This is a genomic window from Bulleidia sp. zg-1013, from assembly GCF_019798045.1.
In the GTDB taxonomy this organism is placed as follows: Bacteria; Bacillota_I; Bacilli_A; order Erysipelotrichales; family Erysipelotrichaceae; genus Bulleidia.
This window is the reverse complement of record NZ_JAGXEX010000009.1, coordinates 1-47,457: the sequence shown is the minus strand read 5'-3', so window position 1 is coordinate 47,457 and position 47,457 is coordinate 1. Positions and strand designations below refer to the sequence as shown.

The 47,457-nt window shown below is 33.9% G+C and carries 55 protein-coding genes and 1 tRNA gene; 10 read left to right on the top strand and 46 right to left on the bottom strand.

Annotated features, from left to right (window positions below; all coding sequences use genetic code 11):
- The coding region (locus K7I92_RS06485) for an IS3 family transposase (protein WP_220282498.1) at positions 1-350 on the top strand (350 nt) is incomplete at its 5' end.
- Between the two features lie 95 nt (positions 351-445).
- Here K7I92_RS06485 and argS read toward each other — a convergent pair.
- Together argS and K7I92_RS06475 are read right to left on the bottom strand one after the other, a co-directional pair.
- Complete coding sequence (argS, locus tag K7I92_RS06480) at positions 446-2,104, bottom strand: arginine--tRNA ligase (RefSeq protein WP_220282497.1); 1,659 nt, start codon at positions 2,102-2,104, stop codon at positions 446-448.
- 80 nt (positions 2,105-2,184) lie between these two features.
- Positions 2,185-2,258: transfer RNA gene (locus K7I92_RS06475), tRNA-Arg, on the bottom strand.
- A 208-nt stretch (positions 2,259-2,466) separates the two neighbouring features.
- Between K7I92_RS06475 and guaC the strand changes: the two genes are divergently transcribed.
- The gene (gene guaC, locus K7I92_RS06470; protein WP_220282496.1) at positions 2,467-3,453 is read left to right on the top strand and encodes a GMP reductase; all 987 of its coding nucleotides are present in this window, start codon (positions 2,467-2,469) and stop codon (positions 3,451-3,453) included.
- 16 nt (positions 3,454-3,469) lie between these two features.
- Entirely contained in the window at positions 3,470-3,964 is a 495-nt protein-coding gene (locus K7I92_RS06465) for a phosphatase PAP2 family protein (protein ID WP_220282495.1), read from the top strand.
- Between the two features lie 323 nt (positions 3,965-4,287).
- On the opposite strand, the gene K7I92_RS06460 is transcribed toward K7I92_RS06465, so the two are convergent.
- The 19 genes from K7I92_RS06460 to K7I92_RS06380 form a co-directional block, all read right to left on the bottom strand.
- The gene (locus K7I92_RS06460; protein WP_203245370.1) at positions 4,288-4,509 is read right to left on the bottom strand and encodes a DUF3784 domain-containing protein; all 222 of its coding nucleotides are present in this window, start codon (positions 4,507-4,509) and stop codon (positions 4,288-4,290) included.
- A 25-nt stretch (positions 4,510-4,534) separates the two neighbouring features.
- Entirely contained in the window at positions 4,535-4,903 is a 369-nt protein-coding gene (locus tag K7I92_RS06455) for a DUF3021 family protein (RefSeq protein WP_220282494.1), read from the bottom strand.
- Positions 4,904-5,505: 602 nt separating this feature from the next.
- Entirely contained in the window at positions 5,506-5,934 is a 429-nt protein-coding gene (locus tag K7I92_RS06450; RefSeq protein WP_370627453.1) for a zinc-binding dehydrogenase, read from the bottom strand.
- A 26-nt stretch (positions 5,935-5,960) separates the two neighbouring features.
- Positions 5,961-6,425: a hypothetical protein gene (locus K7I92_RS06445; RefSeq protein ID WP_220282493.1), complete on the bottom strand. Its 465-nt coding sequence runs from the start codon at positions 6,423-6,425 to the stop codon at positions 5,961-5,963.
- The gene (locus K7I92_RS06440; RefSeq protein ID WP_220282492.1) at positions 6,409-7,062 is read right to left on the bottom strand and encodes a HEAT repeat domain-containing protein; all 654 of its coding nucleotides are present in this window, start codon (positions 7,060-7,062) and stop codon (positions 6,409-6,411) included. Before K7I92_RS06440 ends, K7I92_RS06445 begins: the two co-directional genes overlap by 17 nt.
- A 6-nt stretch (positions 7,063-7,068) precedes the next feature.
- Complete coding sequence (locus K7I92_RS07530; protein WP_220282491.1) at positions 7,069-7,341, bottom strand: hypothetical protein; 273 nt, start codon at positions 7,339-7,341, stop codon at positions 7,069-7,071.
- A gap of 6 nt (positions 7,342-7,347) precedes the next feature.
- Complete coding sequence (locus K7I92_RS07525) at positions 7,348-7,470, bottom strand: hypothetical protein (RefSeq protein WP_370627454.1); 123 nt, start codon at positions 7,468-7,470, stop codon at positions 7,348-7,350.
- A complete protein-coding gene (locus K7I92_RS07520; protein WP_220282490.1) occupies positions 7,455-7,592 on the bottom strand; it encodes a hypothetical protein in 138 nt (45 codons plus the stop codon). Before K7I92_RS07520 ends, K7I92_RS07525 begins: the two co-directional genes overlap by 16 nt.
- 420 nt (positions 7,593-8,012) lie before the next feature.
- Positions 8,013-8,855: a nucleotidyl transferase AbiEii/AbiGii toxin family protein gene (locus tag K7I92_RS06430; RefSeq protein WP_220282489.1), complete on the bottom strand. Its 843-nt coding sequence runs from the start codon at positions 8,853-8,855 to the stop codon at positions 8,013-8,015.
- The gene (locus K7I92_RS06425) at positions 8,848-9,441 is read right to left on the bottom strand and encodes a type IV toxin-antitoxin system AbiEi family antitoxin domain-containing protein (protein WP_203245363.1); all 594 of its coding nucleotides are present in this window, start codon (positions 9,439-9,441) and stop codon (positions 8,848-8,850) included. The genes K7I92_RS06430 and K7I92_RS06425 overlap by 8 nt, the downstream gene beginning before the upstream one ends.
- 192 nt (positions 9,442-9,633) lie before the next feature.
- Positions 9,634-9,876 (bottom strand): hypothetical protein, encoded by a 243-nt coding sequence (locus K7I92_RS06420; protein ID WP_220282488.1) that lies wholly within the window; start codon positions 9,874-9,876, stop codon positions 9,634-9,636.
- 189 nt (positions 9,877-10,065) lie between these two features.
- Entirely contained in the window at positions 10,066-10,650 is a 585-nt protein-coding gene (locus K7I92_RS06415; protein ID WP_220282487.1) for an MptD family putative ECF transporter S component, read from the bottom strand.
- Positions 10,651-10,660: 10 nt separating this feature from the next.
- Positions 10,661-11,365 carry an energy-coupling factor transporter transmembrane component T gene (locus K7I92_RS06410; protein WP_222150678.1) on the bottom strand — a complete coding sequence of 235 codons (705 nt, stop codon included), beginning with the start codon at positions 11,363-11,365 and terminating at the stop codon, positions 10,661-10,663.
- On the bottom strand, positions 11,355-12,872 hold the full coding sequence (locus K7I92_RS06405) for an ABC transporter ATP-binding protein (RefSeq protein WP_220282486.1): 1,518 nt from the start codon (positions 12,870-12,872) through the stop codon (positions 11,355-11,357). The genes K7I92_RS06410 and K7I92_RS06405 overlap by 11 nt, the downstream gene beginning before the upstream one ends.
- A 2-nt stretch (positions 12,873-12,874) precedes the next feature.
- Entirely contained in the window at positions 12,875-14,584 is a 1,710-nt protein-coding gene (locus tag K7I92_RS06400) for an ABC transporter ATP-binding protein (protein ID WP_220282485.1), read from the bottom strand.
- Positions 14,577-16,316 (bottom strand): ABC transporter ATP-binding protein, encoded by a 1,740-nt coding sequence (locus K7I92_RS06395; protein WP_220282484.1) that lies wholly within the window; start codon positions 16,314-16,316, stop codon positions 14,577-14,579. Before K7I92_RS06395 ends, K7I92_RS06400 begins: the two co-directional genes overlap by 8 nt.
- Positions 16,317-16,457: 141 nt before the next feature.
- Entirely contained in the window at positions 16,458-16,733 is a 276-nt protein-coding gene (locus tag K7I92_RS06390) for a hypothetical protein (RefSeq protein WP_220282483.1), read from the bottom strand.
- 131 nt (positions 16,734-16,864) lie between these two features.
- Entirely contained in the window at positions 16,865-17,458 is a 594-nt protein-coding gene (locus tag K7I92_RS06385; protein WP_220282482.1) for a hypothetical protein, read from the bottom strand.
- Between the two features lie 62 nt (positions 17,459-17,520).
- Positions 17,521-18,093 carry a TetR/AcrR family transcriptional regulator gene (locus tag K7I92_RS06380; protein ID WP_220282481.1) on the bottom strand — a complete coding sequence of 191 codons (573 nt, stop codon included), beginning with the start codon at positions 18,091-18,093 and terminating at the stop codon, positions 17,521-17,523.
- A 603-nt stretch (positions 18,094-18,696) separates the two neighbouring features.
- Between K7I92_RS06380 and K7I92_RS06375 the strand changes: the two genes are divergently transcribed.
- Positions 18,697-18,858 (top strand): hypothetical protein, encoded by a 162-nt coding sequence (locus K7I92_RS06375; RefSeq protein ID WP_203244948.1) that lies wholly within the window; start codon positions 18,697-18,699, stop codon positions 18,856-18,858.
- 227 nt (positions 18,859-19,085) lie between these two features.
- Here K7I92_RS06375 and K7I92_RS06370 read toward each other — a convergent pair whose 3' ends face one another.
- The 10 genes from K7I92_RS06370 to K7I92_RS06325 all read right to left on the bottom strand — a co-directional run bounded on the left by K7I92_RS06370 (position 19,086) and on the right by K7I92_RS06325 (position 29,578).
- On the bottom strand, positions 19,086-21,956 hold the full coding sequence (locus K7I92_RS06370) for a Cna B-type domain-containing protein (RefSeq protein WP_220282480.1): 2,871 nt from the start codon (positions 21,954-21,956) through the stop codon (positions 19,086-19,088).
- Between the two features lie 234 nt (positions 21,957-22,190).
- A complete protein-coding gene (locus K7I92_RS06365; RefSeq protein WP_220282479.1) occupies positions 22,191-22,478 on the bottom strand; it encodes a hypothetical protein in 288 nt (95 codons plus the stop codon).
- Positions 22,468-22,635 carry a hypothetical protein gene (locus K7I92_RS06360; protein ID WP_203245354.1) on the bottom strand — a complete coding sequence of 56 codons (168 nt, stop codon included), beginning with the start codon at positions 22,633-22,635 and terminating at the stop codon, positions 22,468-22,470. The genes K7I92_RS06365 and K7I92_RS06360 overlap by 11 nt, the downstream gene beginning before the upstream one ends.
- A 4-nt stretch (positions 22,636-22,639) precedes the next feature.
- On the bottom strand, positions 22,640-23,257 hold the full coding sequence (locus K7I92_RS06355; RefSeq protein ID WP_203245353.1) for a hypothetical protein: 618 nt from the start codon (positions 23,255-23,257) through the stop codon (positions 22,640-22,642).
- Between the two features lie 129 nt (positions 23,258-23,386).
- Positions 23,387-25,003 carry a putative manganese-dependent inorganic diphosphatase gene (locus tag K7I92_RS06350; protein ID WP_220282478.1) on the bottom strand — a complete coding sequence of 539 codons (1,617 nt, stop codon included), beginning with the start codon at positions 25,001-25,003 and terminating at the stop codon, positions 23,387-23,389.
- A gap of 94 nt (positions 25,004-25,097) precedes the next feature.
- Positions 25,098-25,523, bottom strand: a complete 426-nt coding sequence (locus tag K7I92_RS06345) for a flavodoxin (protein WP_203245351.1) — start codon at positions 25,521-25,523, stop codon at positions 25,098-25,100.
- Between the two features lie 72 nt (positions 25,524-25,595).
- Positions 25,596-26,120, bottom strand: coding sequence for an anaerobic ribonucleoside-triphosphate reductase activating protein (gene nrdG, locus K7I92_RS06340; protein WP_203245350.1), 525 nt, complete (start codon positions 26,118-26,120; stop codon positions 25,596-25,598).
- Positions 26,121-26,167: 47 nt separating this feature from the next.
- Entirely contained in the window at positions 26,168-28,366 is a 2,199-nt protein-coding gene (gene nrdD / locus K7I92_RS06335) for an anaerobic ribonucleoside-triphosphate reductase (RefSeq protein ID WP_220282477.1), read from the bottom strand.
- 202 nt (positions 28,367-28,568) lie between these two features.
- A complete protein-coding gene (gene bcp, locus K7I92_RS06330) occupies positions 28,569-29,021 on the bottom strand; it encodes a thioredoxin-dependent thiol peroxidase (RefSeq protein WP_220282476.1) in 453 nt (150 codons plus the stop codon).
- 32 nt (positions 29,022-29,053) lie between these two features.
- Positions 29,054-29,578, bottom strand: coding sequence for a phosphatase PAP2 family protein (locus K7I92_RS06325; RefSeq protein ID WP_203245347.1), 525 nt, complete (start codon positions 29,576-29,578; stop codon positions 29,054-29,056).
- Between the two features lie 149 nt (positions 29,579-29,727).
- Between K7I92_RS06325 and K7I92_RS06320 the strand changes: the two genes are divergently transcribed.
- Genes K7I92_RS06320 through K7I92_RS06300 form a run of 5 tightly spaced genes read left to right on the top strand, consistent with a single transcriptional unit; the run spans position 29,728 to position 33,107 of the window.
- Complete coding sequence (locus tag K7I92_RS06320) at positions 29,728-30,147, top strand: Fur family transcriptional regulator (RefSeq protein WP_203245346.1); 420 nt, start codon at positions 29,728-29,730, stop codon at positions 30,145-30,147.
- Positions 30,144-31,178, top strand: a complete 1,035-nt coding sequence (locus K7I92_RS06315; RefSeq protein WP_220282475.1) for a metal ABC transporter substrate-binding protein — start codon at positions 30,144-30,146, stop codon at positions 31,176-31,178. Before K7I92_RS06320 ends, K7I92_RS06315 begins: the two co-directional genes overlap by 4 nt.
- Positions 31,179-31,192: 14 nt before the next feature.
- Entirely contained in the window at positions 31,193-31,858 is a 666-nt protein-coding gene (locus K7I92_RS06310) for a metal ABC transporter ATP-binding protein (protein WP_203245344.1), read from the top strand.
- The gene (locus tag K7I92_RS06305) at positions 31,855-32,685 is read left to right on the top strand and encodes a metal ABC transporter permease (protein WP_203245343.1); all 831 of its coding nucleotides are present in this window, start codon (positions 31,855-31,857) and stop codon (positions 32,683-32,685) included. Before K7I92_RS06310 ends, K7I92_RS06305 begins: the two co-directional genes overlap by 4 nt.
- Positions 32,682-33,107: a hypothetical protein gene (locus K7I92_RS06300; protein ID WP_203245342.1), complete on the top strand. Its 426-nt coding sequence runs from the start codon at positions 32,682-32,684 to the stop codon at positions 33,105-33,107. The genes K7I92_RS06305 and K7I92_RS06300 overlap by 4 nt, the downstream gene beginning before the upstream one ends.
- Before the next feature lie 5 nt (positions 33,108-33,112).
- Here the strand turns inward: K7I92_RS06300 and K7I92_RS06295 are convergent, their stop codons facing one another.
- Positions 33,113-33,802 (bottom strand): DNA alkylation repair protein, encoded by a 690-nt coding sequence (locus tag K7I92_RS06295; protein ID WP_220282474.1) that lies wholly within the window; start codon positions 33,800-33,802, stop codon positions 33,113-33,115.
- Positions 33,803-34,119: 317 nt separating this feature from the next.
- On the opposite strand from K7I92_RS06295, the gene K7I92_RS06290 reads away from it, so the two are divergent.
- The gene (locus K7I92_RS06290; RefSeq protein ID WP_203245341.1) at positions 34,120-35,286 is read left to right on the top strand and encodes a CapA family protein; all 1,167 of its coding nucleotides are present in this window, start codon (positions 34,120-34,122) and stop codon (positions 35,284-35,286) included.
- Between the two features lie 251 nt (positions 35,287-35,537).
- Here K7I92_RS06290 and K7I92_RS06285 read toward each other — a convergent pair whose 3' ends face one another.
- From K7I92_RS06285 to K7I92_RS06220, 14 genes are all read right to left on the bottom strand, one after another.
- Positions 35,538-36,248 carry a DUF554 domain-containing protein gene (locus tag K7I92_RS06285; protein ID WP_220282473.1) on the bottom strand — a complete coding sequence of 237 codons (711 nt, stop codon included), beginning with the start codon at positions 36,246-36,248 and terminating at the stop codon, positions 35,538-35,540.
- Positions 36,249-36,284: 36 nt separating this feature from the next.
- Positions 36,285-36,881, bottom strand: coding sequence for an NUDIX hydrolase (locus tag K7I92_RS06280; protein WP_220282472.1), 597 nt, complete (start codon positions 36,879-36,881; stop codon positions 36,285-36,287).
- A 136-nt stretch (positions 36,882-37,017) separates the two neighbouring features.
- A complete protein-coding gene (locus tag K7I92_RS06275) occupies positions 37,018-37,515 on the bottom strand; it encodes a hypothetical protein (protein ID WP_203245338.1) in 498 nt (165 codons plus the stop codon).
- Positions 37,516-37,633: 118 nt separating this feature from the next.
- Positions 37,634-38,302: a hypothetical protein gene (locus tag K7I92_RS06270; protein ID WP_220282471.1), complete on the bottom strand. Its 669-nt coding sequence runs from the start codon at positions 38,300-38,302 to the stop codon at positions 37,634-37,636.
- A gap of 547 nt (positions 38,303-38,849) precedes the next feature.
- Complete coding sequence (gene yhfZ, locus K7I92_RS06265) at positions 38,850-39,770, bottom strand: GntR family transcriptional regulator YhfZ (RefSeq protein ID WP_220282470.1); 921 nt, start codon at positions 39,768-39,770, stop codon at positions 38,850-38,852.
- A 12-nt stretch (positions 39,771-39,782) separates the two neighbouring features.
- On the bottom strand, positions 39,783-41,009 hold the full coding sequence (locus K7I92_RS06260; RefSeq protein WP_220282469.1) for a phosphopentomutase: 1,227 nt from the start codon (positions 41,007-41,009) through the stop codon (positions 39,783-39,785).
- Positions 41,006-42,163, bottom strand: coding sequence for an alanine racemase (locus tag K7I92_RS06255; RefSeq protein ID WP_220282468.1), 1,158 nt, complete (start codon positions 42,161-42,163; stop codon positions 41,006-41,008). Before K7I92_RS06255 ends, K7I92_RS06260 begins: the two co-directional genes overlap by 4 nt.
- Entirely contained in the window at positions 42,154-43,260 is a 1,107-nt protein-coding gene (locus K7I92_RS06250) for an aminotransferase class V-fold PLP-dependent enzyme (RefSeq protein WP_220282467.1), read from the bottom strand. The genes K7I92_RS06255 and K7I92_RS06250 overlap by 10 nt, the downstream gene beginning before the upstream one ends.
- Positions 43,261-43,314: 54 nt before the next feature.
- Entirely contained in the window at positions 43,315-44,217 is a 903-nt protein-coding gene (locus tag K7I92_RS06245; RefSeq protein WP_220282466.1) for a phosphotriesterase, read from the bottom strand.
- A 1-nt stretch (position 44,218) separates the two neighbouring features.
- Positions 44,219-45,529 (bottom strand): YhfT family protein, encoded by a 1,311-nt coding sequence (locus K7I92_RS06240; RefSeq protein ID WP_220282465.1) that lies wholly within the window; start codon positions 45,527-45,529, stop codon positions 44,219-44,221.
- Between the two features lie 16 nt (positions 45,530-45,545).
- Positions 45,546-45,905, bottom strand: a complete 360-nt coding sequence (locus K7I92_RS06235) for a DUF2620 family protein (RefSeq protein ID WP_220282464.1) — start codon at positions 45,903-45,905, stop codon at positions 45,546-45,548.
- A complete protein-coding gene (locus tag K7I92_RS06230) occupies positions 45,905-46,276 on the bottom strand; it encodes a hypothetical protein (protein WP_220282463.1) in 372 nt (123 codons plus the stop codon). The genes K7I92_RS06235 and K7I92_RS06230 overlap by 1 nt, the downstream gene beginning before the upstream one ends.
- Positions 46,277-46,387: 111 nt before the next feature.
- Complete coding sequence (locus K7I92_RS06225; RefSeq protein ID WP_220282462.1) at positions 46,388-46,969, bottom strand: phage major capsid protein; 582 nt, start codon at positions 46,967-46,969, stop codon at positions 46,388-46,390.
- 16 nt (positions 46,970-46,985) lie between these two features.
- Positions 46,986-47,156: a hypothetical protein gene (locus tag K7I92_RS06220; RefSeq protein WP_220282461.1), complete on the bottom strand. Its 171-nt coding sequence runs from the start codon at positions 47,154-47,156 to the stop codon at positions 46,986-46,988.
- Between the last annotated feature and the right edge of the window lie 301 nt (positions 47,157-47,457).

Sequence of the window (47,457 nt, the reverse complement as noted above, 5' to 3'; positions counted from 1 at the left end):
TGAATGCATTGGAACAGGCTATTGCAATAACATCCGATTGCCAATATCGAAGAACATTCCACTCTGATCAAGGCCGGGCATATCAGATGAAGGCATACTCTCATCGCCTTAAGGAAAATAGAATCTTCCAAAGCATGTCTCGTAAGGGAAACTGTCATGATAACTCTGTTATGGAGAACTTCTTTGGATTACTTAAACAAGAAATCTATTATGGTGTTATTTACTATAGCTATGATGAGCTAAAGTCAGAAATCGAACGATACATAAAGTATTACAATGAACAAAGAATTAAAGAAAAACTGGGATGGCTAAGTCCGGTGCAATACAGGCTTAGACTCTTGACCGCATAAAAATAGCGGAGCAGCCATATAAACTGCTACGCTAAAAAAGTCTAACTTTGGGGGGTCACATCAAAAAGCGATACATTTTGTACCGCTTTTCCAACTTACATTTGTTCTAAAGCTTCAACACCAATTAGTGCAAAGGCATTCTTTAAGGTAATCTTAAGAGCCATCAACAAACCAATACGTTGGATGGTCAATTCTGGATCATCAATGTTATTAACCTTAGCGCTACCGTAATAGCTATGGTAGTTCTTCGCTAGATCCATGATGTATTCCGTCACTTTATTTGGCTTACGCAAACGAGCCGCGTCCGCTACTAATTTAGGGAATTCAGCCATTAGCTTCATCAAATAAAGCTCCTTTTCATCTGTTAAACGAGTAAAATCATTTGTTGGTTTGAATTCAGGCAAGTCTTCTTTTCTTAAGATAGAACTCATACGTGTGTACGCATATTGGCAATAATACACTGGGTTATTATTGTCTTTCTTACGGGCTAAATTGAAATCAAAGTCCATGTGTGAAGCCACATCCTTAGATACAAAGAACCAACGAGCCGCATCAACACCAACATCTTCACAAAGTTCACGCAAAGTAATCGCATTACCAGTACGTTTTGACATCTTCACTTCTTGACCATCTTCGACCATACGTACCATTTGAATGATATCCACATCCAATGTACCCTCCGGATAACCAAGCGCCTTTAACGCCAACTTCATACGCGTCACATAAGAATGGTGATCAGCACCCCAAAGATCAACTAATTTTTCATAACCACGCTCTACTTTATAAACATGGTTAGCAATATCTGGTGTTAAGTAAGATAAAGTGCCATCGCTCTTTCTTAAGACACGATCCTTATCATCACCATATTCAGTCGCCTTAAACCATAAAGCCCCATCTTTTTCGTAAGTAAGACCCATCTTATCCATCTTCTCTAAAACCGCATTAATTCTTTCCATGTTATTTTCATAGAAGAATGTTTCCGGCATCCAAGATTGAAAATGAACACGATAAAGTTTAAGATCTCTTTCCATCTTCTCTAATTCTTTTTTCTTACCTGTTAATTTGAAATGTTCCAAACGTTCTTTAGGATCAGCGTTTAACCACTTATCTCCTTCTTCAGCTAAGATTTCTTTAGCAATGTTCTTTACATCTTCCGCATGGTAACCATCTTCCGGCAAAGGATATTCCTTACCCAATAATTCAAAATAACGGGCAATTAGGCTTTCTCCTAACATATCAATTTGATGACCAGCATCATTAATATAGAATTCTCTTAAGCAGTTATAACCGGACTTTTCTAATAGGTTTGAAATACAATCACCCCAAGCCGCATTACGTGCATGACCACAATGTAAATCACCTGTCGGGTTAGCGGATACCCATTCGACTAAGATATTTTGACCAACACCGGATGTGTTTTCACCGTATTTATCACCAGCTTTTAAAACTGTATTAATAACTTCTGATAACACTTCTTTTTTAATTCTAAAATTAATAAAACCGGGTTTTACCGCTTCAATTGAGGACGCTTCTGATAAGGTATTTTTTAAATCATTAACTAATTCTTCCGCAATCACAATTGGAGCCTTATGTAACACTTTCGTAAGACGCATAGCTGCGTTGGTTGAATAATCTCCCATGGAACGATCACGGGGTTCTTCCACCATCAATAAACCAGCCTCTGTCCGGATTTGGAAGACATTGTTGACACTCTTTTCAAGAGCTTTAATAATTGTTTCTTGTATTTGGCTCATTCTAAAACACTCCTTTTATAGATACCCTATCATTCTACTGTAAACATAAGAAAAAAGGAAGATTTCTCTTCCTTATTTAGCGCGCCGAGCAGGAGTCGAACCCGCAACCTTTTGATTCGTAGTCAAATACTCTATCCAGTTGAGCTATCGGCGCATGACTCTCTAACTAATATTATACAAATGTTTTTTAAAATGGCTAGAACTTTTTTTGCTATTTTATAAAAAATAATATAAATCTTGTAAATTTTTCATTTTTTGCAAAGAAATCTTCTCCTTCCCCTACGTCCTTAAGACCTTTCCTTTCAATCCATGTTATATTAGACGAGGATACTTTTTACTCCCCTATGAAAAGAGGGCTTTTTATGGATAATTTTTCTGTTTTTGATTATGAGGATATTCAGCTTATTCCAAATAAGTGCATTGTTAAGTCACGCTCTGAATGTAATCCAAATGTTACTTTTGGCAAATATCATTTTAAATTACCGGTGGTTCCAGCAAATATGCAGACAGTGGTGGACGAAGCTTTATCTGAAGAATTAGCGAGGAAAGGCTATTTCTATGTGATGCACCGTTTTCAACCAGAAAGACGATTAGCTTTTATTCAACATATGAAGGCACAAGGTTTAATTTCTTCTATTAGTGTCGGCGTTAAACAAAGTGAATTTGATTTCATTGAAGAATTAAAAGTACAGGGTTTACAACCAGACTATATCACAATTGATATTGCCCACGGTCATTCCAACTCAGTGGTAGATATGATTCATCATATTAAGAATAATCTACCGAATAGCTTTGTGATTGCCGGTAATGTTGGTACTCCAGAGGGCGTTCGTGAATTAGAGAATGCTGGTGCTGATGCCACAAAAGTCGGTATTGGTCCAGGCAAAGTTTGTATTACAAAATTAAAGACCGGTTTTGGAACAGGTGGTTGGCAATTAGCGGCTCTTCGTTGGTGTTCTAAGGCGGCGCGCAAACCAATTATTGCGGATGGCGGTATTCGTACCAATGGTGATATCGCAAAGTCTATTCGTTTTGGGGCTTCTATGGTAATGATTGGATCTTTATTCGCTGGTCACGAGGAATCACCTGGTGAAATTGTGATGCAAGGCGGGCAAAAAATGAAGGAATATTTTGGTTCTGCTTCGGAATACCAAAAAGGTGTTCATAAAAATGTAGAAGGAAAAAAAATGTTAGTGTCTTGTAAGGGGTCTATCTTTGATACTTTGCAAGAGATGGAACAGGATCTTCAATCTTCGATTTCCTATGCTGGCGGTCGTGATTTAAACGCTATTCGTCATGTGGATTATGTGATTGTTAAAAATTCAATTTTTAATGGCGACCGTTTTTAGTCTATAATTAGTTGTTATGGAACTGAAAATATTGCGCTTCTTACAAGATTTATTTCCAAATCCTTTTTGGATTCATTTAAACCAATGTATGTCCTTTCTTGGCGATGGTGGTCTTATTTGGTTTATAACAATGATTGTTCTTTGGTTTATTCCAGAATATCATTATTTGTCAAGATTGATGTTAGTTACCATTGCTATTCAGGCTTTAGTAGTAAACGTTATGTTGAAACCATTATTTAAACGAACTAGACCTTTTTACAGTGAAAGGAATCGTTTATTGCTAAAAAAAGAGCCTAAGGATTCTTCTTTTCCATCGGCTCATAGTAGTTCTTCTTTCGCTATGGCTGGTTTAATGGTTTTTACAAAGTTTCCTTATTGGCCTATCTATCTAGTGATTGCTTGCGGGATTGCTCTTAGTCGATTGGTATTATTTGCACATTGGTTGAGTGATGTGATTGTGGGAATTATCATTGGCTTATTGATTGCCTATATTATGGTTTATTATTTCTAGGGTTCTGAACTGAACCCTTTTTTTGATATGTTTTTTACAAAAAACTCCCTAAATATAAAGCATTTAACTAAGCCTTGGATATTTCTACCCTCGCACTTGCTGTCAAAAATTTTAGCCTCACATTTCTTTCTAATCTAATTGTATTCATAAAACGCATACTAGAACCCGCAAAAAAAGAAAAGCCCTTAAAATCTATATTATGTGTCATTACAATTTATCTTTTGAGAAAATCCGTCCATTTACCCGTCCACTTCCTTATTATAAAAAATAAGTGCAGATGTTTCATTGACATCTACACTTATATAGTACGAAACCGGAATTTGTTATTTAGTAATCATCACACAAATCCCAATTACAACAAGGATAATTCCAATGATAAACTCCGCTAATCCAACCTTTTTAGCATAGGATTCTGTCTTTCTTCCAGATTTATAATCTTCTTCAAAACCATTAATCAAATTATATTTTTCTTTAAAATAAATGAAATAGCCCAATGTGGTAAGGACAACTCCTATTAATATCAATATTACCTTTAGTAAAGTCATTAAAATCACCTCTATAAATTCTTATCTATTTATCTAATATCTTCCCAAAAATAAAGTAGGCAACACTCCACAATACAATTCCAACTAACAAAAACATTCCAAATACTTTAAGATAATCCAAAGCGCTATTTAATTCATACCAACCGCTTATTAATAAGCATGGAAATACCGTCAGGAACATAATTATAAAGTGAACAATTGATTGCTTGAGTAAAGACCATTTTTCAATTTCATATATGACAGAAGCCGCAGCTATCGAAGTTGCGATAATCCCAACTAAAAATGTACCCTTAACTTGAAAAACATCTATTCCTTGATATTTCATGATTATTGATAGTGTCGTCATTATGATTAATGGGATAATTCCCCTGATTATTGCTTTTTTTATTAACATTTTTCACCCCATCAGATTCTATTTTGTATATTATATCATTTTTAAGCTCTTTTTTCTACTGTCGGATTCCCTGCTATTTAAAAATCATTTATGGAGATACATATGAAAATGATAGAAAGTATAAATGTAAAAACTTGAAACTATAGTTATATTCAATTATATTCATCTTAATTCTTAGCTCGATATATAGGATATCATATAGTGTATATTTTCCGGAATTGAAAAATGTATATCGTGCATTTCAAATTTTCCGCTTAATCCTTTACTAATGGCAGTCTGGTGAAAATGTGATAATGCTATACCGATATCTAAACGTTTAATTTTTTTCACATCATCATTTACGTTGTTCTTATAGTTCCATATGTTCCAAGTTGCACGTTTTTTGCGCCGGTATCTTTGCTGATATACTGTACCTTAACATCTATACCAAAAGGATTAGTCAAAGTTTTATTAAAAGCCATCAGCTTATATTTTATCTTCATCCGATAATGACCTTGCTTTAAAACTTCTGGTACTAACACGCTTTTCTATGGCTTTTTCAACATTAATTGGCAATTGATTTACTTCTTTAAATTCCATCTATATTTCTTCCCCTCTCTGATTTATTCTCTTTCCATAACAATAACCGTCTTGCCCTTAGAGTGTCCATTGGCTACCTTATCTAAAGCCTTATTCACTTCTTCAAATGGATAAACAGTATCAATGGATGGTTTTATTTTAAGATTATCAAATATATCCGCCACTTCTTGCAGTTGTTTTCCATTTGATTCTACAAAAATAAAATCATACGTAACACCGTATTTTTCTGCTAACTTATCGAACTTACGACCTGCAATACCTAATATAATCTTTTTCCACTTAGGCAACTTCATTCTTTTTGCAAAAGCCCCGTTTGGCATGGCTCTTAAAGATACTAATTTTTCACCCCTTTTCAAAATGCTCATCTGCTTTTCGGTTTCATTTCCTCCAAGCGTATCTAAGACATAATCGACATTGGATAGAACCTTTCCCCTGAATACAAATTTTATCACTAATCACAACTTCATTTACTTTACTTTTAATACATCTCAATCTTCCCCTTATACTTATTTGCTTTGTCTATTAAACTTCCCCTTGCCCCCATTGTAAAAGTAATATCACTGCTACGAATAGACAAGAGCCTATCTCCGACTTTTATTTCAAAGTCTTTCATTAACGTAGTTGAGAGATAAATGGAATTATCTTTTAGTGCAAGCCAGCCATATTTTCTTCCTTTGTAGGAAATTAACACGCCCTCTCTTAAACTTCTATCTGCTAAACTTGGATTTTCTTCTAATATATTTTTAAGTTTTGAATGAGAAAGTAAGGGTTCTGTCATTACACAAAATCCCCCTGTCTGCTTGCTACCGGAAATAATATAAATATAGGTTTCTTCTTGTAAATTATATTCTTTTACCGCCATTGTTGGAAATGTGAGTTCTCCATTTTCTCCTATCTTCGACCAACCAAAAATATATTTTCCGCCTTTAGTCATCTGTGGCATTGTCTTCACTCTCCTTTAATGCTCTTTTGGTAATCCGTATTGCACCGGCACCATGAATACGAACAACAGGGTTTGTATCGTTATCTGCAAACCATTGTAATTTTTCTAAATAAGGCTTTACATACTGCGGTTTTCTTTTTCCCATTACTCGAAACATTTCTGGAGCTTCTATCCGCACTCTCTCCCATTTGTCCCGTATCATTTCATAAAATAATTCCAGTTTTTCACAGAACAGCTCCGAGGCATTTGTTGCAATATTTTCACAAGCCCAAAGGAATGCGAGTCTTACTTCATCTACATTATCTTTTCTCATTTCCATTATTTTGTCTAAATATGGAACAATCAAATCCTTATCAGCTCTGCCTATTCTTCCAAGTGCATTTACTGAACGCTCTCTTAATTTAGGGCAATCATCATGTAAGTAACTTGCAATATCTGCAACATATTTTTTTACTTTTAGATGATAATTTAATCCCATTTCTCCAAGAAGCCATAAGACCTTTGCTTTCACATCATCAGAATGATTTTCATTCAAGTAAATAGAAACTTCATCAATAGTTGTTTTCCAATTCTCCTTATTTTTCGTTATCTCTCTTAATTCCTTTAGTAGCTCTCTATCTTCGCCTATATTTACCAATTCAAATTACTCCTCAAAATACAGTTTTCTAAAATCACTTATCCAATCGTTTAATGCTTCTGATAGCAATGCTTGTTGATTTAAGATAGATTTGGCGCAAACAGGAATATCTTCTCTTTCCATCTCTAACTTCCTTACTGCATTTTTGTACTTCTCAATCTCTGTTTCAATATTATCTATAATCTCTTTACTTTCATTTTTTGATAACATTGTCATATTGATAATAACTGCATTAAAATCTAAAAATACATTGACCATTTGAGCAGATATTTTCTTCATTAATTCTTAAAAATATTTATCTCCACCTTCCGTAATGTGATAAATCAACTTCTCAGGCATATTTCCATCTCTTGATAAATTGCCTTTTATATAGCCCTTTTCTTCCAACTGAATTACTTTTTTATAAATTGACGGAGTGCTGACTTTAACCCATTTAGAAATATTTCTGTACTCAACATTTTTTGTAAGTCATAAGCACTTTGTTCTTTTTCCTTAATCATTCCTAAAACGATTAAATCTATTGTTGACATATTATTATTCCCCTAAACTAAAAACTACTATAAATTATATCACTATATTTTATAGTAGTCAATTTTTAGGCAGTTACAAAGCAAGCTGATTTTTCTTTTTTGTTTTCCCACTATCCCTGTTTCTATATAATCTTACTCTTGTATTTTGAATTTTTATCTATCAAAGGCTCAAAAAAGGACTTCTGCACATAGGCATAATAAGTCCTCTGAAATGAAAGAAACTTGCTCTTTCCCTATATTTTAAATTTGATTTTTTATGATAATTACCGGTATCAAAAAGGTCTATTGTTTTTTCTATATGAATAACAGACCCTAAATAATGCATAGCAATTATCTCCATTATTTAATCCGTTTTCCTGTTTTGGAATAACTTACATAAAAATATTTGACGCCTTCTTTTCATTGAAAAACGGTTATATGCTAATCTTCATTCTTTATTTTTTTCACCATTTTTATTCCATTATCCAATACTTCTTCAAAGGTTATATCCTTGGCATATATATTTTTTCTTGAATAGGCTTGCCATCTTTTCAAAAAAGCTTCATTTGTTTTCAAGTTTTCAAGCAAATCAATAATTTTACCTATGTCAAATTCTGTTTTTCTATACTGAAAAGTTTTTCTACAAGCTTCCCTTAATATCTCTGCATTTACATCTTTGTCCTTTAATTTATAAATAATATAAAGATCGTAATAATCCTTACTTCTACTATTTAAAAATCCTCTTGCATAAATGGTCTGTATTTTTTCTGCAAGCATAGTTTCTATCGGATAAGCCTTGATTATTATTTCTTCCTCTCCAAAAGAGCTTACATACTTATAATCTATCGGATGAGGTGTAATAACATCTCCTGTTGCAATGTCAAGTGGTACAATCTGTCTTATATTTTCCATTTTACATAAGATATTTGCACGAAACCCTCCATATTGATCTTCTTCTTTGATTGGCACAATACTTTGCAATTCATAAAATATATCGTCGGATTCTTCCGGTTTTAAAGTTTCGTTCAGCATTTGAACAATATTTTCTTCTGATAACTGCATGTTTCTCAAAAGAAAGTCTATATCTACAGTACTTCTTGAATCAATTCCAACTACACTTGATAACAAAAAGCCGCCCTTAAAAATAAATCGTTCACTATATTTGCTTCCTGCTAATTTTTTCAATATACTCTCCAAGAAATAATACAGCATAACAGAATTAAACGAAAGACCGACTTTTTTGCTGACTTTATGGCAAAGAGCCGTTAATTTTGCTTTATTCATAAACCACCTCCATAACTTCTCTCACTTTATTTTCAATTCCCATTTTCATTGCAATATCATAAAGGGAATGAACATCTCTTTCTTCATAAGAGGAATACGAACGAATAAGTTTTACATAGACCTCTATATCCATTTCTTCTTTATGAGCAATAAAATCACAGAGTGTCCTCTCATATGAATATACCTTAACTTTATTTCCAAACATTGTAGGTTTTTGGATTACACCTAAGTCATAAATTGATTTTTTTACATAATGAATATTGAAACCATTCGGTTTTTCATTAAATTTATATCCGTTATAAACGGTTACATCGATATTCCAAGGAATTTTATCTGTTTGTCCAAGCAGATAAAGAGCGGTTTCATAAGAAAATATCGCCTTTTTATACTGATATTGAAAGAAATAATACTCATCATAATCTCCATCTTTTGTCATATAAATTCCTTTTTTAATTTTCAACAATCTCCCATCTTTCGATAGTCGACTGAGATATATCGTCGGTATATTATTTTCCTTACAGTATGCTGTTGTAATAATTCCACCTGATTGTTTTAGATGTTGTTCAATTTTATCTTCATAATTCATACCATCCACCCTTTTGTTGCGTTTACACTTGCATTATATCATTTTTTAAGTGTAACCGCAACAAGGTGGGTTGGTAATTTATACCTACATTTTATTCCTCATCTTCTTCATCATCATAATCGTCATCTTCCTGTTTTTTCTTGTGAATTTTAAAGTAATATCCCGCTCCAATTACTGCAAGAACGATGATTCCTAAAAAAAATATAAGCACCTCTGCCTTTGCTTTCTTCCTTTATTCGGCTCTTCTTTTTTTACTTCACTTTTCGGTACAGTTTCTTCTATTTTTTTGACTTCTTCTTTTAGATTTTCCTTTTTCTCTACCATATTAAGAAGATCATCTTCAGATACTTCAGTTAAAGGTAATATTCTTTTGGCATATATGCTTCCTCCATTTCTTTTTTGTCTGCGTTTTAAGGCAAAAAAGGACTTCTGCACATAGGCATAATAAGTCCTCTAAAATGAAAGAAACTTGCTCTTTCCCTATATTTTAAATTTAACTTTTCATGATAATTACCGGTATCAAAAAGGTCTATTGTTTTTTTCTACATGAATAACAGACCCTAAATAATACATAGCAATTACCTCCATTATTTAATCCATTTTTCCATCACTAATAAAGATTGATTAAATCACTCCTGCTTTTTCAAAATGTTTTTTGAGTATCCTTGTTGCAACAAATGCTCCTATGCAGGCAAGAACAAAAGTTATCAAGCCAAATCCTACTGCCCATGAAACTTTGAAATAAGATAATGCTTCATTTATTTGTGCTTCACTCATTTTCCATTTTGATGCTCTTTCCACAAAAGAAGCTGTTCCGAATAAAATCACAGGAATTACTGTTCCTAAAAAATCTGCTAATGCAAATGATCCATATCCAATAATCATTCGTCCCTTGCTCTCATAATTTCCTATAATCAAATCACATATAATTCCACCGATTACAGCAAAGACTGCATGAGGCAGATGTCCTCCCGACAATGCAATTAAACCAAGAAGCGTTCCTGATATTGTAAATACGCCCTTCTTTTTAACTTTTACAGCCATAAGAATATAAACAGTGGCAGCTATCATAAAGCTAACTCCTGAAGCAATAAATCCTCCTATAACTGTTGTTGCCATAGCAAAACTGGCTGCCATGTATATGACAATTCCAATTGCATTAAAGATTCCGATTGTAATAAAATCACGACCATTTAATTTGTTTTTCATAAAAGTCCTCCTAATAAATTTTCTGTATTACTATCACAAGAGCAATCATCAAAGCTCCTAATAGTCCAATCAATAAATCTGCCCATCTAAACCGCAATTCTGTTAATGTAACTCTGTTTTCATCACTATCAAGTCCTCTAATGAGTGCTGAAGCTGACAGTTCATCTGAAATCTTAATCATTCTCATTAAAAGCGGAACAAGTGTATATTCCATATATTTAATTGGATGTAGCAACGGGAAAAATCTGCTTGTTACGATTCCTCGAATCTTCATATTCTCTTTTAATGCCTTAAATTCTATTTTTATAGTTGGTACAAACCTAAGCAAAACACTAAAAGGTATACCAATGCTTCTTGGTACTTTCATTCTATTTAATGCTTCCAGCATTTCACTTACACTTGTAGTCTTTGTTATATATCCACCAAACATAGCAATTAAGGTCATTCTTGACGCAAAGTAAATAAACATATATATTGCGAATACGATGCTTGCTTCACAAAACTTTCCAAGCCCTAACTCTATGCCGTATAAAAGCGCAAAAAACAAAATAAAGCGTAATGCTCTTTTCCACATACTGCTATATACATACAGAAAAAAGGCAAAGACAATTAGTCCAAAAAGTAGAATTGTGTCGCTTATAAAAAAGCTCGTGAATCCAACAATTGGAAGTAGAGTAAGTTTTATTCTCGGATCGACTGTTTTTCTATCTATCAAGCTCTCTACCTCCTCTCATCTTGTCTAATATGAGAAATTTATTACTTTCACTCATATTCAAAACTTTTTCTATTTTTCCATCTCCCATTACCCAGAGCTTGCTCACTGTGTTTGCTAAAAACTCAAAATCATGACTTATCACCAAAACTGTTGTCCCATTTTTTAATTGTTCTTCAATCAATTTTGCCACTGAAAGCATTGAGTCTTTATCACAACCTGATGTTGGTTCATCATAAATAAAAACTTTTGCCTGTTTCATCATTCCACAAGCTATTGTCAATCTTTGTTTTTCTCCTCTCGATAAAGCAAACGGATGCTTATCAATATATTTATCTAAGCCAAGTACATTCAAAATAGACTTTGCCTTTTGGGTATTTTCTTTTTTATCTTTACTTGAAATACCAAGTAACATTTCATCAAGTACACTTTCCGAAAATAACTGATAGTCTGAATCTTGAAAGACAAAATATGACATATCCATTAAATCTTTACGATTCAACTCTTTATCTTTTTCCGCCCATATTTTTCCCTCTTTTATCTTCTCAAGTCCTGAAATTACCCTTGCAAAAGTAGTTTTCCCGGTACCATTTAAGCCGATAAGACCAATGGCTTTTCCGCACTCTATATTGAAATCGAGATGATTTAAAATGTACTGTTTTTGCTTCTTTCCGTCCTTAGCTACATTCGAATAGCAAAATTTCAAGTCTTTTCCGCTGATACTTTCATCATTTAATTGATATGAATCTTTCTTCTCGCTTATCCTGTATTCTTCTAATTTAAGAGTTCTTAGTCCATTCTCATCCCAAAACTCTTGGTTAAGAGAAATAACTTCTTCCCAACTCAAGTCCTGTGCAATTTCTCCATCTTTCACCAAAAGAAAACGGTCAAATAAAGATTTTACATAGTACAAACGATGCTCAATTAGAACAACCGTTGTTCCTTTTTTCTTTAATTTCTCCAAAATTAAAAATAGGTCAAATGTTGCTTTCATATCCAAATTTGCTGAAGGCTCATCTAAAATTAAAACTTTCGGATTCATTGCATAGATACTTGCAATAGCTATCTTTTGTTTCTGTCCGCTTGATAATTCAAAAACGGATTTTCCTTTCAGTTCCTCAATATCCAATTCCACATATACTTCTTCTACTCTCTGTTTGATTTCATCTCTTGATTTGCAGATGGTTTGAAGCCCAAAAGCTATTTCTTCATCTGTCGTTGTCGTGAAAAACTGACTTCTTGGATCTTGAAATACAGTCCCTACAATATGTCCTACTTCATGAAGTAATAGTTTGCTTATATCTTTTCCGGACGCAAAGGCTTCCCCTTGCATTTTGCCTTTGTAATAATGTGGAATAAGACCATTCATTACACTTCCAAGAGTGCTTTTACCACTTCCACTTTTTCCTGAAATTAAAACAAATTCACCTTTTTTAATTTCAAGATTGATATTTTTTAAAGCAGTTCGCCCATCTTCCCATTCATAAGAAACATCTTTTAACAAAATCATGGTTACACCTCATACTGAGCTTTCCATAATTTTGTATAGTATCCATCTTTTGCAAGAAGTTCGCCATGCTTTCCTTTTTCAAGTAAATTTCCTTTTTGGAATACGAGAATTTGGTCAGCTTTTTGAATTGTTTTTAAATGATGAGCCACTACAAGTACAGTTCTATTCTTTGCAAGTTCTGTAATGGCATCTTGTATCAAAGATTCATTTACAGGATCAACATTACTTGTCATTTCATCAAGAATTAAAATCGGTGCATCTTTTAGAAAAGCTCTTGCAATAGATATTCTTTGTCTTTGTCCACCTGAAAGAAGCCCACCATTTTCGCCAATATCAGTTTCATAACCTTTTGGTAAACTCATAATGAAATCATGTATCCTTGCCTTCTTTGCAGCTTTAATGATTTCCTCTTTTGTAGCTCCTTTTTTACCTACTCTGATATTTTCTTCAATCGTGTTATCAAACAGCTCCACATTCTGCATGACAATGCTTATACGGTCTAAAAGCTCATCATAAGGAATATCCCTTATATCAATTCCCCCGAGTGTAATTTTTCCTTTATGCACATCATAGAATCTTAGAAGTAAGTTGGTTATAGTAGTCTTTCCAGAACCAGATTCTCCAACTAAAGCTGTCATTGTTTTTTCAGCAATAGAAAAGCTTAAATTTTCCATTTTAAATTCATCTTTTTCATAGGAAAAGGCAATGTTTTCAAAAGCTATATCATTATCTTTCGGAACAATACCGTCCACTTTGTCCGATATTACATCTGCATATAAAATTCTTGAAAGTCTTTCGTAACTATCAACTGCCGAAACATAGTACATATAGTGTTGTTCCATAGAAGCGAACGGCTTATAAAACTCTTTTGAAATTACTGCAAAGATAATAAAATGAAGTACATCAAGACTTCCCTTTGTAACAAGTATTGCTCCTGCAATTAAAAGAACTAAATATCCAATATCCAGTAAAAAACCAAATATAGATAATTGTTTTGCCTTGAATCTTGAAGCTGCTTTGCTTGTTTCTCCAAACTTTTTTGTCTTATTCATAAGCTCATTATCCAAGCTCTTATTGTTTGAAAAACTCTTTAATACAGGTATTCCTCTAACATATTCAACAAATAAGCTAACCATATCAAGAAGTGCTGAGTTGTTCCGATTCTCTATTCTTTCAGATTGCTTAATTGTCAGATATAGAAAGATAAGTGCAATCGGAACGGATACTGCCATAATAATAGAAAGTTTTAAATCAATACTTGCAAGACCGATAAATACGACTGCACCTATCAAAAAATCACCAAACATTCTTGACCACATATGTCCTACAACAAGGGACATATTATCAACATCTTTGTGTAAAATTGTATTTATTTCCCCAAGTCGTTCATTGGTATAAAATCCCAAACTGAATTTCTTTAATTTGATAATCATGCGTTCTCTTATTTGCTGAACAATATCAAAACCAGCACTATGCTTTTTCATATCTGCAACCATGTTACAAATGCCTTTGAATACAACAAGGAGTGCAATCGCAATAAAATATTTATATAGGCTTGCTAAGCTCGTTCCATCAAAGATTTGGAAAAGTATAGAAAATACGATAACAATCATAGTTATGGAGCTTAATCCATAAAGGGCAAAGAATACACTTGATATAATCAAATCTCTCTTGCCGGTTTTTGTAAGCAGTTTTAACATTTCTCTAAACATTTTCTGTTACCACCTCTTTCAAATTCCATCTATCTACCTTGTTCTGTGCTTCCACCATATCCTTATAGAACTCACATCTTTTCATCAGCTCTTCATGGCTTCCTGTATCAAGAACAACACCCTTGTCCATAACTATAATTTGGTCTGAATCTCTAATCGTATTTAGATGATGGGCAATTGTAATGATAGTTTTATCCTTACTTAAATCATCAATCGCTTCGCCGATTAGTCTTTCATTTTCACTATCAACAGCTGCCATTGCTTCATCTAATATTAAAATCGGTGCATTTTTCAGTATCATTCTTGCTATGGAGATTCTTTGTTTTTCTCCACCGGATAACTTGACTCCCATTTCACCTACTCGTGTTTCATATCCATTTGGTAAAGCAGAAATAAAATCATGACACCTTGCTTTCTTTGCAGCTTCTATCACTTCTTCTTTGGTTGAACCGACTTTACCGATGGCTATATTTTCAAAAATGCTTAAATCAAAAAGGATAACCTCTTGTTGCACACTACCAATCAACATTGAAATATTTTCTTGACTATATTCTTTTATGTCTTTTCCATTTATCAATATCTGTCCTTCGTCTGCATCCCAAAATCCCATAAGCAAGTTAGATACGGTACTTTTCCCACAACCGCTTGCTCCGACAAAGGCATTCAAGCTATTTTTCTTAAAAGTCAAATGGATATTTTTAAGCTCAAAGCTATCTTTTCCGTATGCAAAATTCACATCTTTAAATTCTATGTTTCCAAATTCTAAACCTTGTTCTGTCTTTTTCTTTGGAAGTGGAACTGTTAATACTTTTCCTATCGCCTTTAACGCTTCCTTAAACACAATAGAAAAATGTTGCAATGTAGCTGTCTTACTTATAGATGCAGTAAAAGCAGATGATAAAATTATTGCAAGAATAAAATTAGGAGTTGTAATATTCCCATAATAAAGAAAGATACTTCCCAAAATCATGACAATTACCACTCCAATTTCCATAAATATGTCAATGAGTCCCATTGGAATTGTGATTGCTCCCATGCTCTTTTTAACCCAGTAAATATATTCCCTTGCCGTTTTTAATGTTCTTTCGCTAATCTCCTCTTCTTTCGCAAAAGCTTTAACAACAGAAATATTTTTTACATATTCCATCAGTTCTTCTCTCATCTTATTTTCATGATTAAAGTAAATCGAAAAGTTTTTATCCATTGTTTTCTGTGAAAGAACTTTTACCAAATACATGAGTGGAACTCCGGCAATCATTCCAAGAGCAAGACGCCAATCCACAAAAATCATAGCTACAAAAATAATGGTAGGCAGAAGTGTAACTGACATTATTTCAGGAAGACCATGAGCAAGGTATACTTCCACTTGTTCCACATCATGCTGAACAATGTTCGTAAGCTCTCCTGTATTATGTTCTTTAAAGAATCCCAAACTTAGTTTTTTCAGATGATTGATAATATCTAACCTAAGTTCTGTCAATTTTTCATAGGCTTTCTCATGAGCAACCTTTGCCTGTAAATAATAAAATACTCCTTTTAATACAAACGATATAAAGATTCCTAAGAAAATATATTTCAAATTATCTTCGCTAATATTGTTTGTAATTAAGGAACTAATCAAATATACAAGTAAGATTTGTGGTATCAAATCAAATACTATTTTTAAAGCAAGAAGTGAATTGGATAATCCGTTTTTCCCAATCACTTTTTTTCTTAATTCTTTTTCCGGCATGAACAACGCTCCTTTCAAAATTGAATAATATTGAATTTTAATTCAGTATTAGAGTTTAAAGTAAGACTTTGCCGATTAAGCAAAGTCATATTCCTAACAGATTTTCCGACATATTCGCCTTTATCTTAAGACTATCAACAATCAGACCATTTCATACAGCAAAAAACCATTGCCGCTCACCTGTTTCAAATGAGAAAGAATTGTTTCAAAGCCTTTCAACACCTCCTGAGCAGGCAAATCCCAGTCAGAAGCAACCTCATCAGCCAATTCATTTAGATTTTGCCAATCAAACGCAGTAAGCAACTCTTCTGCCGTTTCACTGTCAAATTTAACGCAGTCAAGAACATCTTCCGTCTCCGGTGCATCAAAGCGACCGTCTATATCCAGCTCTCCTTCGAAATAATCCCAAATAGCCATATAAATTTCACCGGAACAGCCACGTCAAATAATTCCTTTTTCTGTCCGTCTTTCACCAAATAAAAATTTGCAATTTATGACATAATTTTCTTCCTCCTTGTATATACATAATATAGAAACGAATCCCTATATCATCCAATTTTGTTTTTTGCAATTTTTTCCAAAATTTGAATGACCAACCAAACATTCGTCACTTGTATCGCACTTAAAGTAATAAATGTTTTTTTCTCTTTAAACTTAATATTTATTGTGTTTGACGGTTTGTCTATCCGATAATACTCTATTGTATTTAATGGATATAAACTGTCCTGTCCCCGTTTTGTTTCAATTAAATTTCCATTTTTCAATTGAATTTTATAATCATTTAATCCATACTGTAAAACAACATCGACAGCATTTATATCTTCCGGAATATCCCCTCCCAACTGATAATTTGCATAATGCTTAGGCACAGAATCTATCTCCTCTCTACTCGGAGAAATTTGTAAACTATATTCCTTTTGATTGCTCGTTAATATTGTTATTACACGATAAGGTGTAATTTTATCTAAATAAAAATTTGATTTTACTGCTTTAATATCTCCAAAATATAATTTGATATCCTCACCTTTACCCATAAAAACAACAAATCCATCCTCAATCAGAGCTATCTTTTCAATATGGTTTTTTCCAAATATTTTTTGTGAAAATCCCTTTGATGTATTATTGATTATTTTTTTATACATTGTTTCTCCTTTTGATAATACATATATTTTTGTAATTTCAGCATTTTTCAATAGCATGTATATTACAGGGATTCCACTCCCTTGTAATAACACCTTGCAATAAGTTTTAGCATATCTTTTGCCCACTTTTCACTTTGATAGTGTCTTGCTATTTCAAGAAGTCCCTCTGTAAAGTTATTGGCTAAAATATGGGCAAGCATCAGATCATATTCCTCTTTCGATTGTCTTTTCAAGCTCACTTCAATATGAACCTGCATTTGTGAAATAAGTTTTTGTTTTGCTTCTGTATGCTTTGTACCTGAGCTTTTATCCATTAAAATAATTAACTTCTTACGCTCTTTTAAAAGTTCATGGATATAGTTCTCGCCCACTTCATCAAATCTTTCGGACGCAGTGCCTTTTTCTAATGACTCTTCATCATTAAAAGCCGATTCAAAATTTATATAAACAGAACTTACTACTGCATCAAACAAAACTTCCTTATTTTTGAAATAGGTATAAATTAGTGCCACAGGAATATCTGCTTCTTTTGCAATTTCTGTTAATTTGGCACCTCTATAGTCTTTTTCATAAAACACTTTTTCTGCTGCATCGAGTATTCTATTTCTAACTTCTTCTTTTAATACCTGTGCCATAGCACACCTCTTCCTATTTCAATACTGAATTTATATTTAATAATAAATTTCTATTCAATATTTGTCAAGCTGACCTTACTTTTTTATAACTATCTTTTCTCTCATTAATTTTTCGTTTTTCTTTAGTTTCTTCTTTTGTTGCTTCAAAGTACTAATAAAATAAATTTCTATCCTTTACCTTGATATTAGCCTTTCTTTGTGTTTCTTTTATAGGCGAAAATTTTTGCGATAAAAACACATTGACTATTTTTGTTGCAAGTTCCTCAAACTTTTCATAGCAATTATTGCCCTCTTATTCAAAATCATATCTTATAAATTTTGCATATCAATCTTTCAATCTGTTTGGCTTTTAATAAAGCTTGCCTTTCTCTTTTTCTAAAATATTTTTCAAAACTTATCCATAATTTTAGACTCCCTTTCAGATTTTTGCTTTACTTAACTTATATCTAGTTTTAAACGCAAAAAAACGGCAAGTTGTCAAGTAAATAAAAATAATCATAGTGGGTAAACATATTGGCAATTTGAAATTTTGTAGGGTCTAGTTGTATAAAACTCCTTTTTAGAATGAGATTGAATCTTATTCTGAAAGGAGGTTTTTTATTTATGATTAATGATTCAATTAGTTCTATCATCGCTCTTAAAGATGATGAAGTAGAATACTGTAAAGAGGTAATATCTAAAAAGAATAATAAAGATGTACACACCTTCTATGTACGCTTAGTAAACCACGGAGGTAGATGCCCTTATGATACTAAGTTTAGATAACGGGTATACATCCTACTCACCGGATAAACTAACTAACAAGGTTAAGAAATCAAGTAATCACATAAAAAGGAAATGATAAATCACTCCATCATTTCCTTAACTTTAGGTAAAACCCCACGTTTTTTCAAAGGGTTTTCCTACAAAATTTCAAAGGTTTTTCCAATCAATCCTACGAAATTTCAAATTAACGATTCTTGGTCTAACTTTTGGGCTTCACTTCAAAGTCTTTATTGCTGTTGTCTTTTTCTAATACCCAACAGAACAAGTAAACTTCCTGAAACAAACATCAACCAAGCGTATAGAAACAGATTGGTTCTATCTTCTGTTTTTGGTACGGTTTTGTTTGGTGGTGTTGGCGGAGCTTCTTTCTCGTTAGTGATGGTGAAACCGTCTTTCATGCTTCCTCCATAGACTACCTTATACTGCTTGCCATCAAATTTAATGGCATTTCCATCTTCTCCAACTTCTTTGACTGTGTATTTGTAGTAGTCTGTACTTCCAAGTCCATTTGCCACTTCAAGATTCTTAAACTCTCCACTCCAGTTATTGTCCTTTGTCAGCTCAAGTTTCTTTCCTGTAGGATTACCGTCTTTATACAGTTCCACGGTAATTTTATCTGTTGGAGCTATAATGTTGTTTTCCTTATGGTCTTTCCATAGCTTTGTTACCTTGACCTCTCTGATTGGAGGTTCCATCTGTGTCCATGGTTTTTCCTTTTGGTTAGTGATGGTGAAACCGTCTTTCATGCTCCCTCCATAGACTACCTTATACTGCTTGCCATCAAATTTAATGGCATTTCCATCTTCTCCAACTTCTTTGACTGTGTATTTGTAGTAGTCTGTACTTCCAAGTCCATTTGCCACTTCAAGATTCTTAAACTCTCCACTCCAGTTATTGTCCTTTGTCAGCTCAAGTTTCTTTCCTGTAGGATTACCATCTTTATACAGTTCCACTTTAATCTTTTCTATCGGAGCTTCGCTTAAGTTATTTCCTGAACTATCTTTCCACTCTTTAGTAACTTTGATAGTTCTTGTTGGTGGTATCATCGGTGTCCACGATGGGAATTTTTTATTGGTAACAGTTAATCCATTTTGTATATTTCCTCCGTAGGTAACCTTGTACCAATCTCCTTCAAGCTGAATGGAATTAGCCATTTCTCCTACTTCCTTTACAGTATAGATATACTCATTTCCTTGAGAATCCATTTTATCCAAGTCTGTCCAAGTATGGGTAGTTGTTCCGTTTGTCAGTTCAATCGGACTTCCTTCATTTTGTCCATTCTTTAAAAGCTGTAACTTAATGGTAGGATGCTCCCCTGCCACATCTTCCCATGCTTTCGTTACTTTTACTTTTATTTTGTCTTGCACATTCTTAATAATCAATGTGCCTGTCGGATCGGTTTCGTAATGAACTGTATAGCCTTGCGGTACATCTTTTTCTTCTACCTTATACTTAATAGGTGAACCATCTGCAGCATATTTTCTAAGTCCTGTAAAGGTATGTTTCCAACCTTCACTTTTTTTAAGCTCATATTCCTGCAAAATAGTCTCACTTCCTTCTGCTTTAAGCTGTACTGTTACGGAATCACCGATTTTTCCCACCCATTTCTTTTCTACCGATATTGAAATCTTTTCAATTTCTTCAGGTTGTTTTTTATTCACAACAGTTAATTCTACATTTTCTTTTTCTGATTCATATTCTTCTTGAAAATCCCATCTATGACTTTCCCCACCTATAATATTTACTGTATCTGCAATTATACAACCATCAACATTTTGTCCTACATTAATAGTATTCCCGACTGCTAAAATACTGCCTTGAAATCTTGCTCTATTAATATTTATGACTTGATTTATAGCTCTATTTTTAAAATTCCATAGAACTTTCGCATCACTAAAATCTTCTGTTTCATGATTATTTCTATCTGTCCCATCTGTATATTGCAATTTGATTTCTGCACCTATATTTATAGTTTGTGCATTTTTTGTATCAACATTTATAACTATGTTCGGACCATTTTTCTTTATACCTTTTATAGTTATTGGTCTGTCTTTTTCCAATTCTTCTTTTGTTAAATCTAGGTATATAGTTTTTGGTGAACCAATATTTTTATCAGTAATGGAAAAATTATGATTGTTTGTATTGAGAATATATCCTTGTAAAGTAGATATTTCCTTAAAGTAGTAATCACCTTTTTCTAAATTATTTACAATAATTTTCCCATTTGATGTTTTATGTTTTGAAATAGGTTTATTTTCACCTTTTTTATATAATGCAAATTCAACATTATCTAAAGGTTTCCCATCTTCATCAGTTTTTGTTAAAACAGCAGTGCCTAATTTAGAAGATTTAACTTTACTAACATCAAAATATCTGTTATTTTCATCATTAAAATTTTTTTCTACTCCATCAGTTTGCAAATTAGAAGCTAACTTGTCTGAGCTTTCTTTTAATAATTGAAACTCTTTTTCGAAATCTATATATTTACTGCCATTTTTATCTTGATAAATTTCATCTTTTGTCAAATGATCCAATTTATTTCCATTTGCGGCAACTTTATTCCCATTATCTACTAAGGTTAAATTTACTTTTTCTCCAAAAACCGCCTTATTTTTTCTGTTTCCATTTGAACTTACGAAAGAACTGCTTTGAATATAACCGGCATTTTGAATATAGGAAATATCTGTATTTAGCTTTCCTTCTTTAATTCTAGTTCCAAAGTTACTTTGTGCATCCAAATCCCCAACAGCAAGATTTCCGGCTGTATCAGCCGTTAGTTTTGCTTTATTAGCAAATATATGAAAATATTTAGCTATCCCTAAAAGACCATATCTCTTTAAATCAGTGTCAACTTGTCCTGCCTCTTTTGCTTCAAATGTGCCATTCTTATTTAATTTGGGATTAACAGACTTCTCAGCAACTTTTTTCTCAAAAGTAATGCCTAGTTTACTTTTTCCATTATTGTTATCAGTAACTTCACTTACAATCGCACTATCTGAAATTGTTTCATGTGCTTCTTTTGCCACAACAACGTAAGGAACAAAGTTTGACAAAATAATCATAATCGCTAGCAACAATGTAGTCATTTTTTTCTTCATTTTTCTTCTCCTTAATTTTAAAGTCAACCAAAATAGTACATAAGAAAATTTCGGATCAAACAAAACAGACTTTAAATGTCAATAATATTAGACTTTTTAAACCATTTTATAGTACAATAAATAAAACAGATTTGGCATGGATTTTAGAACTTTTGTAGAAGTGTTTTACCTGTAAATTAAAGTCTACCTTTATTGCCACTTTATGGTGAAAATTGTTTGAAAAAGATGTTATATTTATCCTTTTATTGTTGATATATGCTTTTCTTCCTTTAGCCATTTTGCCGGCAAGGTATGACTAATTCCCAAATTTTTTGCTCCTTGCCTTATACTGATTTCTTTCTTTTTCCATCTATGTGCTACTTCGTGAAATTCCTTTGGAATTTCTTTTTTAGTTCTTCCATAAGTCCTCCTTTTCGTCCCACGAAAAATGAGTTGCTGGCGAATTGAGACGAGGGTATTTGTACCGACTTCCCTATCGTTAGATTTTGGTCTAACTTTTTGGGGGGTCACATCACACTTCATCTCCTTTTTTTAAATCTAGGGAAGATACATCTTCTAAAAGACATACTTTAAAAGCACTGCCTACCATTTCTTCCAATTGCCTACGAATACAATCGACCACCGGTATAACACAAAGCTTATTTTTAAAAGGATGGAAACCAATTTGTTGACACTTCATAAAACTACCCTCTTCCTGTGTATAAGAACACCAAATTATTATCTTCTAACTTTTGCGAAATGAAAGTAACCCGATTTAACTTATGAATACCAATGTCTTGATCCGGTTCTGATAACAAAGTCCCCACAAAAGTATCCCCATTTACCCCTTCAATACGAATCCATGCGCACTCCACCTGTGTTCCTTCTTGAGCAAAATACACAAATATATCATCCACAAAGAACATATCACGGTATTTATCTAATAATTCTTGCGTTCTTGTCCAAGCAATATCATCCGCCACATTATATTCGGATAATACTGCCACTTTATTATGATAACGCTTTAATAATTGCTTATCTTGAACAATCTCAATTTCTTCATTCGGAATACGTTGAGCCCTAATGAAAAAACGATGTTCTTCATGGCTGTCAAAGAAATCATAACCATCTTTTCCACGCTTAGCAGCGCAAATTACTTCAAAAGTAAAACCGGCTGTATGATCAATATACCCATAGCTCAATAGACAATCAGCTTCTTGGATACTCGGGTAATCTTTTAATCCCTCTAAATAAATCTCCTGCATCGGGATGGTACAAAAATGATGGTCAAAGGGTCTAAATCCCGCCTCACAATACTTCATAAATTCACTTCCTTTTAATGACTATGGTCTACTTATTCTTTGTGCCTTCATGTTAGCATTACAACTCTTTTCATAACCGGCTAAAAAGGGGAGAAAAATTGTATAAAAAAGCACAAGTTTTCACTTGTGCTACTCCAATACTTTTGAAATCATCGGCACTACTTGTTTCTTACGAGAAATAATACCGGTTGCGAAGCATCCATCTTGGTTTTCCAGGAAAGCCTTTAAAGCTTCTTCTTTCTTTGGTCCAACCGCCATAATATAAGAGCCAAGACCTAAAGGATCCGTAAATAAGAATAAAATCAAATCAAACTTCTGTTGACTCATGATGTCACTAACATATGGCTCAAAACGCTCTTTCACCGCTTCAAACTCTTCAATCGTGCGACATGGTTGTTGCCCAATTCCGACTTTAAAATCACCAAAGCGGAATTCCTTGAAATCATCGTACATAATCGCTACATTTTCTTTCGCCACTAAATCCGAAGTCGCATTCATCATTTCCTGATATAACTCTAAAGCACTAATGCCGGCAATCCTTTCCAACTCTTCAACCGCCACTTCATCCTCTTTCGTAGTTGTTGGCGACTTCAAGCACATCGTATCATTGATAACACCACCCAAAAGTAAACCTGCCATATCTTTAGAAATCTTAATGTGTTCATCTTTATAAAAATAATAAATAATAGTTGCTGTACTACCAATAATACGACAGGTAATGCGAATCGGTTCGGGAGAAATAAAGCCGGCAATACGATGATGATCCACAATTTCAATGACCCTCGCCAAGTTAATATCATCCACCGCTTGTGTCTTTTCGTTATGATCGACTAAAATCAATTCTTTCTTGTGGTAATTAAATAAGTGATAACGAGAAATAGCTGCCACAACCTTGCCATCCTTATCCAATACCGGATACGTACGGAAACGTGTTTTTGCCATCTTCTTACCAACTTCTTCAACACCCTCATTTTCTTTAAAACACATCACCTCTTTTTTAGCAATCGCTGAAACGGAAGGAACCTGATAAATCAAACGACTGACTTCTAAGACGGTTCGATGACAATGAAGAACAGAAGTATTATGTTTCTTAGCCAATTCTAAAGTAACATCATCCAACCAATTTTCACCACAAACAATAAGTAAAGAAACACCTGCTTCAATCGCAAAGCGTTGTGATTCTGGTGTATTACGAACAATCACTATCGCTTCATTTAATTCCCTTGAATTATCGCTTAGTGACGGTTGTACAAAGACCTTTCCATTTGTTTTAAAATCTTTTGTTTGATGAAAATAATGACCTTCTAAGACATGAAGGACATGATCCAAACGAATGGTAGAAACCAATTGTTCCAATTCATCCGCCGGTTTTAACCAAACACGGCTAAGGTCAGACATGGAAACAACTCCATCAAGTTGACCTTTTTCATCAACGATAAATAAACCTTTATTCTTTCTAGCTAAAACATATTCTAGCGCATCATGAATAACAGTATCTGCGGAGATACATAAAGCCTCATCTTTATCAATTTCTGCTAGTGTACAACTTCCTTTCAACAATAAAGATGGTGCTTCAAAATGATATTTCTTTAATAAAAACTGTGTTTCAGCCGGTGGACAGCCTTGTGCTCTTGCGACAGCGTTAATTCCTAATTTTTGTTTTAAATGAGCATAGGCAATCGCCGCTACAATCGAATCACAATCGGGGTTTTTATGTCCAACAACGTAAATTTCCTTATCTTTCATAATTTCATTATGGAGAATACTAGTTAGACAGTCCTAACAATTTTCCATCATTTTTTTGTAAAAAAAAGGATGATTTATCACCATCCTTGCTCACCTATTTTACTAAAGTAGCGCCTAATTGACGACAAGCTTCTAACCCGGCTTCATCTGGTGTTAAATTAGCAATAACACCATCTTGAACAAGATTAGCACCAACAGCGACTACGCGATCTTGCCATTCACGCATCCAGCCGCCATCGCCCCAGTCATAAGAACCAAATAAGCCGATTGTCTTACCCGATAATTGACCCTCTACTTCTTGGAACATTGGTTCAAAAGTACCTTCTTCCAAGTTTTCAGCACCATAAGCTGAACATCCAAAAGCGATTGCATCGTAGTTCGCCACATCACTGGCTGTAAAATCACCGGCTTCAATCAATTCAACTTCAGCACCAGCACTTTGAGCTCCAGCCACAACAGCTTCCGCCATCATTTGACAATTTCCCGTAGCACTGTAATAAACAACTGCTAATTTTGCCATTTGTTATTCCTCCTAATTTTCTTTATAATCCTACATTAACAAGCCTAAAAGTTAGTGTCAACTAACAAGCTCTTATTTTGGCTCAAATAACACAACTTTCCCACTTTTTCTCGTTTTCTTGAGATCAATTAAACGCTGATTTTCTGACCCACGAAATTGCAACTGAATATTTTTCTTTTGCCACATAAACGGACCATCTACTAGAACATCCAATAAATCCAACATTTCATCGGTACAATAACCATATCTTCTTCCCCCAGTTACTAAATCCCGATCATAGACAAAGCCCGTATATGACCAATAATTCTTCTCTGGATAACGCTTCTTCGCTTCTCGTAATAGCTTTACAAGTTCCTTTTGATTTTCCAGTTCAAATGGTTCACCACCTAAAAGAGTTAATCCTTCAATATACGGTTTGTTCATGGCTTCTAAAATATAATTTTTTGTTTCTTCTGTATATGGCTTTCCATAACAAAAATTCCATGTTTGTACATTAAAGCAACCCTTACAACGATTGGTGCAACCTGACACAAAGATAGAAACACGTATACCCGGTCCATCCGCAATGTCATATTCTTTGATATTACCGTAATACATGGTCACCCCCCTTTTAGAAAAAACGATTGTTTTAACAACCGTCTTTATTATAAATGTAAAACACGTTCCTTGATTTCTTGTGTACGACCTTGGTTCCAGAATTGTGTGCCAATATAACCACAAGTACGACGAGCCACATTCATCTTATTTTGATCGCGATTTCCACAACATGGACATTGCCAAACCAACTTACCTCCCTCATCTTCGACAATCTTGATTTCTCCCGAATAACCACATTCTTGACAATAGTCTGACTTCGTATTCAATTCCGCATAAGTAATGGTTTCATAAATATGACTCATCAAAGCCAATACCGCATCAATATTATTTTGTAAGTTAGGGACTTCCACATAAGAAATTGCTCCCCCAGGAGATAAGGCTTGGAAATTCGCTTCTAAACTCAACTTATCAAAAGCATTGATTTCTTCTTGCACATGCACATGATAAGAATTTGTGATGTAATTATGATCCGTTACACCTTCAATAATTCCAAAACGCTCTTGTAAGCATTTCGCAAATTTATAAGTGGTACTTTCCATTGGTGTTCCATAAACAGAGAAATCAATATTGGTTTCTGCTTTCCATTTAGCACAAGCATCATTCAAATGTTGCATCACACGTAAACCAAATTCTTTACCTCTTTCAGAAGTAATGGTTTCACCGGTCATATACTTCACACACTCATTTAAACCACCATAGCCAAGTGAAATTGTTGAATAACCATCAAATAGTAACTTATCAATCACTTCACCCTTTTCCAAGCGAGCAATCGCACCATATTGCCATAAAATTGGCGCAACGTCTGACGGCGTGTTCAACAAACGATTATGACGAATCATCAAAGCCTTATAACAAAGTTCTAGTCGATCATCAAAAATCTTCCAAAATGTTTCCTCCGTTTGACTAGAAGAACAAGCAATATCCACCAAGTTAACGGTAACAACCCCTTGATTAAAACGACCATAGTATTTATGTTCATACTGATAATTTTCCGCCTTCGCAAGATTACCTTTACCAGCATCCGTGAAACGGTCTGGTGTTAAGAAACTACGGCAACCCATACATGGATACACATCACCCTTAAGTTGTTTCATCACCTTCGCTGAGATATAGTCAGGAACCATTCGTTTTGCGGTGCATTGAGCCGCCAACTTTGTTAAGTAGTAATACTTAGAATTTGGATAAACATTGTCTTCATCCAAAGCATAGATAAGCTTAGGGAAAGCCGGTGTAATCCAAACCCCTTTTTCATTCTTGACCCCTTGCATACGTTGTTTCAACATTTCTTCAATGATGAGAGCTAAGTCTTGACGAGTTTGACCAGCTTCCACTTCATCTAAGTACATAAATACCGTCACAAATGGAGCTTGACCATTGGTTGTCATTAAAGTAATGATTTGGTATTGAATGGTTTGCACACCCGTTTTGATTTCTTTACGAACGCGAAGTTCCGCCAATTTTTCAATTTCTTCTTCACTACAAGTCACACCGGCTTCCACCATTTCCTTGCGGACACTTTCATGGTGCTTCTTACGAGAAATCTGCACAAAAGGAGCTAAATGAGATAAGGTAATCGTTTGCCCACCATATTGATTAGAAGCCACTTGAGCAATAATCTGTGTCGCAATATTACAAGCCGTCGCAAAGCTATGTGGTTTTTCAATTAAAGTTCCGGAAATAACCGTTCCGTTTTGTAACATATCTTCTAGGTTAACCAAGCAACAGTTATACATTGGTTGCGCAAAATAATCGGAATCATGGAAATGAATAATGCCTTTTTCATGTGCTTCCCAAATTTCTTGTGGTAAAAGAAAACGCTTAGTAATATCCTTGGAAACTTCCCCAGCCATATAATCACGTTGCGTACTATTGACAGTTGGATTTTTATTGGAATTCTCTTGTTTCGCTTCTTCATTACTTCTTTCCAATAACGAAAGAATTTTCTTATCCGTCGTATTGGCTTTACGCACCAAAGCTCTTTCATAACGATAGGTGATATAGTTGTGCGCCACTTGATAAACCTTCGCTTCCATTAAGGCATTTTCCACCATATCTTGAATTTCTTCGACGGATACCGAACGGTTTAAAGCTTCACACTTTTTCACCACCTCTTGACTAACTTGTTCAACGGTTTCTTCACTTGTTTGATAACGAGCATCGGTTGCCTGATTAGCTTTTTGAACGGCTTTTTTTATTTTATTAGCATCGAATAAGACTTCTTCTCCACTTCTTTTAATCACTTTCATATAACTTCCCTCTCCATATCCAACAAATTAGTTGCATACGCAACTAATTAAAGCTGTAACGATATAGTACAACTAAGAAATCAAAATTTCAATCCAAATCATCTCAAAAAACAAGTTTATTTTTTGTGAAGAAAAACACAACAATCAAAAGCTTTTAAACAAAGGACTTTTAGCTATTTTCATTTTCATAAAAAAGGAAATCCTATACGACTTCCAATACTTCCTTTGAATGCTCTTTTGGCTTCACCTTTTGAAACGTCTTTTCAATAATACCTTCTTCATTAATAAGATAGGTAGACCGTTCAATACCCATATATTTTCTACCATACATTGACTTTTCCACCCAAACCTCATAAGCTCGGATCGCTTGTAAATCCGGATCCGACAATAAAGTGAAAGGAAGATGGAAAGCCTCTTGAAACTTCTTATGTGATTTCACACTATCCTTGGAAACACCTAAAATAACTGTTCCTTTTTCTTGAAATTGCGGGTAGTTATCTTTAAAACCACATGCTTCACTGGTACAACCACTTGTATTATCTTTTGGATAAAAATATAAAATAACCTTCTTCCCCTTATAATCATCCAAACAATGTTTCTGACTATCTTGGTCCAACAATTCAAAAGCCGGTGCCTTTGTTCCTACTGCTAACATTTCAATCTCCTTTTCTCCTATTATCTATATTTTCAAGCGTTTATTCCAGGGAAACGCTTGAAAGGTTTACTGAAAACAACGAAGTAACTAATTCCTAAACCAATCCCTATTCCAGAGAGAATATCACTTGGCCAATGTACATAGATGACCATACGACTAAACGCCATCATTAAGGCAAAAGTCGTGACCCAATATCGATATTTGGCATGTGACCAAAGGAAAACTCCCGCTACTGCAAAAGCACTAGCACTATGCCCCGATGGCCAAGAATAATCTTGTGGACAAAAGTTTCCTTTTAAGAAAACAGGATAAACCATACAAGGTCTTGGACGATGAAAAAGTGGTTTTAACATTATGTTAACAAGAATGAATTCAATCAATAATGATACTAGTCCCAAAAGTGCTATTTTTCTAGTCCTTTTAAAACAAAGTAAAAGTAATAAAAAGAAAATCCAAACTTCACCATGTTCTCCAATCCAACCAAGAAATTGGCTAATTTGAACTAGGAAAGATGCTCCAAAATATTTTTGTATTGCTAGTAAAATAGTTTGTTCCATATAATTTTATATTTTAAGCTTCTTTTCTAATTTTGAACATTCCCTAAAATACACATTTAATTGTACTAACTTGAAAATGATTTTCATATTGACATTCCGGTTCATTCTTTTAAAATGAAAATGGTTTTCAAATTCTAGGAGGTTTCAACATGAGTCAATCTAGATCTAATTACCATACCAAGCAAAAAGAATTGATTCAAACATTTTTTAAAGAACAGCCTGGTATTCATTTTACAATTGCCGGTGTTTACAAAGCTTTACAGGAAAAAAATAGAACGATAGGCATGACCACACTTTATCGTCAAATTGAAGCCCTAGTCAAAGAAGGTGTTTTACATCAGTATCCTTCTATTCCTGGTGAAGCCGCTTGTTATGAATACTTATGCGAACACCAACAAGTTTTTGTCCATTTCCGTTGTGAAAACTGTGGGAAATTATATCATCTTCCTTGTGAAGATATTAAAGAAATCCGGAATCGACTTCAAGAAAACCATCGTTGCCAAATTAATTTAACGAAAACCGTCTTTGTTGGAAAATGCCAACAATGTTTAGAAAGGGAAATTCAATGAAATTATTTAAAAAAATAGTATTGGCTATAGTTCTATTTACAACTATCTTCGTTAGTGCTTGTTCCACAAAGCCAACCAGTAAGACAAGTACCAAAAAAATGAAAGTTGTGGTCGCAATCTATCCAGCGTACGATTGGATAAAAGAAATTATGGGGGATAACTTTAAAAATGCGGAAGTTACTTACCTTTTAGATAAAGGGGTGGATTTACATAGCTACCAAGCCAGTGTGGAAGACATCGCAAAAATTAAAGAAGCCGATCTTTTCTTACACGTTGGTGGCGAATCCGATAAATGGGTAGCTGATGCTTTGAAGGATCCGAAAAATAAAAATCGTAAAGTTATCAACATGGTTGAAACGATTGGTAAAAAAGCTTTAGAAGAAGAAATCGTTGAAGGCATGCAAAAAGACCATGATCACCATCACGAACATGAACACAAAGAAGATCATAAACATGATGAAAAACACAATCATGACCATAAACACGAAGAAGAAAAACCAGAACTAGATGAACACGTTTGGCTATCTTTAGAAAACGCAAAGAAGTTGGTACAATCTATTTCTGATCAACTGATTGCTCTTGATTCCAATCATAAAGAGCTTTACAGCAAAAATACCAAGGAATACCTAGCAAAGTTAGATAAGCTACAAGGTCAATATAAAGAAGTCATTTCCCAAGCCCAAAATAAAACGTTGGTCTTTGGTGACCGTTTCCCATTCCGTTATTTAACTCATGAATTTGGTTTGAAGTACTTCGCCGCTTTCTCCGGTTGTTCAGCCGAATCAGAAGCAAGCTTTGAAACCATTGCATTCTTAGCTAAAAAGGTGGATGCTTTAGGCTTAAAGAACATCTTAGCCATTGATGGATCCAATCAAAAAATTGCTAAAACAATCATTTCCAATACCAAAACAAAAGACCAAGGAATATTAACTTTAGATTCCTTACAAACATCTACCACAAAGGATAAAACCTCTTATCTGGAGGCTATGCAAAAGAATTTAGAAACACTTAAAAAATATTTCAGCAACTAAAGAAAGGAGTAGCCATGGAACAACTTCTTGTTAAAGAATTAAGCACCGGTTATGAAAATCATGTCTTACATTCTCACATCAACTTCTCTGTTCATCAAGGGGATTATCTTTGTGTCATTGGTGAAAACGGAAGTGGAAAAAGCACACTATTAAAAACCATACTTGGTTTAATTCCTAACTTATCGGGGACCGTTCAATTCAATCCAAAGGTATCGATTGCTTATCTTCCCCAACAAAGAAATATCCAAGCTGATTTTCCTGCTTCCGTAAAAGAGGTTGTTCTATCCGGTTTTATTGCCCAGCTGAAATGGCGTCCTTTCTACAATAAAAAAGAAAAAGAAAAAGCTGCTTTCTTTATGAAAAAAATGGGTGTTTACGACCTGGCCGATAAAGCTTTTACCACCCTATCTGGCGGTCAACAACAGCGTGTTCTTCTAGCAAGAGCCTTATGTGCTAGCCAAGAATTTCTTTTTCTGGATGAACCGGTCGCTTCTTTGGATGAACAAGCAGCCAAAGAATTCTATGCCTTAATCGATCATCTTAATGAAAAAGAAAATATGACCATTGTTATGATTACCCATGATCGTTCTTATGCTTTAAAAAGAGCTAGCCATATTCTCAGTTTAGAAAAGGGCTTCTTCTTTGGCACAAAAGAAGAATACCTGGGAGGACAAGTATGAATACCTTATTATTGTATCTATCTTATCCTTTCGTTCAATATGCCTTTATTGTGACCATTTGTGTCTCTCTGTGTGCTTCTTTATTAGGGGTCACTTTAGTTTTAAAACGTTATTCTCATATTGGGGATGGTTTAAGTCACGTGGCCTTTGGGGCTATGACAGTTGCCGCGGTGACTGGTTTAACGAATGATATTTGGATCACTTTACCTTGTACCACCTTAGCGGCGGTAATCTTGTTATCTGGTCGCACAAAAATGAAAGGAGACGCAGGCATGGCTTTGGTGTCCGTCAGTTCCTTAGGTATGGGCTATTTGATTATGAATGTCTTTAGTAAGCGAGCAAATTTATCAGGTGATGTTTGTGCCTCATTATTTGGGGCAACCTCCATTCTTACGCTAAGTCTTGAAAAGGTGGTCTTATCGCTTGTTCTATCGGTTTTATTGATTCTTTTGTTTGTGTACCTGCACCACCGTATCTTTGCTCTAACCTTTGATGAAGGCTTTGTGAAAGCTACCGGTTTTAACACCAAGCTCTATAATCTTTTGATTGCAGTATTGATTTCTTTGGTTATTGTTTTAGCGATGAATTTAGTTGGCTCTTTACTTATCTCAGCTTTAATCATTTTTCCGGCACTTTCAGCCATGCGGTTGTACCATAGTTTTAAAGCGGTAACGATTTGTTCGACAGTGTTATCGGTTTTATGTTCTATTAGTGGATTGGTCTTATCCATCTTACTAGGTTCACCCGTTGGATCAACGATTGTGTTAATGGATATGATTGTGTTCATTGGTATATGGCTATGGGAAAAAGTGGAGGCTAAAAGATGAAGAAAATCATTGTGTTCATTACTGTATTTTTATTGGTAGGGGGTTGTTCCATGGTCTTTACAACACCAAAAAGTGATGTTCAAGTGGACTTAACACAACTATCTTCCACCATGGTGTATTCAGAAGTATCTCAGATGTTGATGCAACCAGAGGATTATATTGGTAAAAGTGTTCGGATAAAAGGCATGATTGTTCACTTTAAAGATGAGAAAACCCAGAAAACCTATGTGTCTTGCTTAATTATGGATGCTTTAAAGTGTTGTCAACAAGGGATTGAATTTGAATTAAAAGAAAATACTAAGTTACCTCGCGACGGAACGGAAATCACTTTAAAAGGAATCTATGATTTCCAACCTGATGACGTTGGTCATGCAGGAAAATTGAAAAATGCCGTACTAGAAAAAATAGAAGAGCCAAAATAGCCCTTCTATTTTTTTACTTTTAAAGTTCGCAAATAAGTCTTTTGTTCAAAGGTAATTCGATAACTCTCCAGAGCTTTTTGAATGGTCTTATTATGTGTCCATGTATCCAAATACTTTCCTTCCATATAAGGAAGTATTTTTTCATATTGTTTAGCTAGACCGGTCGCAAAATACCAAGCCACCATCATTTTGACATAATAGGAATCTAAGTGAACCTTTGTGACTAGTTCCACATATTCTAAAGTGAAATCATCACCTAAAAAATGTTCCATCAACATTCCTATCGCAAAACGAACTGTATATTCCTCTTCGGATTTTAACCATTTTCTTATGTAGACAAGTAGTTCTTGATGATATCTTTGAAATACCTTTGGTGACAGCATATCACAAACCGCCCAATTATTGATGTAAGGAAGAAATTGATTGACTTCCTTTAAGCACAAATCAAATTCTTTTATTTCTGCCAAAACGAGACCATGTAGTGAATTTTCATCCTGATATCTATGCGGAAGTGCCTTTAAAAAATCACGCACATCTTCTCTTTTAACTAATTGCTTCGCGTATTTTCTAAGCACAGGTGTACGAACACCAATGATTGTTTCTGGGTTTGTATTGGGAATTAATCTGCAAATAAAATCTCGATAGTTTAAATCCTGCTTACGAAAAAGCTCTTCTCTTATTTCTTCTACAATCATCTTTAGTTCCTCTCATGAAGATTAGCGATGGCTAAATGTCTTCGTATTCAATTTCTTTTTCTTCCAAGATATAAATGATTTTATCCTTTGGAATTTTTAAACACTAGAGCCTTTTTCAAGGTCATCATCTTACCTATGGTTTCTAACATCATTGACTTTAACTCTGAATGCCGCTCCACAAGTGTCGCAACATTTAAATCTAAATCAATAAATTTTTCCGTGAAGTCTCCTTTTCGTTAGTATACCATCGCTTCTTTAAACTCATAGGAAAGACATTCCCAACAATGCTAAAATGGTAGAGTACAAGGGAGAAAAAGATGAAGAAGAAACTTTGGAAAATACTTTATAGTGTATTATTACTTGCTAGTATGGTTGCAATATATGTTTTACATCCAAAACCAGCAAATAAGCTAACCCAAACCATTAAAACTCAAAAACCAACGGAAAAGAAAGAGGTGAAAAGCACAAAGACCTCTGCCACTTTGTTTATGGTTGGAGACTCCTTAATTCATAATTCTGTATATAAAGATGCGAAAAAAGGAAATACTTACGATTTCACGAAACAAATCGAACTCATAGGTCAAAGTGCAAAGCCTTATGATCTTCGTTATTACAATCAAGAAACCATCCTAGGTGGTAGTGCTTTAGGATTAAGTAGCTATCCGCTTTTCAACAGTCCGCAAGAATGGGGACAAAACATGATTGATCAAGGCTTTAATCTCGTTTCTACGGCAACAAATCATTCTTTAGATAAAGGTGAGGCTGGTATAATGGCGCAAAGAAAATTTTTTGATCAACATCCTGAAATTATTGCTGAAGGAACCTATACTTCCAAGCAAGCCCAACAAGCCATTCGCATTCATGAAGTCAATGGTATTAAGTACACGTTCTTTTCTTGGACCTATGGAATGAATGGTTTTAAAGCACCGGTCGGTAAAGACTATTTAGTAAATTGCTACGAAGGACGTGAACAAGAAATGTTGCAACAAATTAAAGAAGCTAAAAAACAAGTGGATGTAGTTTTAGTGGCTATTCATTGGGGCATTGAATATCAAGATATGCCTAGTCCTGAGCAAAAGCGCTTAGCCCAAGCTTTAGCCGATGCTGGTACAGATATTATCATTGGTAATCATCCCCACACCATTCAACCAATCCAATGGCTCAACAATCGTAAAAGCATTGTCTTTTATGCTTTTGGTAATATGATTAGTGACCAATGGAATCGTGAACAAAGTATGAATGGTTACATGGCTTCCATTCGCATCAATAAGACGATTGATAACGGCATCACGACCATTACGCTTGATGATTTAAAAACCGAATTTATTTATACTTATTCTAAGCCACGCAATCATAATTTTAAGGTATATCCTTATAGTCAGCTAAGCACTAAACTTTATCCAAATAAAGAGAAGATGAATAAAACTTTAACGAAAGTTATCACCGCTTTAGATTCTTCTATTCCCGTTAATAACATGCACTAAAAAAGAAGAGCATTTTACCCTTTACGAACGGTTGCAATCAATCATTTCTCATCTTGGAAACTAATTTTTGAATGCCTTCTTTTTGAAATTAATCTATACCATCACTTCATTCTTTTATTTCTATCTTTATTAGAAAATGCCAAAACCATGTTATTTCTGATTGTGAAGTTCGCTAGTTCTGTTTCTTATTGAACCATTTTAGAAGAACCACTGGCTTGTGATAAACTTAAGTCATCATTCACTCTCATCAACTACCAAAGCCAAAAAAGCGCAATCAATAATGCAGGTAATAAATTCATAACTCGTATCTTTTTATCAAATGCCACATTTAAACCAATGCACATAATTAAAATGCCGCCCATCATGGTTAAATTCGTTAAGGATTTTGGGTAAATCATATCGCCAAATAAACTGAAAATAGCTGTGAAAGAAATCTGTAGTAAGAACATTGGTAGATTTGCAAAGATAGCTCCTTTGCCTAAGGAAGCACTCATTAAAGAAACTAAGATTAAATCAACAATTCCCTTACAAATCAATAAAGAATGATCCCCACCTAAAGCATCCTGCACACAACCAAGAATACCCATAGCTCCAATCGCTATCATACAAGTCGTCGCTAAGAACGCTTGCACAAATTGAGGGTCTTTCGTGTTTCCACTTTTCTTTTTAACAAATTCAGCGAGGTATTCTAATGAGCGTTGGATATGGAGTATTTCGCCAACGAGCGTTCCCAAAGGTAAACCAGCTAATAGTAACATGGTATTTTGTGTACGAAGATGGTTTCCTTCTAAATAAATCATGCCTGTCAATATATTTGAAAGACCTAAAATGATAAGCGACAGACCTACCACCGGTAATAAAACCTCTTGTAAATTTTTATTTAATCTAGGTCCACAAATAAGACCAATAATTCCTCCAACTAAACCTAGGGCTGTATCAATAAACGTTCCCAGCGCGAACATACAAAAATCCTCCATTTAGCTCTAAGAATAGCACTATCACTGCGGATTTCCTCTCCATTTTTCGTCAAAATATTGTATGATTCTACCATTTAATTTCTGATAAATTCTTTCTTTCATCCAAATTTCATTAACCTCACTCATAAAGGTGGCACAATCAAACCAAGCAAGCGCTGAATTTTCATCTTCTTTAATATGAAGCCTTTCTTGATCATTTGCTTGAAACAAATAGGTTACATTGAAATGAAGATGACTTGGTATATATTTCCCCTTCTTCTCATGACCATTGACCACTAATGTTTCAATCGATATCGGCTCTTGAGATAGAACTTTAATATTCTCTAAGCCACTTTCTTCTCTAGCTTCCTTTAAAGCAACCCCTAAACAATCTTCATCACCATCACAATGACCACCTAGCCAAGCATACGATTGGTAAATATTGTGGTAAGCCAACAGAACCTTTGTATAATCTTGATTCACAATCCAACAAGATGCTGTAAAATGCCCTACTTCATTTTCACGTTTAAAGATATTATCAATACTTAATTGTCTTAAAAAAACTTGTTTATCTTTTTCTTCTTGCTCATTAAAAGGAATAAATTCCTTTAATTGTTGAATTAAATCCGTTCGCTTCATAGACTCTCCTTTTTATCAAGAAAAAAGAAGCGATAAATCGCATCTTTCCTGTATCCTCCATGGAACAAAGATGAATCACTTGTCCCTATCTATATTACCGATTTTTACCCTTGTGTACAAATTCATTCCTAGCCTTTTATCTCACCCGAATTTCATAAATTCCATCGCAATAAAACTGATGAAACTGGTTTTTTCCCTTCACCATATAGAAGGTCGTATCGCCTGAAATTTTGTAGCAGATAGGGTAAAAATAAATCGCTATTTTACCTTCCTGTAAAGGAAAATCCTTAATATGACTAAACTTATGTGAAATTGGCAATGATGCATTCACTTTCAGCCATTGACTAAGCATTTCTTTATGCTGAAGAGTATCACTTTGTAGGCTAAAATCTGCCATATCTTGAAACCCATTCCAAGTGTCTTTAGATACTTTATAATCAGCCGTTAGTTTGATCGGTGAAAGAAGAGTTTCTTTAATAATTAGCTGTTTAAGAGGATTCTGATTCATATCATAAACCTCTTCTTTTAACAATATCGGTTTTTTAAAATCTATAGGATGAAATTCTAAATCATAGAAAAAAGAATTCTTTTTCACTTTTAAAGATTCGACAGAGATTGGCTTTAATGAACGCATATTTTGTACTTTTTGTGGTGGTACAGAACCTCTTTGCAAGGATGGTGAATTAGAAGTGGGGGCACAACCACAAAGTAAAACCAACCCACTCAATAACATGCAGAAATAAAGATGTTTTTTAGCGTAAGATAACTTCATATAAACCATCTGTAAATGAGCCTAATTTTTTTGGAAAATAGACACGTGTTGCAGTACCACGTCCGTGTGAATCAATATACTTACAATTTCCGACATACAAAAATGGCGTAAAATATACAGCACCGATTTTACCAGATGGAACACCGAAACGTGCTCCAAATGATTCTGCACTAGTGGAGGATCTCGTATACGATACACCAAATTTAAGGGCTACCGCTTTAAAAATTTTTAGGTTGATTTCTGCCCCAAAATTAACGCTATACCCACTGCTCGTCGTGACTACTCTTCCATATGTTAAAGTAGCTGGTCCTCGAACATCTGGAGTTACTTTTACCCTTGAACCCGAACCTTGATAGTGAGAAGTAACTAATACTGTATTGGTAAAGGGATATACAGGGACTCTTTTAATTGATGGAATTTCTTCCTGAAAATTCATCTTACTATTTAGTAAAGTTTTTGCTCGTTCAATTGTTACAGGGTTTCCATATATATCAAAGTATTGATGTGTATGCCCTTTATTATCAACATATGAATAAGTTTCTAAAGGTAAATTTTTTTGATTTTCAATTGCATAAGTCCTGAAATTAGAAACAATACACACGCAAAGAAACGCAAAGGTTGTAGTGATTGTTATTATCTTTTTAAACATAGCTAGCTTCCCTTCTACCCAACATTTATTTATTGGGATATTTATTTCATATAATTTCGCTAATTAAATTTAAAAATTGACAGTAATCTCCTGTTTTATACCTTGCCATACATACATGATAGATATTATCCTTCTTCATATTAATATGATTCCTTCTCTCTAGCTTAATTGTATATGAATCATAATTTAAATAAAAGTCTTATATTTCTCGAAAAAGATTGCTATAACATGGCAGTTGTGTTGATAAGAGTTTTACTCCGAGATAAAGGTTGTCTTGGAGTTTTTTCTTTCGTCCGCTTTTCATGATTCTCTAAACCTTCAAAATGGATGGAAATGTTGTAAAAAAGAGCTTTATACATCGCTCAAATTTGATTTTCATTAAAAACACGGCTATATAAGCATTCTAAAATTCTTTCATTCACAAAATTTTAGGAAAACAAAAAAGAAAGTACATTAATTGCTTATCCAATTTTTGGGATTCACCTCATTCATGGTTGAGCTTGTTTTCTATGTGGATAAAGGGTACCCTCATCTTTTTCATTATAATTTAATATTCCGGTAACATTTCACCTTTAAGAACTTTTCTTTGAGTGTTAATTATTTCATTAACATCAATTAATTTACTTAATATTTTAGTTGTTTCAACCATGCTCGATTTAGTGACCATTACAGCTATCGTATTGTCTTTATTATTACGTGATAATGGGACTATTTTATATTGTTTTTCGGGATGTATAACTTCATCTGCATTCCAAATAACTCCATCAATTGTTCCATCTTCTATACTAGATAGAAATTGGGTATAACTCAATGGTATTAAATGTACACTTTTTTCTCTTATTTCCAATAGCGTTAATTCTGCTTGGTCAATTGAATCATAGTCAATTCCAATTCTCATTCCATCTTCGATCTGTACTTTTGTCGAATCTGAAAAGACTAAAACGTGATCACTTACAAAAGAATCAATCCCAAAATTCGCTATGATTGAAAGTTGATTATTGTTCAAGTTATTAAATTTATTTAAAGCATATTTTGAAATGATTGCAAAGTCATACCTTCCTGAAATTACCATTTCTATTCTTTTTAAAGCACCTCGCATGTATGCCATTGTCGCAGGAACACTCAACTTGTTTTTTAATTCTTTGATAATTCCCGTACTAAGACCCTCATACCTTTTAGAATATGGTAAAGGCATAACACCAATAATGAAGTTTATATCGGCAAATTTCATTAGCAAATCAATGTTTTTATCTAATAACCTTTTGCCCATTTTTCCATGCGAAATAAGTGTAATTGCTTTAGATTCACGCAATAGTTCAATTGCATTTTGAATTGTACCTCTAGCAAAATCGACATCTTCTAAAATTTCACTTACTGTTTTTATTTTAGTATTGATGTCAATGGATAAAAAATATCTTGCTAAATATACAGTTGCTTGGTAACTTTTGGAATGTAATTCTTCAATCATGTTCTTATCCTTCTACAATTTTCTTATATAATCAAGAAATGACTCTCCAAACTCAACATGAGTATTAAAATAATCAGCAACAGTTTGACCAATATCTGCTAAGGTAGCTCGATTTCCAATATATATTGGTGAATTAAGTTTATTTCTACCTACAATATCTATTAATAGCGGAACCCTTTCTCTAGTATGTTTTGAATGTCCGATTGTAGGATCATTACCATGATCTGCCGTTATTAATAAAATATCATCTTCGTTTAACAAGGCTCTAATTTTTCCTATCCAATAATCCGAAACATTTAATCTATCAATATATCTTTCAGAATCTTCTGAATGTCCCGCTAAATCTGTTTCTTGAATATTTGCAAAATAAAAACCTAGTTTATTTTCTTTTAAGTCAGCAACTAAATTTTCGAAAATCTCTTCCGTATCAACACCATCTTTATTGTTTGGATATGGATTAGCAACAATATTAGCGACTTTACCATAAAAATTACTAACAATGTTCTTATCAGATAGTGCATACGAAACTTGTTTCGTTTCATCTATGCCATACCCCATATGTTCAACATGGTAATTTCTTTTGTAAACACCGCTAGATGGGGCATCCACGCCTACAAACTTATTTTTAGAGATAATTGCATCCTTGATATCCTTTATTGTAACATCAGAACCACCAAACGCAATAACTCTAGGAACTTTTACAATATTCCTTACAATTCTTCCAACTTCAGTAATCATTTTAAATCCACAATAATCCAAAGCACCAACTACATTGATTGCCTGTCCGAAATCTGTTTCCATATTGTCACCAACGATAATTACATTATTGACACATATTAGCTCGTTATCATTATAGACTAATCTCTCAACACTAAATCCATGTCCTTCTAAAGAAAGACATATTTCATTAATAAATAATGAAAGAGGATGGAACACCGGCATTTTGGGATTAGTACCAGCTATTTCTTGGTGTCCATAGAAGGAATCAGCTCCAAAATGTTTTAAATTAGATGTCCCATACAAACATCTATCGCTTTTTTCAAAACCACTAATTTCTCTATTTAATGCATTGATTAAGCCCATTTCCATTAAATTAGGAAGTTCAATTCTATACTTACTAGATTGCTCAAGTAAATGTAAGCAAGTATTTGAATTTAAATCTTGAGACCTAACTTCCGGAACATCATCCATAGCACCTACACCAAAGCTATCTAAGACAATTAAAATAAATCTTTTCATAATTTTCTCCCTTGTGAATCAAATATACCCACAATTACAGGGTTGTTTGACTGTATTCCTTTAACTACAGCAACTTTACTTCTACTTGTGAAAATCTGAAATCTGAAGGCCATTATTACCGTTGAACAAACGGGATGAATTCCTTCTAGTTCAAATGTATAGTCAATATTGGTCGGGGCAGGAGTGTTAACACGAGTAATAATTTCTGAATCATTATTAAAAACAACAGCATTTTCTAAATGTGACCTTCGGTAATATCCTCCACCATAAGCATAACTCTTATCCTTAAATGTATGTGAAATCTCAGAAACGTAAACAACTGAAGGGATTTCTTCTAAATCCATTATTGCGTGAGATGGTGTTGTTCCCGTAAGTCCATGACCCGGTTCCATAAAAATACATTTTTCATTAATTTCATCAATATTTTCTAAAGTTAATACAGAAGTTGTCGATGGAAGATTAATTTGTTGAACTTCTACGCCTCTATTTCTTAGAATTTTTATTGCAGAATAAATAGTTTCATGATTATTAGTGGATTCAACTTTAAATGTATTTGAATTAAATAAGAAAGCAGGGAAAGAGGTAGCTCCTACAATTCTGACATTTTTTAACAACATAACTTCATCAATTATTTTTTCTAAAGAAAGTACATGAAAACCACCTTCTTGACCTGGATACACAAGATCTTCATCATCAAATACTTTAAGCAAAATATCCTGCTTAATATCCAATTTCTTTGCAATAACATCAATTTCTTTTATCTTCTCCAGCGAATACACAGTGATGACTTCACATCCGTATTTCATTATTTTTTCTAAACAAAATTTTGGAGGTTGAACAAGATGTCCGAGATTTCCAATGGGTATCTTGTTTTCCATCATGATTTCAGCTTCTCTAAAGTCAACTACAACCGAAGATCGATAACCTAAGTTCATTAGTTCCCTTGCCATTAATGGATTTCTTCCAAATTGTTTTGTCATAAAATATAATTCAATGTTTTTTGACTTAGCTTTTTCGAGGATTTTTTGTGCATTATTAAGTGTAGTATCTAAGTCAATTACATAGGTATCCGGCTCAATTAAACCCGAAATATGATATTCCTTAGCAACTCGAATTAATTCTTTATTTCTTTTGAGAGTTTGCTTTAAAAACATTCTATCACCTTCCTTACAGCTTCTTCTAAAATTCGGATAACCGTTTGTGGTCCACTTCTCATAGGATTTATTCGAATCCAGTGGGTTGAATATTCTGGATTATCAACTCTCATTGTCCCAGATACTCGATAAAACATAGGCAATAATTCATATTTACTTTCTGCTCCAACAGGATATGGAGTAGCCCCCAGTTTTTCAGCCTCCTCTAACACTTTCATCGCAATAGGTTTATTAAACTTTATTAAAATGACTTTGGATTGGGCATTTGCCACAACAGCTTTCTCAACACAACAAATTTTGCCATTATTTATTATTTGGGCACACTTTTCAATGACATTTGATTGAATTGCTTGGATAACTGGTGTATATACCAATCCTCTAAGAGCGGCCATTGCTTCATGTCCTTGCGTTTGACTGCCACCGGAATATTGAAATTTTCTTATTTGATTAATTAATTCGCTTTTTCCAACAACCATTCCGATTCCCTCTGGTCCTAGCAATTTGAAGCAAGAAAAGGTTGATAAATCCGCTCCTAATTCTGTACCAATACTTTTTACCTTCAATGTAGCATAATTATCATCGGTAATGATTCTGGCAATCGAATGATTTTTGATTGTATTAATCACATCACCTAATTCGTAATAATCTGAAAGAGTTTGCCTAGAATGTTGGATTAGAACACACTTGATATTCTTATTTGAGGTTAGCCTATCTATCAATTCTTGTTTGCAATTAAAATCACACATGACTGTTTTTATTTTTTGTATTTCAATTGTATCTTTTGTGGTTGGATAAATTGGCGCTTTATGGAGAAGTAACACATCATTTTCTTTCATTAACACTGAAGATAACGCAAATCGAATTGCCCCTGTCCCTGCACCTCTTACGAACACACTATCCTCCTGAGAAAAAAACGATGCAATAATTCTCTCGATTTTTCTTGTATACACAGGAGATTTTTGAACTAAATTTATTCCTAAATCCCCCAATGTTGAAAAACTTGTCCCATTAAATTCTTTAGTGATTTCATCAATTAACTTGAATTGCTTTTCAGTAGCTTCTTCAATACTCATTTGATGCAACGCATTACTTTTCATCGTACCCTCCAAAAAAGAGAGCTAAATTAAAAGTTAATCTAGCCCCCAGATCATCTAATAAGAAAATATTCTAGCTGGATTATGAATCAACATTTTGTCAACATCTTCTTGTTTGACTCCTCGATCAACTAGCATTGGAATAAATTTTTTCATTACCGTCGTAAAACCAAAATAACCTAATTCAGTAAAATACGACTTTCTTGAAATATCTTGTGATAAAAGAATTTTGTCACCATAGCCTTGATCTAATAAATGAATTAATCTTTCTGCTCTTTCTTCATCAGAAAGATAGACAATTTTACCAATGGTATCAAATTCAATGTTAAATCCTCTATCCAAAAGAGAAATCATGTAGTCTATGTCATTAGATAAATCAATATGCCCAAGAATTACTTTATCTGGATTAACTTGATAGCTTTCGAAAATATCGGCTTGTTTGTCACCCATTCTACCAAGTTGACAGTGTGTAGTAATTGCACAGCCTACTTCTTTTTGGGCAATCGCCGCTGCACAAAGAACTTTTCTTTCACTTTCTGCCATTTCTAAACTAGAAGCAACTTCTCCAATAACTCCTGCTTTAATCTCTGTATCTTCAATCCCTTTTGTTAAATCAGAAATAAAGATTTTGGCAATTTCATCAATAGACTTTCTTTTAAAATCTTCAGAATGATAGTCATTAATATAAAACCCTGTAGCAGCAATAATATGTGTATTTGTTTCTTCACTAATCTTAAGAAGATCCTTAATATTTCTTCCCATATCATTGCAAGTAACTTCAACAAATGATTTTACTCCATACATTTTGGCTTTTTCAACTTCATTCAATATAAACTTGCTATAACAATAGGTTGAATCAGTGTTTTTTCTAACTGGTGAAAGGTCTATACTTAAATGCTCATGACACATAGTTATTCCTAAATCTTTAGGTTCTTTCTCACCTCTAACAGTATGAATCATATTATGCCAAACCGATTAACCCAACTAAATGTAGAATATTCAATACAACACCTGTTGCAATGGCACCGATAGGTCCAACCGCCATTTTCATTATCTTTCTTCCTGTTACTTCATTGATCAGATAAACTAATGCAACAATCATAAATCCACCTGCCGCACCAAATTTTGTTGCCGCCCCCATATTTGTTGCAGCATTTACTGAACCAATTAACAACGCAAATTCAACTGTATCGTTCATTGAACTTCTAATATTATCAGATGCATCTCTAATAGATGGAAATTTACCCAAGAATTTTCCAATTCCTCCAAGTAGAACAACTTCTATAACAATCATTAATGCTCCGCCGATAACTGCAATAATAGGATTTGGTGATAAATAGCCAATGATATAAACAAATGTAAACCCTGCGACACCGTAAACCCCTGTTGTCACCGCTGTTGTAGCAATTAACGGAATAAAGCTCAAGCCACGCATAAATTCATTTGTAGCAGCTGTTTTAATCAGCTTTTGTGCATCTGCCAAATTACCAGAGGCATATGCTTTTGATAAGTCAAACATAGAGACAGTTGATCCGGCAAAAAGATGAATATTGCTTACCAATGCAATTAGTGCTCCTGCAATCATTAAATAAGGTAAATTTTTTTTGATTCTTGCAATTCGTTCTGTAAATACGTTATCTTCAGAAACATCTTTAGATTTATTTTTAATATCTGCATGAATACATAAACCAATAAGGATTAAAATACCTACTAGCATTGTCCAAGAATCTGCACTAATTGTTGTAACCATTGGTCCTAAAATACGAGCTAGTAAAACAAATATCGAAGAAATCAAACCAGTTTTAAAACCAAATTGCATGATAATGCTTACTATTGGGAATAATGAGAACCCTGTAACAACAAAGTTTCCTAATACTCCAATTGCTCCAATTAGGTCAATCGGCAGTCCTGTAAGGGCTGTGTTTAATGTACTTAGACCAGTTAAACACAATATCCCCCATAGACCACCACCGGCTAAAGCAAACCATTTATTTGGAGCGACAATTCCAATAATATCTGTTGCTAAAAATAGTAACCATGGATTTAATAAGTTAGTAGCTAAAGTATTTCCAATTCCTACAGAAGCAATAAAACCAACACTCAAACCAAAAGCTATTGATGCTAATTCTGGTCTATTCATTCTTCCTTCTAAATGTTCAGGAATAACAGGACGAATTCCATCGTGGAATACAGCCATCCCCATATGTGATAAGAACGCAGTTAACGCACACAAAGATATGATACTGAATAAATTAATAAAATTGATTTCCATAACTTTCCCTTTTTATCTATTTATGATTTTCTTTTAATACATTCATTAATATTGGAACGGTATCTCTAATGCTAGAGGTTGTCATTCCAAAGCATATTTTTCCACTTGTAACGTGTTTTTTTATTTCATCTCTATTAGGTTTACTTGCTTGTCTGCTGACTGTCGCACATTTACTATAACCAACAAGCCCTATTAAAATTGAAATTGCAGATCCGCCACCACTTTCACAAGCTCCGAAATAATAATCAACTTCATGATTTTTGATCATTTTTGATGCGACAACATCATTAGTAATTATCGTTTCTGCTTCAGGCATGCATTCCTTAATGGTTTGATCCATTACTGTTTTTTGCAAACCTCCAATTGCTATTCTCATTATTCTCCTCCTTTCTTATTTGTAATTAAATTACTTAAATGAACCAACAAAAGTGTTTCTTCCCCAATAGGATATTGTCTTTTTGTGAGTGATTTAATCTCCTCTAAAACATCTGTTATTTCCTTTGAATTTGGCATTTCAAGAATCGAATTTCTAATATTTATATCGACTTCAAAATCTTCATCTTTGTTATCAATTCTTTGGATAGATGTTGCATAATGGGTAGCAAAAACTTCCATTCGTTCTTGATCAAGACAATTTATTTTCTCAAATAATTTCTTCATAACCAACATGGTTTCAAAGTAGTTCTGTTTACTTATCATTTCTGCATCAAGTAATATTTTCAAACGTTCCAACAAAGACTCTTCCATATCGACTCCTAATATTCAATATTTTGTATTTTAAAGACATACTCATCATATCCCTACTTGTAACCGCTGTCAATATGCATTTAAGTTCTTTGCTATAATATTTCTTAACTGTCAAGACCACGTTACAGAATTGATAAATAATGGACGCTTATTGCCATCTACTGCGGATAATAATACCGATTTAGCCTGTGGAGCTAATACAATACCGTTCATAATTCCACCGTGCTCCGCGATATCTGCGTCTGCACCAACTAAACCTTTGTATGCGTCTGTTCCAATTTCTTGAGCCGTTACTGCTTTGAAAGTATCGAAGTTTTCTCCTGGAGCGCTTCCGGCACCAAATACCGTTGCATCAAATTTCTTAGCCAATGCCGCAGGCAAACGTTTTACCAATTCATTGTATAAAGCCGGTAAATCGCGAACAAATTCCATTGAGAATGTTTCGATTACAGCCAATTTATAAGCCTGCATAATCTTCTTGTCTAAAGTTGAGTTAGATACTGGTTTTTTCCCTGTCTCTGCTACCCATGAAGCTTCGGAATCACCTGTAATAATGGGAATGGTTAAACCACGACCGGGTAAAGTAATCTGGCGTGCTAATGCCATTATCGCTGATTGTTCTTGTGTTTTTGATGAAATTTCTGCACTGATATCCGTTGGAAGTGCAATTGATTGTCTGTTTAAATCTGTCATTTTAATTTCTCCTTATTTATTTTTTCATTGTTTCATTAAACCATTTCGCAAATTGCTCGGCGGTTGAACCTGTCGATGTATGTTGAACCTCGCCACCATCTTCTAAAGGTGGATAAGCTTTCTGCTTTTTAAATGCTAAAATTGCTTTAGCTTGTGTAGTGCATTCTTCTTCTGTTGCACCACTCAAAAGTTCAATGGGTACACCTGTACTCTTAGATACTGATTCTCTGATTGTACGTAAACTCTCCTTTTGTTTAAATTCCTCTAGTTGATTTTGTAATTCATCTACTTTACCGGCTTTTTCTTTGAGTGCTTCATAATCAGAAAATCGCTCATGCTCTTTACTAACTCTTCTTTGAACTCGGGAATTTGACAGTTTTGAATTTAATATTTTCTTAAAAAGCTAGTAAATACTAGCTTTTTTGCTGTTTTCATGTCAAATTCAGGGATTTTCATTTGTAATAATATGTAATATCTGATATAATATT

Excerpts from the sequence above, each read along its gene's own strand:
- K7I92_RS06225 (WP_220282462.1), bottom strand. The coding sequence starts at position 46,969 with ATGACAGATTTAAACAGACAATCAATTGCACTTCCAACGGATATCAGT.
- K7I92_RS06400 (WP_220282485.1), bottom strand. The coding sequence starts at position 14,584 with ATGTTTAGAGAAATGTTAAAACTGCTTACAAAAACCGGCAAGAGAGAT.
- K7I92_RS06405 (WP_220282486.1), bottom strand. The coding sequence starts at position 12,872 with ATGATTTTGTTAAAAGATGTTTCTTATGAATGGGAAGATGGGCGAACT.
- argS (WP_220282497.1), bottom strand. The coding sequence starts at position 2,104 with ATGAGCCAAATACAAGAAACAATTATTAAAGCTCTTGAAAAGAGTGTC.
- K7I92_RS06260 (WP_220282469.1), bottom strand. The coding sequence starts at position 41,009 with ATGAAAAGATTTATTTTAATTGTCTTAGATAGCTTTGGTGTAGGTGCT.
- K7I92_RS06325 (WP_203245347.1), bottom strand. The coding sequence starts at position 29,578 with ATGGAACAAACTATTTTACTAGCAATACAAAAATATTTTGGAGCATCT.
- K7I92_RS07530 (WP_220282491.1), bottom strand. The coding sequence starts at position 7,341 with ATGAAGAAAATATCTGCTCAAATGGTCAATGTATTTTTAGATTTTAAT.
- K7I92_RS06395 (WP_220282484.1), bottom strand. The coding sequence starts at position 16,316 with ATGCCGGAAAAAGAATTAAGAAAAAAAGTGATTGGGAAAAACGGATTA.
- K7I92_RS06350 (WP_220282478.1), bottom strand. The coding sequence starts at position 25,003 with ATGAAAGATAAGGAAATTTACGTTGTTGGACATAAAAACCCCGATTGT.
- K7I92_RS06375 (WP_203244948.1), top strand. The coding sequence starts at position 18,697 with ATGATTAATGATTCAATTAGTTCTATCATCGCTCTTAAAGATGATGAA.
- K7I92_RS06345 (WP_203245351.1), bottom strand. The coding sequence starts at position 25,523 with ATGGCAAAATTAGCAGTTGTTTATTACAGTGCTACGGGAAATTGTCAA.
- K7I92_RS06415 (WP_220282487.1), bottom strand. The coding sequence starts at position 10,650 with ATGAAAAACAAATTAAATGGTCGTGATTTTATTACAATCGGAATCTTT.
- K7I92_RS06465 (WP_220282495.1), top strand. The coding sequence starts at position 3,470 with ATGGAACTGAAAATATTGCGCTTCTTACAAGATTTATTTCCAAATCCT.
- nrdD (WP_220282477.1), bottom strand. The coding sequence starts at position 28,366 with ATGAAAGTGATTAAAAGAAGTGGAGAAGAAGTCTTATTCGATGCTAAT.
- K7I92_RS06365 (WP_220282479.1), bottom strand. The coding sequence starts at position 22,478 with ATGAAGTGTGATGTGACCCCCCAAAAAGTTAGACCAAAATCTAACGAT.
- K7I92_RS06295 (WP_220282474.1), bottom strand. The coding sequence starts at position 33,802 with ATGATTGTAGAAGAAATAAGAGAAGAGCTTTTTCGTAAGCAGGATTTA.
- K7I92_RS06285 (WP_220282473.1), bottom strand. The coding sequence starts at position 36,248 with ATGTTCGCGCTGGGAACGTTTATTGATACAGCCCTAGGTTTAGTTGGA.
- K7I92_RS06255 (WP_220282468.1), bottom strand. The coding sequence starts at position 42,163 with ATGTTTTTAAAGCAAACTCTCAAAAGAAATAAAGAATTAATTCGAGTT.
- K7I92_RS06385 (WP_220282482.1), bottom strand. The coding sequence starts at position 17,458 with ATGTATAAAAAAATAATCAATAATACATCAAAGGGATTTTCACAAAAA.
- K7I92_RS06250 (WP_220282467.1), bottom strand. The coding sequence starts at position 43,260 with ATGAAAAGTAATGCGTTGCATCAAATGAGTATTGAAGAAGCTACTGAA.
- bcp (WP_220282476.1), bottom strand. The coding sequence starts at position 29,021 with ATGTTAGCAGTAGGAACAAAGGCACCGGCTTTTGAATTGTTGGACCAA.
- K7I92_RS06355 (WP_203245353.1), bottom strand. The coding sequence starts at position 23,257 with ATGAAGTATTGTGAGGCGGGATTTAGACCCTTTGACCATCATTTTTGT.
- guaC (WP_220282496.1), top strand. The coding sequence starts at position 2,467 with ATGGATAATTTTTCTGTTTTTGATTATGAGGATATTCAGCTTATTCCA.
- K7I92_RS06445 (WP_220282493.1), bottom strand. The coding sequence starts at position 6,425 with ATGCCACAGATGACTAAAGGCGGAAAATATATTTTTGGTTGGTCGAAG.
- K7I92_RS06235 (WP_220282464.1), bottom strand. The coding sequence starts at position 45,905 with ATGAGAATAGCAATTGGAGGTTTGCAAAAAACAGTAATGGATCAAACC.
- K7I92_RS06275 (WP_203245338.1), bottom strand. The coding sequence starts at position 37,515 with ATGCGTTCATTAAAGCCAATCTCTGTCGAATCTTTAAAAGTGAAAAAG.
- K7I92_RS06280 (WP_220282472.1), bottom strand. The coding sequence starts at position 36,881 with ATGAAGCGAACGGATTTAATTCAACAATTAAAGGAATTTATTCCTTTT.
- K7I92_RS06460 (WP_203245370.1), bottom strand. The coding sequence starts at position 4,509 with ATGACTTTACTAAAGGTAATATTGATATTAATAGGAGTTGTCCTTACC.
- K7I92_RS06310 (WP_203245344.1), top strand. The coding sequence starts at position 31,193 with ATGGAACAACTTCTTGTTAAAGAATTAAGCACCGGTTATGAAAATCAT.
- K7I92_RS06320 (WP_203245346.1), top strand. The coding sequence starts at position 29,728 with ATGAGTCAATCTAGATCTAATTACCATACCAAGCAAAAAGAATTGATT.
- K7I92_RS06300 (WP_203245342.1), top strand. The coding sequence starts at position 32,682 with ATGAAGAAAATCATTGTGTTCATTACTGTATTTTTATTGGTAGGGGGT.
- K7I92_RS06315 (WP_220282475.1), top strand. The coding sequence starts at position 30,144 with ATGAAATTATTTAAAAAAATAGTATTGGCTATAGTTCTATTTACAACT.
- K7I92_RS06230 (WP_220282463.1), bottom strand. The coding sequence starts at position 46,276 with ATGGAAGAGTCTTTGTTGGAACGTTTGAAAATATTACTTGATGCAGAA.
- K7I92_RS06370 (WP_220282480.1), bottom strand. The coding sequence starts at position 21,956 with ATGAAGAAAAAAATGACTACATTGTTGCTAGCGATTATGATTATTTTG.
- K7I92_RS06290 (WP_203245341.1), top strand. The coding sequence starts at position 34,120 with ATGAAGAAGAAACTTTGGAAAATACTTTATAGTGTATTATTACTTGCT.
- K7I92_RS06305 (WP_203245343.1), top strand. The coding sequence starts at position 31,855 with ATGAATACCTTATTATTGTATCTATCTTATCCTTTCGTTCAATATGCC.
- K7I92_RS06270 (WP_220282471.1), bottom strand. The coding sequence starts at position 38,302 with ATGTTTAAAAAGATAATAACAATCACTACAACCTTTGCGTTTCTTTGC.
- K7I92_RS06425 (WP_203245363.1), bottom strand. The coding sequence starts at position 9,441 with ATGAATTATGAAGATAAAATTGAACAACATCTAAAACAATCAGGTGGA.
- K7I92_RS06455 (WP_220282494.1), bottom strand. The coding sequence starts at position 4,903 with ATGTTAATAAAAAAAGCAATAATCAGGGGAATTATCCCATTAATCATA.
- K7I92_RS06390 (WP_220282483.1), bottom strand. The coding sequence starts at position 16,733 with ATGGCTATTTGGGATTATTTCGAAGGAGAGCTGGATATAGACGGTCGC.
- K7I92_RS07520 (WP_220282490.1), bottom strand. The coding sequence starts at position 7,592 with ATGTCAACAATAGATTTAATCGTTTTAGGAATGATTAAGGAAAAAGAA.
- yhfZ (WP_220282470.1), bottom strand. The coding sequence starts at position 39,770 with ATGATTGAAGAATTACATTCCAAAAGTTACCAAGCAACTGTATATTTA.
- K7I92_RS06430 (WP_220282489.1), bottom strand. The coding sequence starts at position 8,855 with ATGAATAAAGCAAAATTAACGGCTCTTTGCCATAAAGTCAGCAAAAAA.
- K7I92_RS06240 (WP_220282465.1), bottom strand. The coding sequence starts at position 45,529 with ATGGAAATCAATTTTATTAATTTATTCAGTATCATATCTTTGTGTGCG.
- K7I92_RS06245 (WP_220282466.1), bottom strand. The coding sequence starts at position 44,217 with ATGATTCATACTGTTAGAGGTGAGAAAGAACCTAAAGATTTAGGAATA.
- K7I92_RS06360 (WP_203245354.1), bottom strand. The coding sequence starts at position 22,635 with ATGAAGTGTCAACAAATTGGTTTCCATCCTTTTAAAAATAAGCTTTGT.
- K7I92_RS06380 (WP_220282481.1), bottom strand. The coding sequence starts at position 18,093 with ATGGCACAGGTATTAAAAGAAGAAGTTAGAAATAGAATACTCGATGCA.
- nrdG (WP_203245350.1), bottom strand. The coding sequence starts at position 26,120 with ATGTATTACGGTAATATCAAAGAATATGACATTGCGGATGGACCGGGT.